The following is a 57255-nucleotide window of genomic DNA, read 5'->3' on the forward strand; positions in this document are numbered from 1 at the left end:
ACCTCCCCGGCGCGTTCGCCGCGCCTGCTGCTGATCACCACCGTGGTTCTGGCCGTTGCCGGGACGATCCTGCTGACAGCGCCGAATCCGCCGAGCGCACCCGCAACCTCGGCACCACCGCGCGCGACCGTCCCTCCTACGCACCCCACGACAGCCGCTCCCAGCAGCCGCACCGCGCAGGCCAGCCCGCGCGCGCAGGCGGCCACTGCCTCCACCGCGCCAACACAGACGGCAAGCGCGTCCGAACTGCCGCCGCGCGGCGAGGGCGTGGCCAGCGATGCCGTCATCCAGAAGTCTTTGGAGGCTGCCTGGCCCGCCGACCTTGCCGACGGCGACGAGCGCACGCTCCTCGCGGCCGGCCGTGACCTGCTGCGCGCGGACGCCACCGGCATCGGCCGCACCAGGTGGCCCGCAATCTTCGGCGGCCCGGACCAGGCCGTCGCACCGGCGTTCGACACCACTCGCTTCCGTATCCAGGCCGCCGTCGCCCGCCGCGGCGGCGGCCCGGACCGGGCGGTGGTGCACCTGGTGTGGGCGGGCACCGACCGCGGCGGCACCTACACCGACCGGCGCATCACCGACTGGTACTTCACCCGCACGACGTCGAAAGGAGCGTTCACGTGGACGCCTCAGCCCCGTACCTGAAACACCAGGCCTTGGTGCCTGCATCCGACCAGGTGCTCGGTCTCTTGTCGGGCATCGTTCACACCGCTGGCTGGGTGATCACCTACTGGTGGCTGGTGGCCGCGGCCGCCCTCGTCCTGGGAGGTGCGGGCGAGGTGGTGGTGCGGGGCATGGCCCGCAAGGCCTCGGCCGGACGGATGGCACTGGAGCTCGTACCGTCACGGCACTTCGACCCCGGCCTGGAGGAAATCTTCCGCCGCGGGGTCCAGCTCGCCCGGGCCTCCACCAGCATGCCCTGGTGGGCGCCGCGCCGCACCAAGGCGGTGCAGATCCGCCTGCGCGCCGATGGCTCGCGCCCTTTGCGGTACCGCATCGAGGGCCCGCCCGGCGGCGAACGCCTGCTGACGATCACACCGTTCGGGCCGGCCGTCACCGTCAACCGGGCCCGCCCCCTCGCCGATAAGCCGCGTAAGCATCTGGTGCGGGCGGAGTTCATCCTGCGCGGCAAACCCACAGCCCCACTGCGAGACGTCCCGCTGGATCCGGACCCCTTGCAGCCCCTGGTCGATGCCGTCTGCGACCTGCGGGCGGAGCTGGGCGACCTGGCCGAGATACGGCTCGACATTCAGCGGGCCCCCAAATGGGTCCTGCGGGCGCGGCGCATGCAACTGATCTCGGAGGCGCGCCGCAAAGAGCGGCGTGAGGCCCAGCGCGCTGCCCGGTGGGTGCGCCAGGACGCCACCGGTGTGGAGGACTCGCTGACATGGCAGCTGCAGCAGTTGGTCAGCGGCAAAAAGGGTGGTGGCGGGGGCGGGGGGCGTCTGGTGATGCCGCCCGTCCCCCGCCGGGTCGAGCCGACCGAAGCGCTGGGCAAGCTCGCCCATGATGACCATCTGGTGCGTGTGCAGCTGCTGGTGATGTGCGCGTCGAACATTGAAGGCCGGGCCGAGGCCAGGCTCGCCCAGATGCAGGCCGCGCTCGACGTGTTCGGCGGCACCTCGCGGTGGGCGATGCGCGGGTGGCGGGTGGGACCGTGGCGGTTCGGGGCGGACCGGTGGCCCAGCCGGCGCGGCTTCGAGCGCCGCTGGACGCTCGGGCACTGCCAGCCGCCCCGCCCGAACTGGGTCAGGCTGGAGGAACTGACCGGGCTGCTCAAGCCGCCCACGGTGCACTGCCGGCTGCCGCTGCTCGCCGGGGACCTGCCGACCTTCGAGTTCAACAACCCCGCGTTGCTGCTGCAGGGCTATTACCACGGCCCCGACGGCCGCCGACGTCTGGTTGCCACCTACGCCAAGGAGACACTGTTCGAGGTCGGGGTGGGCAAGGCGGGCGGCGGCAAGACCGAACGCGCGCTGGCGCAGGCGATCGGCTGGGCGCATGCCGGCGGCGGGCTCATGTTCGTCGACCCGCACCGCGACTCCTGGCCCCGCGCTCTGCCGTTTTTGGCACACGACGCGCTGATGGACCGGATCGCGCTCGTCGACCTCAACGCCCATGGACCAGCTCCGAGGGTGAGTTCATGGAACCCGCTCGGCATGCACCACGGCCAGGTGGCGCACGAGGTCGTCGAGGCCACCGCGGACGCCTTCGCGTCCGCCCTCGGCTGGGACGACGCCAGCGCACCCCGCGCACTGACCATCCTCACCGCCTCCCTCACCGTGCTGGCGGCCGTCAACGAAGCCGCCTGCCAGGCAGGGCGCCCCCAGGACCAGGCCACGGTCCTCCACGTGCGGGCGCTGCTCACCGATCCGGACTTCCGCGCTGCGGCACTCGCCGGGGTGCATGGACGTCTGGACGCAGAGACGCGCTCCTGGTGGCAGACGGTGTTCCCCACACTGCCCACGGACTCCTTCGCCGTGGTCCTCAACCCGATCGCCCGCCTGGCCGCCAACCCCATCACCCGCGCATTCCTCGGACAGCCGGCCGGCTACTACAACATCCGCACCGCCATGGACACCCGGATGATCGTGTGGGTATGCCCGGGCGGCAACGGACCCACCGACCGGCTGCTCACCGCACTGCTCGCCCGGGACCTGCTGCGCGCCGTGCGCTCCCGCCGCGACACCCCCCAAGCCCAGCGGGTGCCCTTCCGCCCGTACTTCGACGAGCTGATCACCCTGACCGGCGCCGCCGCAGAGACGATCGCGAGCATGTTCGAGGACTTCCGCAAGTACAAAGTCCACGTCCACGGCATGACCCAGCTCCTGGCCCGCCTGCCCATCCCCGTGCGGCTGTCCCTGGTCCAAAACGCCTCCACCCTGGCGTCCACCGCCGGATCACAGTCCGCGATCACTCCGATCACCGCGGAATGGGGCGATGCACCCGGCCCGGACGTCGTCGCCGCCCTGGACCGCTTCGAGCACTACATGTCGCTGACTGTCAGAGGCCGCCGCGTCGGACCCGTCCAGATCACCGGCCCGCACCTCGATGAGGTCTTCGCCGACTACGCCCGCCCCCACCACGCGCCAGCGCTGGAACGCGCCGCCCGTGCGATGGCCGGCGCCGCGCCGCTGGACCAGCTCACAGCCCGCGCCGCGCAACAACTGGGCCGGGTGAGCGACTTCTTGGCGTCGCGCACGGCCGCTGCCTCGCCAACCGTGCAGCTGAAGAAGAAGGAGACATACACATGACCACCGCCGAGACCGGGGGACTCATGACGTTGAGGCCGGTGCCCAGTCCAGCCGAACCTCTACGGCATCAGATCCTGGCGGCGCTCGCCCAGCACCGCATGGCGACCACCAGCCAGCTCCTGCTCCTTCTGCGGCCGGATGCGACCCGCTTCGTCCTCTCTGTCCCGCTGAAGACGCTGCACGGCCTGGCCGACTACGTCGTGCTGCCCCAGTCGAACCGGACCCGCGCCTGGTATCTCACTGCTGAAGGCGCCCGGCTGACCCGTGACTGGCCCGCGCTGCGCGATCGTCCGCCGTACCCGATCACGTCAGCCACAGCCGCTTCCCTGCGGACACCGCACACCCTGACTGTGCTGCGCACCTACCTGGCCTTCGCTGCCGATGCCCGCCGCCGGCACGACGAACACGGCCCCTGGGACTGGACCCCGGAGGTTTCGCACTCGATCGGTGAGGGCGAGCGGGTGGTGGCCGACGCAGTCCTCCACTACACCACCGCTGACGCCGATGAACGCCGCAAGCTGCGGGCGCTCGTCGAAGTCGACCGCGCCACCATGAGCAGCGAGCGTCTGGCCGTGAAACTGATCGACTACGCGCGCCTGTGGTCCCACGCACCGCAGCAGCCTGGCCGTCGGCGCTCGCGCGTCGCCTCGGCTCTCGCCGGCCCGACGTGGTTGCGCTGGTACCCCGTCTTCCCGCGCATCCTGTTCGTGCTCACCGGAGCCTCCCGGTACGTCCTGGACAACCGGATCAGCGACTTGCAGGCGATGGTGGCGCAGCACCCGCTCGTGCGCGCGCTGGCCCGGCAGGTGCCGCTGGGCGCCGCCGTTCTGGACGACCTCGAACAGCATGGTCCAACCGGCGACGTCTGGGTGCCGCTGGCCGGCGGCGAACCGCGGCCGTGGACCGCACTGTGACGGCGCAGCAGAACACCGGCCCGGCTGCCGCCGCAGCCAACGACCGCTCCCGAGCATGCGAGCGTTGCGGTGACGACGGGTGGCCCGCCCGAAAGCGGGAGGTGTCTCGCATCGGGAGCGCCTGGGTGGTCCAGGGGGCCGGTGACTTTGATCTGGATGACCTCACCATGGTGCGCCGACAGTTCCCCGGCAGGCACGTGACCCTCGACGGCGACGTGATCACCGTATGGCCGACGTCTTCGCCCGCCCAGTGAGGCGACCGCCCCACCACGAGAGCAGTCCCGGCACACGGGCACCGGGTACCGCGGCCTGGCCACGCACCTTCCTCCACCCGAACCTCTTCCCCACGAAAGGACGTCCTTCCATGACCACACGGACCACTGCACCCCTCGCCAGGCGCCTGGCCGCCTCGACGGTCACCGCCGTGCTGGCCTTCGCCCTGGCCGGCTGCTCGCACGACAACCCCCAGCAGGATCGCGCCCTGACCGCCAGCCCGGAATCCGGCGGCCCCTCACCACGCCAGCAGCCCGGCCCGTCAGGCGCGCCGCTGGCTGAGCTGCAGGGACTGAAGGGACTGTCGCTGGTGATCACGTCAGCAGAGCGGGACCCTGCGGGCTATCTCACCGTGCGCGGTGATCTGAAGAACCACGCCTCCACCACGAACGTCGTTCCCGCCGCCCTGCGCGGCAACGAACCCGAGGTTGCCCGGACCGGTGCGTCGCTGGCCGGGGCAACCATCGCGGACTTCACCGGCGGCAAGCGCTACTACGTGCTGCGGGACACCAGCGGGCGCCCCCTCACCACGACCGGTCTGTCCACCTGAAAGCCGGTGAGAGCGTGCCCGTCTTCATGCAGTTCCCCGCACCCCCGGCAACGACCAGCACGGTCGGCTTCCAGCTGCCGCTGTTCGACACCACCCACATCCCGATCTCCAGGTGAGGCGCGTGCCCATGCACCCGATCCGATCCCGCCTCACCACACTCTCCGCCCTGGCCACCCTGACGGCAGCCCTGATGACAGCCGCCGGCCAGCAGGAAACCGCCAGTCCCTCCCCAAGCGCCCAGCCGCATGCCACAGCATCACAGCCCGGCACCAGCATCGGCTCCTCCGATCTCGCGCATCGGGTGGGCGCGACGCTCGCTCCTCCCCGGATTCTCGACATCAGCCCGGTCTCCGCCGCTTTGAGCAGCCGGGTCATCGAGGACCAGGACGGCGCCCACGCCGCCGGGACACAGAAGGCGAACTGACCTTCGGGCGCCAGGCCGAGATCGTGTTCGCCCGTCCCGCGGCGCAGCCGGCCCGGCTACACCGGCACCGCGCCGCCAACAAGACCGGCGCGCAGCAGGGGGTTACGCACCGTCATCTCCTCGGGCACAGCGAAGGCGTCGATGAGGGTCAGGGCGTGCGGGACGAGTGCGGCGACGGCGGCCTCCACAGCGTCGGGAAGCTGCTGGACCTGCTCGGCAGTCAACCGGCCGTGGGCCAGCAGTTCCCCGCTGTGCGCGGACACGTAGCGCAGGACGAACAAATCATGCAACTCCTGCAGGAGACGGCGTGCCTGCGGGGAGGCGGCCCGCCCGGCCGTCTCCAACACCGCACCAGCAGCCAGCTTGTGGGCGTGGGCGTCGACCAGCGCGAGGGCAGCTCCTGAGGCGCCGTTCCACCGGTTAAGGGGGGAGCCGGCGTGCCGGGTGCGCAGCCGGGTGCGGGCACGGCTGTGCCGTATGCGCTCCAGGTCGGCCAGGAGGTCGCCCAGGTGCTGCGGGTCATGCAGGGTCCGGGCTGCGGGGGGCACATCGCTCGGGGGTTGGGGGGTGAAGCCGCCCAGCAGCATTTCGCCTGCGGCTTTGATCCAGATGACGGTGTTGTCGCCCTCGGCGGTGACGGTGCCTTCATTGGCCGCGAGCTGTCCGGAGATGCCGTTGGCCAGGATCAGGCCCTGTGCTCCGCAGCGTTCGCGGCACTGGGTCATCACCGACCGCGCCTGCCAGGTGATCCAGCCCTTCGCGATGGCCATCAGCCGCTCGGTGTCCTCGCGCTCCTCCTCGGATGCCTGTGCCCAGCGCCGTACGACGCCGCGGTGCAGCAGGGTGGCGGCGTAGGTCGTGGCTATCGCCTCGAGGAGCGGGGCGTGGTGGGTGCGGTGCGCGAACAGGGGCACGCGCTGCCCGCTGGTCATGCCCGAGGTGACGCGCTGGTGCGCGTACGGGACGGCGATGGCCAGGGCGTGCCGCATCGTTCCCAGGCTGTAGGCGCTCATACAGATCTTGCCCATGGTGACGCGGCTGATGGACTTCAGGAAGCGTTTACGGGCGCTGCCCAGGTTCGAGACGAGTTCACCGTCAGGGGTCAGGCGTCCGTGCGCGCCCTGGAGCAGAGCCGTGCGTGGCAGCCGGATGCCGTGGAAGTACGTGGCGCAGTGGTCGACCGGGCTGCTCGCTGTCTCGGGCAGCCGCCGCACCTCGACCCCCGGCAGGTGATGCCCCTGCGTGTCGGTGAGCGGGGTCAGGAACAGGAAGACTCCGTGGTCGGTTCCGTCGATCAGCAGGCGCGCGGCCACCAGAGCGTCTTTCGGGCCGCCGGTCGTGCTGGTGTTGGGCATCCATTTGCAGGCTTGCGGTGTGGGGGTGGTGAGGACGAACTCGCCGGTAGCTCGGTCGAGGACCGCGGTGGTCTCCAGTTGCGGGGCGTCGTTGCCGTGGGCGAGTTCGGTGGTCAGGAACGTGCCGATACGTTCCATCCGCAGCCAGGGCCCGAAGTCCCGGTCCTCGTGGTCGTGGTCCACGAGGGAGCCGAGGAAGAGGTTGTAGTGGATACTCAGGATGGTCGCCATGCTGGCATCCGCCGCCCCCGCCCACTCGTGCACCGCGCTCAGGGCAGCCGCATCACAGGCCAGGGCACGGGCGTCGGGTATGGCCGCGTTCACCAGGCGCAGCCGCTGGTAGGAAAGCTCTATACGCTCCCGGTGGCTCAGCCCTTCCTGGTAGGCGAATAAATCGGAGCTGAACAACCGCTGCCACGGCTCATGGATCTCAGCCGGCGCCTCGAAAAGCAGCCGCTGAAGCTCAGTGTCGGTGAACGGGACGGACACGGCGGGGAGTTGGGAGTCGATCACAGTGGTGCAACGTAGCTTGAAGACAGCACTCGCCACATCATGATCATCGACACGATTGAACGCCGCAGATGGTGGAAGATACCCGCACTGCGGGACATCTAGGCCGCGTGCCACAGACGGCGTGTTTGCCTGCCCGGGTGTCCTGTGGGGTCGTACTTCCTACCCCGTCGTACCTGCGGCACAAGGCCATAGGGGCCGACCGGCGCAGTCAGCTGACCGAAGCCGGCGCCCATCCTTTGCTGTCCGCAATGGGTAGTCGGCTCCGCCAGGTGCAGGCGCGCCGACCCTCGCCGCCGGAGGCACCGGGTGACGAGTGCTTCCCCGTACGCCCCTGCGCGACAGAGGTCGCCGGCGCGCGCTCAGACGGCTGCGTCCCGTCGAGCCGCCAGTCTGGGTTCCGGAGGATGCCCCGAGTCAGCGTTCGGCGGCGTCCCGCCAGTAGTCCTTCAGCATCTCGCTGGGCCACGCAGGCTGGGTGACTGTGCCGCGCGGCAGGAACTCTTCGAAGACCGCCACCAGGTCCACCACCAGGGTGCCGTCGTCGGCGTCGAGGTCGGTAACGTGCAGGTCCCGTCCGTCGACGCGGAGCAGCCTGGGGAACGAGGTCGCGAGGCGGGCCGGACGCCGGTGGTTGTGGTGCACGAAGGTTCCCGTCGCCGGCCAGTCCGGGTTGTCCCGCGGGCTGCGCGCGTGGAGGGCGATGTCCTCGGGGGAACCGAAGTTGAAGAACCAGGTGACCTGGAGATGGGAGAACTCCTCGATCCCCTGCAGCGTCTCCTCCGGGTACTCCGGACGCAGCCGAATGATCGACTCCACACCGCCCTTGAAGTCGTCGAGCCGCCCCTTGTGGCCTCCGACCACCTCGGCGATCACCGGCACCTCGATGGACTTTGTGGACACGGGTTCCCCCTTCTCCGCTCGCGGCACGGCAAGGCGGTTAACCACAGCATGGCCGCCTTCACCACCATGGCGCCTCAGGCTACTCGTTCGAGTACGGCCTTGGCGCGCTCGTCGATCTCCGCCGCCACGCTGATTCCCCGATTGTGGAAGGGGGACAGCACTCGGCGCATGTTCACGGCTGCCTCGCGAGTTCTGCCCGACTGCACGCCTTCCATCGCGTCCAGGGCCTGTGCCCACGTGTGGCACGCGGCCTCCACGTTCCCCTTGCGGGCCTGCACAGTGCCCATGTAGCCCAAGGTCACCGCGTGGGTCCGGCTGAAGGTGTCGGCCTTCCTGGTCAGCACGCTGTTGTTGAATTCTCGGAGCGCTCCGTCGAGATCGCCGAGCGTCCACAGGGTGCGGGCGGTCTCATGGGCCAGGGAAGCCCGCTGGAAGAACCACACCCGACTCGGATCCTCGTCGCCGACGTCCGCCGCAGCGAGGTCGTCCTCGGCCCGGAGAAGTGTTGTGATCGCGGCACGCTTTTGCCCGTCGGCGGCCAGGCTGCGTGCCTGCACCACTCCGAGCAGCGCCCGCTCGCGGGGGGCCGCCAGGGTGTACCGCTTGCGCGCCACGGAGGCCGTGGCGAGTTCGACGGCAAACCGTGGGTGGCCGAGGTCCGTCGCCTGGTGAGCCATCGCCCGCAGGATATGGCCAGCGAGCGGAGCGTCGTCCGCTTCCGCCGCGAGCTTCAGGGCCAGCGTGAAGTAGCGCCGCGCGGACTCGTGGTGGGAGGCGTCGAAGCTCATCCAACCGGCGACGTACACCGCCTCGGCGGCAGCGGCGAGAAGGGCACGACGAGTGTCCTCACCGGCGAACACCCCGCCGATGTACTTGGCGACGTCGTCGACGAGGTACTGGTAGAGCGCCGTACGGCCGTCCATGCCGCCGTGGCGCTGGTCTCTCCGAGAGAAAAACTCCGTCATCTCACGGACGGCACTGACTTCAGCGACCCCGACTCTGCGGCTCGTCGCGGCGGAGCGGGACTGCGCCCGCTGGGGAGCCTCGTCCCACCACTGCTGTCCGGGCAGGACCAAGCCGCCCACCGAGTAGGCGGCGCCGGCCAACACTCGGCGGCGTTCGAGGTCCACGTCGCTTCTCCCAAGGTCTACCAGCGCAGTCAGCGTATCGACGTTCCACTCCGAAGCCGTGACTGCACCCGTGTCCGGCACCGAGAGCCCGATCTCAGCAGGAGTGATGGGGCGGTGGAGCCGCCGGGACAACGTCTCGCACAAGATAAGGGGGGCCCTGCCCGAGGGCTGTGTTCCCGCCACCCACATGGCGATGTGCGAGCGGCTGGTGCCCAGCAGTTCTTGCGCTCCTACCTCGGCCGCGACCCTCACGAAGGCAGCCGCCACCTTTGGCTGCGACCAGTCTGCTTCCGCGATCGCGTTGGCCAGCTTCACGTTCCGCTCGCGCGCCATCGTCTACCTCGGTTCACCAGAAAAATCTTTGACGGGTTTGACGGCCCCGGGAGCCGCCCGGAGATACCGCGGCGATGTGATCCACGGTTCGCTCGTGGTCAACGAAACCACCAACTGCCTTTGTCCGGGAGGAAACCGGTGAAGACCAGCCACACGTCTGGCGCCGATGCCCGAACCGGTTCGGGCGACGGGTGCGCACCCGCCCCGACGTCCGACGTGCGGCACTTCGACCCTCCCCGACAGTGGCCTTGCTCGCGCACAACCTCCGCTGCTTCGACCACTCCGACAAAACCGCCGATCGAGTCCTCCGTGGGCTCAAGCACCAGTTGTGAGAGGGGAGCATGGACCGAATCGAAAGCCTGGGCAGCGTCATCAGCGCTCCTGAACACCAGAAGAGCCTGACGCTCGCCGCCAATGACAGGGCGCCGGGCAGAGCACGGTCCTTCACCCGTGAGGCGCTGACAGCGTGGGGGGTGGAAGACCTTCTGGACCAAGCCGTGCTGATCGTCAGCGAGCTCACCACCAACGCCGAGCGGCATGGCCGAACTCACGACGCCGTCCCGGTCCTTCCGCCCAGGACGGACTGCGAGCCCGTCGATGAGATCACGCTGACGCTCGCCCTTCAGGCTGGCGTTGTGGGGATCGAGGTCGAAGACGACTCCTCGGAGTCCCCGGTGCCTCAGATTGCCTCGCTCTACGCCACCAGCGGACGGGGGCTGCACCTCGTGTCGGCGATGGCTGACGTCTGGACTGCCTGCCCCAAGGAAGACGGACGGGGCAAGAGGGTGATCGCCCTCGTGAGGCGCCCCGAGTCGCCCATCACCTCCTGACCACCTCCCCTTGGAGACCCGTGATGCCATCCCGGCTTACGCCCTCACCCATGCCGCCGTCCGGCGGAACGAGGGTGGGCTTCGACACCGAAGCCGTACGTGTGCTGCTGCTCGACCTGGACGGCGTGCTCGTCGACACCCGCCCTGTCATGGAATGCGCGTGGCGCCAGGTCCGTGAACACCACAGTCTCCACGTGCCGTTCGAGGAGTACGAGCGCCACCTGGGTCGGCCCTTCGCCGACATCATGGAGCAGCTCGGGCTCGCTGACGCCGAGCCGATCCACCAGACCTACTCGAAGGCGTCGACGGACACCTCCCATCTCGCCCGACAGTTCGACGGCGTTGCGGAGGTCCTGCACACCTTCGCCGCTGCTGATTGGCGGATGGGGATCGTCACGTCCAAGCCGTTGGACCGAGCCACTCCTCTGCTGGCCCAGCTCGGCGTCCCGTTCGCCACGGTGCGCACTCCGAACGGGGTGGGGCGGGGCAAACCCGCACCAGACCCGATCATGCTCGCCCTGATCGACCTCGGTGCCGACCCGGCCGACGCGCTGTACGTCGGGGACATGGCAGTCGACCAGGAGGCGGCCCGCCGTGCCGGCGTCTCGTACGTGCACGCGGGCTGGGGCTACGGCACCCCGAGCTCCCCGCCCTTCTTCGTCGCCGAATCACCGAAGGACCTGCTGCGGCTCGTAGACACCGGGCCGCTCCTCGAAGGGAGCCTGGTATGACGCCGCCCAAGCGCAGCGCCCTCGGCATCGGCCAGGTCGAGTCCGATGACAAGCCCTTGTGGGCGCTGGTCGGCAAGGGCGCGCTCGCGACCACGAAATCCGACCGGATAGCTACGTCCGAATTGGAGGCTCGGCCATTCGACCCGGGGGAAGCGGAAGCACGGGTCGACCAGGTGATGGACGCCCTCGAAGTGTACGGCGCTGACCTCGCGAGGACGCCGGGCGGCGCGGGTTGGTTGTACGTCCAGCACGTGCCGGCGCGGCGCTTGGTGGCGCAGGTCGTACGCAAGCTGGTGGCGCTCAGCGCCTGGGAGCCGTTCACGAAGGCCCCAGGTCCGCTGAGGCTCGTGCCGTACGAAGGACTCGTCGGGCTGCGGTCGAGCAGCTCCCGTGAGTACCGGGCGTACACCGTCACCTGGTCGGGCATCGCCTATCTGCTCGGTGCCGCAGCCCCTCATAACCCCCTCCGCTCCGCGCAGTTACGCAACCTCCCTCCTCTCCTGGCGGCCGCAGCGGTGCCGGGCCCGGTTCCTTCGGAGCTGCCGCTGAGTGAGGTGGTGGCGCTGTCGTGGTCCTCCCGTCACGCGGCCACTCTGCTGCCGGTGCTGGAGGAGCTGGCCAGGGACGGACACCCGAGCCTCGTGGTGGACCTGGCGACCGACCCGGCGGAGCGGTGCCCGGCTTCGGAAGTCGCGGGGGTGAACCTGTGCTGGCCGCCGACCGGTCTCTTCGACCTCACCGGCACCGTGGACGGTCTGATGCTGCGGGACGACGGCCGCGTCGTTCGGGTCGACGAGCACGAGGTTCGACTGGACCGGCTGGTCCGTCTCGTGTCCGTACTACTGGAGACGAGCGGCGGGTGCACCCTGCCCTCGTGGCGATCCGTGGTCCGGGCGGAGACGTGGCTGGACGGCATCCTCACCGCAGCCCGGCCGCACACCGTTCTGGTCAGCAACGACACCAGCCCTCTGGGTGCACTGGCTGTACATGTGGCAGAGCGCCATGGCGCGAACACCGTGCATGTCCAGCACGGGGCCTGGACGGCGGAGTCGGTCGCATGGCCTGCGCTTCACAGCCGCGACATCGTCGTCATGGGTGAACGGGATCTCCCTCTCGCGAAGGCGTGGGTGTGCCACCCTGCGGCCGAAGTCCACGTCCTGGGCCAGCCCCGCTTCGACGCGCTCGCAGGCTGCAGCCGCGAAGCCCAGCGGCGCTACCTGGAGGATCTGCTGTCACCCAGCCCACGGCGAGGCCCTGCCCGTATCGCGGTGTGGGCCTGCCAACCCTTCGGACCCGACCGGCTCAAGGCCCATGCCGACCTCCTCCTGGACGGTCTGTGGAAGACCGGAGACTGGGGACTCGTCATCGCGCCGCACCCGGCACAGAGCGTCGACGTCTTCGCCCCCGTGCTCCAACGGGACGGCCGGCCTCTCGTGGCCGTGGCTGATCCCCGAGTCGGCGCTCGCGGCTGCCTCGCCGGCGCCGACGCCCTGGCAAGCGCCTATTCGACGTGCGGCATCGAAGCCGCGCTGCTCGGGGTCCCGGTGCTCGAACTCGGCTCGCCCGACGAGCGCACGCTCGGACTCTCCGACCACGGCCTCGCGCGGCGGTGCAGCACCGCCGACGAGGTGGCCGACGCCCTCGTCGCACTGAGCGATCCGCGCCCGCCCGCCGACCGGGCGGCGATGGACCCGGTGTGCCGGTGGCGCGGCGACAGCGCCGCCCAGGTCGCACGCCTCATCACCCGGCGCGCCGACGGCGATGTCCTGCACTCCCACCATGTCCATCACGATGCCCGCGGCGCCGACTCCGGACGGCCGCAGGGTGAAGGAGCTTCTGCCCGATGACACACCTGACCGCCGACAGCGTCGCCGAACTCTTCGTCGGCGCTGTCGCCCTGGCCAAGAGCGGCGAGAGCGTCAGCCCTCGCGGCATGGCGACCCGCGAGGTCCTCGACGTCCACATGCGGCTGACTCAGCCACGGGCCCGCCTGCTGTACGCGCCGCCGGCGCGCGTCATCAACCCCGCGTTCGCCGTGGCGGAGACCGTGTGGCACCTCTCCGGCTCGGACGCCTCGTGGATTTTCGACTACAACACGCGCCTGCGACAGTACGCCGACGACGGTGTCCTGCGGGGCGCGTACGGCCCGAGGATGCGGAAGTGGGCCGGGAACGTGGACCAGCTGAGCCGCGTCGTCGAGATCCTCAAGGAGGACCGCGACTCTCGCCGGGCTCTGATCCAGCTTTACGACCCGGCCCAGGACGCCGCCGGGCACAAGGACGTGCCCTGCACGCTGGGCTTCCGCTTCTACCTGCGTGTCGGCCGCCTGCACATGTCGACCACCATGCGTGGTCAGGACGTGTGGATCGGCATGCCGTACGACCTGTTCTTCTACACCGTGCTGCACGAGCTGGTCGCGGGCTGGGTCGGCGCCGAGCTGGGCGAGTTCCGCCACCACGTGGGATCGCTGCACATCTACGAGAACCACCTCGACCAGGCCGAAGAGCTGACATCGGTCACCGCAAGCACGGTCATGCCAGACCTCACCACACCGTGGCGAAGCTTCGATGGCCTCCTCGACCAGGTAGAGGCCCGGGACATGACCGGCCACCCGGGCTGGGACACGATGGCCGAGACACTGCGCAGCTACCGGCTGTGGAAGGACGGCCTGCGTGAACAGGCGTGGCGGGTGGCCGAAGAGATCGACGGACCGCTAGGCGAGTCGCTGATCGCCTGGTACAGCGAGTTAAATCGCCGTACCCGCACCTCCACCGCGCGCGAGACGGCGGGAACCCGGTGATGGCCGCCATGGACCGTGCGCCCTCGGTGATCCTCGGCCTGTGCTCGTACACGCACGACTCCTCCGCCGCTCTTGTGGTGGACGGGGAGCTGATCGGCTTCGTCGAGGAGGAGCGGCTCTCCCAGCAGAAGCACACCAAGGACTACCCCCGCCGCGCCGTCGAGTGGCTGCTGGGAGAGGCCGGGCTCACCGCCGCCCACGTCGACGCCGTCGCCTACAACTTCCAGCCCGCCCGCTACCTCGCCGAGTTTCCGGCCGCCCTGCGCCTGGCGCTGTCGCCGATGACGCGCGACCGCGCTCTGCCGAGGGCGCGGGGCTTCGCCAAGGTGGCGCTGCGCACTCACCTGCGCATCCGCACCGTCGGCCGGCGATTCCCCGCCGCCCGTGTCTCCCCCGTCCTGCACCACCGCGCCCACCAGCTGGCGGCCTTCGCCGCCTCCGGGTGGAACGAGTCTGCTGTGCTCGTCGTCGACAGCCTCGGCGAGCGGCAGACCACGACCATCGCCCGCGGGCACGACGCTCTCCATCCCTCCGCCCACACCCTCGAGGCGATCAACGACCCCGCCTCGCTGGGCTACGTCTACGGAGCGGTCACCGAGCACCTCGGGTGGCGTCGTGGTGACGAGGAGGGCACCGTGATGGCGCTCGCCGCCCTCGGCGACCCGGAGCGCTTCCGGCACCTTTTCGCCCGAGCTGTGCGCACCAGGCCCACGGGATTCGTGGTCGACCCGGCGCACTTCCCGCCGCGCGTGCTGACCTCAGGCTCTCCGCGGACTTCCCGTCGCTTCATCGCCGAGACGTGCCCCGAGCGTCACCCGAGCGAGCCGCTCCAGGACGTCCACCGGGATCTGGCCGCCGCGCTCCAGGAGCGCACCGAACAGGTGATGCTGCACCTGGCCCGCCGGGCACGGATGATCACCGGATCGCGCCGTCTGTGTGTCGGCGGTGGAGTCGCCACGAACTGCGTGAGCATCGGCCGGATCATCGGCGACGGCACCTTCGACGAGGTCTTCGTCCCGCCGGCCCCTGGCGACGCCGGCACCGCGATCGGGGCCGCCATCGCCGTGCACACCACCAGCCGCAGTCGGCGGCCCGTGTCCGGCGTCGCCCGAGCCTGCTACCTCGGCCCGTCGTACCAGGACCGGGTCCTCGACCTCACGCCATGGCCCGAGCTCCAGCAGAAGACGCTGGGCGTCGAGACCGCCGAGTTCCTCGCCGACCAGCTCGCGCACGGCGTGATCGTCGGGCTCTTCCAGGGCCGGGTCGAGGCTGGCCCCCGCGCCTTGGGGAACCGCTCGATCCTCGCCTCCCCGCTGGAGCCGGGCGTCGTCGAGCGGCTGAACGCCACCGTGAAGTTCCGGGAGTCGTTCCGGCCCTTCGCCCCCATGGTCCTTGCCGAACGCGCCGCGGAGTTCTTCACCCTCGACCAGGAGGCGCCGTACATGTCGATGGCGTCCGGCGTCACCGAAAAGGCGCGCGAGCGCGTGCCGGCCATCGTGCACGCCAACGGCACCTCGCGACTTCAGACCGTCACCCGGTCGCAGAACGCGTTCATGCACGACGTGCTCAGCGCCTTTGGCCGCCGCACCGGGGTGCCGGTCCTGATCAACACCTCACTCAACGTCAAGGGCAAGCCGATCTGCGGGACCCCGGAGATGGCCCTGGACTGCCTGGCCGACTCCGGACTGGACGCTCTCCTGCTGGAAGGCCGGTGGATCACCAAGTGAAGATCGGATACAGCTTCTGGGGATTCCTCGGCAACGGGATCACCGACACCCCGGACGGGGGCCGCAGCCACCGCCGCCCCTTGATCGATGCCCTCCTCGGCCGCGGCCACGAGATCGTCTTCCTGCAGGCCAACCGCGACCTGATCGAGGCCGGCGACGACCTGGGCAGCGCCTACACGTTCCACAGCGGCAGCCCGAACGTCGACGTCCTGTTCCTGGAATGGCGCTGGGCGATCGACGGGCGCAACACCACCCCGTGCGGCACTGAGGGTCACACCTGCGACCTGCACCGCCAAGCCGAACTGGTCACCCTGTACACCGTGCGGCGGATGACGCCGACCGTGATCTGGGACAAGGACCGCCAGCTCCGGCCCGACAACGTGTGGCGGCGTGTCCCCCAGGGGGCCGTGTGCGAGGCCGCCCTCGAACCGACGCCCGGCACCCACCGGCTCCTCTTCCCCGTCGACGACCGTCTGCTCGCCGAGACGGATCCGGTCGCGCTCGCCAAGAACCCCCGAGACCTCGCCCTCGGGTACGTCGGCAACCAGTACGACCGCGACGAGCACTTCGACCGCTTCTTCGCGCCGGCCGCCGCGCGCTTCGACCACCTGGTCGGGGGCAAGTGGCCCAGGACCAGCCGCTGGCCGCACGTACGGTTCCTCGGCCGGCTGCCCTTCGAGGCGGTCCACGCCGTGTACGGGAGGTCCCTGGCGACCGTGCTCATGCTGCCTGAGCGGTACGCCGCCGTCGGGCAGATGACGCAGCGCATCTTCGAGGCCGTGCTCGCCGGCTGCCTCCCGCTCGCTCCTGCCGACATCGTGCACGTCGAACGCTTCGTGCCCAAGGAGCTGATCGTCAGCTCCGGTAGCGAGGCGATCGAGCGGCTGACCCACTTCCAGCGGATCGCCGGCACCCAGCAGCATGCGGACCTGATCGCGGCCTGCCTGGACCGCCTGGACCTGTTCCGCCTGAGCCGGCAGATCAACGCGCTGGAAGCCATCCTGGACACGGCCGCCAGCCCCGTCACGCGGGGAGCGGCATGATGCAGCTGACTTCCCAGGCCATCGCGGCTGGATCACTAGAACGTGTCCGAACGGCCGGTCCAACCGGACACCCGAGCACCTCTACGCTGGAGCACCATGAAGAAGGTCGCCATCGTCGGCTGCGGAGGCAGCGGCAAGTCGTACCTGACACGCGAGCTGGGCAGGATTCTCGACGCCCCGGTCACGCACCTGGACGCCGCGTTCTACGACGACGAGTGGAACGCGCTGCCCATGGAGAAGTTCGCCGCCCTGCAGCGGGACCTGGTCGCGCAGCCGAAGTGGGTGATCGACGGGAACTACAACTCGACGCTGCAGATCCGGCTCGAAGCATGCGACACGGTGGTCCTGATGGATGTCTCGACCGTGGCCGCGCTGTACGGGATCTTCTTTCGGCAGATCCGGCACGGGGCCGGGCACAAGGGCAACGGGGTGCACAACCGCCTCCACTGGGGCGTGATCAAGTACGTGGCGACGTACCGCCGCAAGATGCGCCCGCGTGTCATGGCGAAGATCGAGGAATTCGCCTCGGGCCGTGCCGACGTGGTGCTGCTGTCCGACCGGCGGCAGACGCGCCGCTGGCTGCGGAAGGTCGCCGCCGAGCACAGCTGAGCGCTCCGCGCCGCCGAGGGGAGGGCGCGGCATGAGCGACACCAACCCCTTCCTGGACCCCGCGCACCAGGCGGAGCTGTACGGGCATGCCTCTCGGCTGGCCGGCCGGTCTAACGCCCTGATGCGGGCGAAGACCTCTGGGCACCCCGTACCAGACACGATCGTCAGGCTGGTACGCAACCACCACGAGCGTCCGGACCGTCTCGGCCTGGCTTTGGACCTCGGCTGCGGTCGCGGCACGAGCAGCCTGACCGTCGCCCAGGACCTCCGGCCCCAGCGCGTCGTCGGCCTCGACGCCGCGCCGGTCCTGATCGAGCAAGCTCGCAAGCGTGCCCAGCGGTTGCCCGGCCTCCCCGTGAGCTTCCTCCAGGGCGACTTTCACCATCTCCCCGTGCCCGCCGGGGCGTGCGACGTCGTCGTCGCCGCGTTCTGTCTGTACCACTCTCCACGGCCGCAAGCAGTGGTCGCGGAGATCGACCGGGCGCTCGCTCCCGGGGGTCTGGCCCTGCTCGTCGCGAAAGGGCTCGACAGCTACCGCGAGATGGACCAGCTGGTCGCTGCCACCGGCCTCGACCAGCAAGCCGCGCAGCACGAGAGCCTGTACATCTCGGCGCACAGCGGCAACCTCGCCGATCTGGCCGCCGTGTCGCTCGACGTACTCGCCGTGGAACACGAGGAGCACAGCTTCACCTTCGACGGCCACGACCACGTGGCCGAATACCTGGCCACCAACCCGAAGTACAACGTCGCCCCCGGCCTGTACGGCAATGCGGGCGCGCTCGCGGCGGCCCTGCACGAGTTCCTGCCGGACCAGCCCCTTACCACCAAGTCGCTCGTCACCTTCGTCGTGGCCCAGTCAGGGGGAGGACGGCCGTGAGCGTTCGCCAGTTCACCAAGCACTACGAGACCTCCCGCCATGTGGCCTCGGCAGCCCGTCACCACGCCTGGCTCGCCGAGCATGCACGGGCGCTGCGGCTGCCAGCGCTGACCGCGGTTGGGCCGACGAGCCTGACGTACGAGTGGATCGACGGCCGCCCGGCCGGGACCGAGGATCTGCTGACCCTGGCGGGGCTGCTGGGCGACGCCCACGGAGCCGCGTGGGCCACCGACCTCCGGCCGGCCTCTCTGAACACGGCGCACCATTTCCGGGACGGCATCGCGTTCGGCGACTACGTCGGTCCCCGGCAGACCGCCCTCCGAAGAAGGCTGGAGCAGGGGTACCTACCGGGCCGGGTCGCCCTCCACGCGATGCTGACGCTGCTGGAGAAGACCGCCGTGGGGCCGACGGCCTTCTACAAGGACAGCAACCCCCGGAACTTCATCATCACTGAGGCCGGCGACATCCACACCGTCGACACCGACGACCTCACGCTCGCCCCGATGGCGTATGACCTGGCGAAACTGATCGCGACGCTCTGTCTGACGTACGGGCCTCTGCCGACCCCAGCCGTCGACTCCGCCCTACGCGCCTACAACGAGGCCGTCGAGCGCCACGACCCCTGGCTCGGCACTACGGATCGCGAGCGGCTCGACGACTTCCTCGCCCTGCACGCCGTCCTGACCGCTCCCTACGCCGGGCGCAATGGCTACCGCTGCAGCTGGGCACCCCGGCCCTGCCCACGAGGTTCCGCATGATCACTACCGAGCTCGTTTTCGTCCGGCACGGCGAGGCCCAGTGCAACGTCGATGGCCTGGTCGGCGGCCCCCGCACCTGTACCGGGCTGACCAACCGCGGATACGCACAAGTCAAGCAAGTCGCGCTCCGCCTCGGCACCGAGCACCGCGACAAGCCGTTCGACAGGTTGTACGCCGGCCCCCGCATCCGCCTGCGTCAGACCGCCGAGATCATCAGCCAGGTCCTCCATCTCCCCTTGTCCACAGACGGCCGACTCGACGGTCCCGTCCATGGCGCCGCCGACGGCCAGCCCTGGACCGAGGTGAAAACGACCGCCGATGGCGGGCCGCACGCCCACCCCGACAAGCCCTGGGCTGCTGGATCCGACACCTGGAACGGCTACCTGGAGCGAGCCAGCTGCTTCCTGCGGGAACTCATCGACCAGCACGAAGGCGAACGTGTCCTGTTCGCCGCCCACGGCGAGACCGTGATCGTCACCCACACCCTGCTCCTGGGAATTCCGCTCGGTTCCCCGGCCGGATTCACGATCTCCCACGGCTGCATCACCCGCTGGCAGCACCACCTCAACCGGCTCGGGCAGAGACGGTGGATGCTCGACCGCCACAATGACACCGAGCACCTGGCCGCCTTAGGACAGGAGGCTGCCTCGTGATCACGTTGTCCGACGACCCCCGCCTGAACCTGGCTCGCGGCGCGCTCGGAGCGGTCCGAATCGTGCATGATCCGATGCTCCCGCCCCGCGTCCTGCGCCTGATCAACGCCGACGGCAACGAGTTCTTCGCCAAGCAGCACAGTGAACGCGACCGGTACATCCGCGAGCTGCACGCTTATCTCGCCTGGGGAGCCCACCTGATCGGCCACGTCCCCCGCGTGGTGGGCCGGCAGGACAGCACGTGCACCCTGCTGCTCGCCGCTGTTCCCGGCGTACGCGCGGATACGGTCGCGCCGGGGTCGTCCGAGGAGGAGCAGACCCACTACGAGGCCGGGCGTGTGCTGGGCAAACTGCACCACGCCACCTCGGTACCTCGTACCGGCGCCGTCGGCACGGAACTCGCCCAGCGGCTGCGCGACTGGATCGCCCGCGCAGACCGAGCGGGCCTCATCTCCACGGTCGAACGCGACCGCCTGAGCCACCACGCGGACGTCCTGGCGAACACGCTCATGGACAGCGCGGTATGCCACCTCGACTACCAACCGCGCAACTGGCTCCTCGGGGACGCCTTTGGGGTGTGCGACTTCGAGCACATGCGCCGCGACGCCCGCATCCGCGACTTCGCCCGGCTCGAGTTCCGCCGCTGGCAGGCCGCCCCGAACCTCCGGGCGGCGTTCTTCGCCGGTTACGGACAACCAGTGAACGACACCGAGCAGCGGCTGCTGGAGTCCTTCGGCGCGATAGAGGCCGTCACAGCCCTGGTCCGCGGGCACGAGCAGGACGAACTCGCCCTCAGCACCCACGGCCGGACCCTTCTGGCCCGCCTCGCCTAAGCCACACCTCCCCCCGATTCCTGGAGACTCCGTGTCACAGCAACCCTCCCACCTGACCACCGCCGTCCCCCGCCGCGCCGTGGTGACCGGCGCCGCCGGCTTCATCGGCTCCCACCTCGTGCACGCCCTCGTCAAGGCCGGCGCCGTCGTCGTCGGCGTCGACCGGCGCGACCCGGCCACCGACCCCACGGCCGCAGCCAACCTCGCCGTCCTGCAAGAGCTCCCGGGGTACATGCACGTCACCGCCGACCTCCTCAGCTGCGCGATCGAGCCCCTTCTCGTCGACGCGAACGCCGTCTTCCACCTGGCGGGCATCCCCGGAGTGCGCCCCTCCTGGGGACCGAAGTTCAGCGAGTACGTCGCCGCCAACGTCCTCGCGACCCACCGCGTCATGGACGCCGTCACCCGGATGGGCGTTCCCCGGCTCGTGGTGGCCTCCTCCTCCAGCGTCTACGGCCCCACCGACGGTGGCGCAAGCGTCGAGACCGACCGGCCCCAGCCGGCATCCCCGTACGCGGTCACGAAACTCGCCGAGGAGCAGCTGTGCCTCGCGCACTCCGCCCAGGCTCACTGCCCCACCAGCGTCGTCGCCCTGCGGTACTTCACCGTCTACGGCCCCCGGCAGCGACCCGACATGCTCACGCACCGCGCCCTCACAGCCGCCCTGACCGGCCAACCGCTGCACCTGTACGGGGACGGTCACCAGCGCCGGGACTTCACCTACATCGACGACGCGGTGGCCGCCACCATCGCCGCGGCCACCATCCCGACGGCCAGCGGGGTGATCAACGTGGGGGGCGGTTCGAGCGCCTCCCTGCTCGCAGTGATCAACATCGCAAACAGCCTCGCCGGGCGCGAGATCGAGGTTCACCAGGAGAACCCGCGCAGCGGCGACGTCCTCACCACACGAGCCAACCCCTGTCGCGCCCACGAAGTTCTCGGCTGGCAGCCCCAGATCGACCTCCACAACGGCATGCGGGCCCAGATGCAGGCGCTGGCCGCAGCGTCCGCCGCCTACGGCCGCGCGGCATAACCAGCAGCACAAGAAGAGGAGTTCAAATGGAGAGTCCCGAGAAGGCGCGACTGGACGCCTTCTTCCGACAGATCACGACACAGTTCCCCGCCGATGACCACGTCACCACACTGGTCATCACGCACCTGCTCCCCGAGCGGCCAGCGTTCCTCCGCGCGATGGCCGCGACGTCCACGGTCGCTGCCGTCCTGCCCAAGCCCAGGTCCGTCGATCAGCCGACCCTGGAGCAAATCCGACGCGCCTTCACCGTCCATGACCTCAGCCGTGGGCTGTTCGCCGACTCGACCAGGGCCTTGGAGTACCTGGAGGACACGGCCGGCGGCCGGAACGTCGTCCTGGTGGACATCGGCGGCTACTTCGCACCGTGTCTCGACACGCTGGTGGAGAAGTTCTCCGGCCGTGTCCTCGGCGTCGTCGAGGACACGGAGAACGGACACCAGAGGTACGCGGCACTCGACCACCTGCCCTGTCCCGTCGTCTCGGTGGCCCGCTCCCCGCTGAAGGACTGCGAGGACCATCTCGTGGGCCGGTCCATCGTCTTCTCGACCGACGCGCTGGTACGTGCCCGCGGCGACATCCTGACCAGCACAACCGCCTGCGTCATCGGGTTCGGCAAGGTCGGCCGAGCCATCGCTCAGACGCTACGTGCCCAGGACCTGCGCGTTACCGTGCACGACACCGATCCGGTCCAGAGAGTGCAGGCACACTCCCAGGGCTTCCGTACGAGCAGGTCTACGGCCGAGGCACTCCAGCACGTGGACCTCGTCCTGTGCGCCACCGGCAACCTCGCACTCCGACACGGCGACTTCGCGGCCCTGCGCAACGGGGCGTACCTCGCCTCGGTGACGTCCTCGGAGGACGAACTCGAACTCGGCAGCCTCCGCGGGCTGTACCAGCGCACTCCGGTCAGCGACCACATGACGCGATACGAGATCACCGGTCACTACTTCTACGTCCTCGCCGACGGCGGCGCCGTCAACTTCGTGCACGGGGCAGCCGTCGGCACGTACATCCATCTCGTCCAAGCCGAGATACTCGCCGCCACCGCAGCTCTCAGCGAGGGCCGCTTCCAGCCCGGCCTCCACGACATGCCCGCACGCGATCGCCAGGCCATCGCCAGGATCTGGTTTGACTACTTCGACAGGTGATCCCATGCCGCCGTCTCCCGACCACATCCGCGCCACCGTCGAGGCGTACCTCACTCGCTACCCGTCTGAGCGCGATGCCCTGGCTGCGTTCTTCGACGCTCTCGCCGCCGAGGACGACCTGACCAGCCGCAAGACGTTTCCCATGCACGTTACCTGCAGCGCTATCGTCATCGACGGCAGCAGCCAGGTGTTGCACATCCAGCACAACGCGTCGGGCAAGGCCCTCGCGCCCGGCGGTCACAACGAGCAGGGCGACCAGAACCTTCCCGGTGCCGCCCTGCGCGAGCTCTTCGAGGAGACCGGCATCCCTCGGGACGTCGTCGTTCCCCTCCCGGGATTCGAGACCGTGCCCCTGGACATCGACGTACACGGCGTTGTCGCCAACCCCGCGAAGGGCGAGCCGGCGCACCAGCACGTGGACTTCCGCTGGGCCCTCCTCCTCCGAGCCCAACACAAGGTGACGCTCCAGGCCGAAGAGGTCAGCGGCTACGAGTGGCGGTCGTTCGAAGACTCCGCCTCGCCCACCGTCCGCGCCAAGCTGGCCCTCCTCCCCCGCCCCACTCATTCCTGACACTTACCGATGGGAGTCCGCCGTGGCCGCCACCACAGCCGCACCAGAAAACACAGCGCTCCGCCGCCATATTGCCGTCATCCCCTGCCGCTGGGGAGCCTCCCGGTTTCCGGGGAAGCCCTTAGCGCAGCTCGGGGGCAAGCCGCTGCTGTGGCACGTCCACCAGCGCTGCCTGGAGGCGAAGCGCCTCGACGGCGTGGTCGTCGCCACCGATGACGAGCGCATCGAGGAGGCGTGCCACGAACTGGGCATCGAGTGCGTGCGCACCGGAGAACACCTCACCGGCACCGACCGGGTCGCGGAGTGCGCGGAGAACCTCCCCGCCGACTCGTACATCAACGTCCAGGGCGACGAGCCGTTCATATCGCCCGCCGCGATCGACGCCGTCTCCGAAACCCTGGAGCACCTGACTCCCGGAACCCTCGCAGTGAACGCGTACACGGAGCTGCAGGACATCGGTGCCGTCCTGGACCACAACGTCGTCAAGGTCATCGTCGATACACAGCACAACGCCCTGATGTTCTCCCGGCAGCCGATCCCCTACCCGCGCGGGGACCGTCCAAGATACCTGCGTCAGCTCGGTCTCTACGGCTTCACCAGAACAGCACTCAGCTTGTTCCAGCACCTCCCGCAAGGGCCATTAGAGCGTACCGAGGGCGTGGAGATGCTGCGCTTCGTCGAACACGGCCACGGCGTACAGATGCTCCCTGTCATAGACGACGGTCTCGCGGTCGACACACCGGAGGACCTCGCGAGGGCCAGCATGCTCCTTCGCTCCCAGCCGGTCCGATGACTGGCCGGGTCCCCTTTGCTCCTTGAACCCAAGCGTCACAGGCGCACCCGATATCGGCGCGCCGGCCACCGGTCGATTGGTGGGCATCCGGGCCGAACGGCAGACGGACCGCGCGTCCACCCTCACGACCGTTGTCTACCAGCTGGTCTCAGCCGCCATGGCTGCCTTCGAGTAACCGCATCGGTAGGAGGTCCTCCAATACCTATTTGCCCACGGGTCCACGCCCGATCGCGTGCGCCCAAGCTCTACTGAAAGCCGCCGTCTCGGTGGCCCAGGCACTCGTCACGCCCAAGATCTGTACCGCACTCAAATAGGGTTTCTGAGTCATCGCACACATACAGCTGGAGGCCGTCGAGCACAGCGAGGTGCACCGTGCCAACGACCACGGGTTCTATGTTCGAATGATCCTCGGGCAGGTCGTCCATGGGGCTCTCGGGCTCATCGGCACCGCTGGTGTGCAGAATCCTCCATCTCGCCCTGCTCCCGCTGCTGATACTTGTCCGTTCTTCCAGTGGGGCGACTGCCGTGCACAGCGCGCGGGCAGGGTTCCGCCCTCCAGCGCTGGAACGCCGCGCGAGTCTTCTCCTGGCTGCTGCTCGACGGGAACGCGGGCGCAGAGCTGCGCTCTGACACTGCCCAGGACGCCCTCCTCAACGAGCACCGGCCTGACCGCTAAGATCGTCAATGAAGACACCCATCTGGGCGAGAACTCGGCTCTGGTCAACCTCGCGGGCCGGCCACTGGGTGGAGTCGGTACCGGCTTCACCTATTCCGCGCTGATCCATGCAGTCCCCGTTTCGCTGGCCTCAGCGTATGCCCAGAGGCGGAATGGGAGATGCTGCCGTTCGGCTCTCGCCCGTCATAAGACGAGCACTTGTGGCCCCTGACGGCGGTGAGGTTCGCCTGTTGAGCGGCCCGTACCAGCTGCTGAGTGGGCTGCAGGTAATCGCGGACAGCGTTCCCTCGCTCGGGCCACAGACAGCCGGCGCCATGGTGTGCCTCCACCTCGAGTGCTCAACCATCGCGTTGCTTTCCAGTTCACGAGGCGTAGAGCATGCGGTGTGACTGGTAGGTGAATTCGTCGTCGCCCGTGCTCAGTGCGTACACGATCTGGTCGCACAGTTCCCGGTAGGCGGTGTACTGGTCGGCGTCGAGGGTCATGGCTACGACCGGAGCCTCCGGCCCGGCGGGTGTGACACGTTCGAGGGAGGCCACCAAGATGGGTGCAGCCCTGAGCTCCATCACCTCCAGGACCCGGCGGAAGCTGTCAAGCAGGTGCTTACCCTGGTTTTCTGGGGCACGCTGAAGGCCTGAGAGAACGTCGGCCAGCGTGGCGTCGGCGGTCTCTTCTGCCCAGGTCAGTGTGTCGTGGCAGGAGCGGAGCACGTCCAGCTGACGGACGCTCACTTTGACGACGTAGAGGCACGTCAGCCGCCTGCCCAGTGGATCGTGGAGTTCGTACCCTCCCTGCGCGGGTGGCGCGCCGTCTGGGGGAAGCGCCTGCCACTTGAGCACGGGGGGCAGGCGCCGGTGGATCTCGTCCCAGCAGTCGTAGGCCGCCTTTATGAGGTCTGCCTGCGCGGCAGGGAGTTCGGGCAGGTAGTAGGCGCATAACTCGTGCAGGAGGGGTCTTTCGATCTCGTTGAACTTGGCCAGGAATACCGGGTCGTCGGGCACGACCACGTTCATCGGTCTCCTCCATTGCCAGTGCGGGATAGTGTCAGGTGTCGGTCTCGAAGAGGACGGTCCAGATGCCCAGTCCGCCCGGGGTGTGTGCCGCCATGAATCGCGCTGTCCCGGGCCCCTGCGTCGGATGCCGGAGAGGGAACGCCTCGTCTTCGAGGCCGACGAGTGACTCGGTGACGTGGTGCAGGCGGGGATCCCGGATGAGCGCCGTGAAGAGCTTCCGTACCGTTTTGTCGCGGGGGTAGCGGTAGTGAGCCAGCTTGAGTTCGGTTATAAGGTGGGGGACCCAGCGCTTATCCCAGTCGAGGAGGACGTCCTGGGCGTCCTCGGACCACAGGGCCCAGCGCCACAGGTTTGTCGGCGGGCCGCCATGCGCGAACATCTGTGAGAAGGCGTGGTTCGAGGCGACCAGGCGGCCGTCCGGGGTCAGCGCACAGGCCATCTCGTGCTGCCCGTCGAGCACCTGGCTCCATCGCGGTGAGGGCTTCTCCACCGGTAGCACCGGTTCGGAGCGGTACAGGTCCAGGTGGGCGATCCGCAGGTGGGGAGAGCTGAGCTTGAGTACATCGGCGATTTCCAGGAACAGGTCCTGGGTGGGCCGGAAGGTGCCGGACTCGACTCTCTGATAGGTGCCGGCGCCGCCGTTGAGCTTGAGGTCAACGTCGACCTGCCGCAAGCCCTGGGGTCGCGGGCCGCCCCTTCGGCGGGATAAGGGAGGGAGCCCGATCTCCTTCCGCGTCCGCATCTCGCGGTAGCGCCGCAGCAGCCGCTGGTATTCGCGGGTTGGGCGTCCCAACTCTTCTCCCCCTGTGAGCTGTCGACAGCATCCGCAGTGATGCTGCGCACGGAAATGCGGACGTTGTCATCCGGGTGGTCGGCCTGAACGATGGAGGGAATCAAACCATGTGACTCACCCGGTTTGGAACAGGGTTGATGGTCAAAGTCTCACGTTGCGCAGCCGTCAGGTCACGCATATGCAATACCTTCCGACATATGCCACGGCTGGGGCGGTGTTTACTCGTGGTGAAAACCGACTCCTTGCCCCGTTACTTGCTGTCGCCGACTTCGAGAGTTCGGCGTCCCGTGCCCCTCACCGAGCAACGCGGCCGAGGGCCGCATTCTGCAGCAGTATGGGGCCGCGTCCGTGGGCGAACTGCCCGGGCGGCGTGCAGGCCCGCATCGTCGTCGACCACGGCCTGGTCCAGCGCATTTCGTCGGGTGACACCGTGAGCCGCAACGCCGACCACTGGCCTGGACTCCGTGAAGGCCCGGTCGCCGCCGACGGACTGCTCCGGCAGTGGGCCGGCCCCGCAATTCGCTCGACGCCAAGGGCGAGGCGCACGCGGCTGCGTGCCCCGGTCCAGGCTGCGCTCATACCGCGCCGGGTCAGGGAGATGAAGCCGGTGATCGAGACCATCGTCGACGATGCCCTGGAAGACCTGGCGGCCACGCCCGCCGGCATCGTCGATCTGGTGCCGACATTCGCGCTGCGCATTCCGCAGCAGGTCATCACGCATTTGCTGGGCCTGCCGGCTGATCTCATGGCGACGTTCGGCGAGGCAGTTACGGGGCTTTTTGGCACCACGGCGAGCCCCCAGGACATGCAGCGCTCCATGGACACGGTGCTGTCTCTGCTCCAGCAGCTGGCGGCCACCCGGCGCGCAGAACTGCGCGACGACCTGGTGAGTGATCTGATCCGTGCGGCCTGTGCCGAGGAGGATCTGCTGACCGACGAGGAACTGCTGGATGAGCTGATGCTGGTCGTGATCGCGAGTACCGAGACCACGATGCACGCCATCCGGCACGCTGCTCGTCCACCTGCAAGGGTGAGCGAATCGTGATTCACATAGCGGCCGTCGGCATAGCCCGGACCAGCACACCGCGCCGCTGGCGTTCGATGTGCGGCGTGAGACCCGCCGCAAGCATCTCTCGTTCGGTCACTGCCCGCACTTCTGCCCCGGGGACCTGCTGGCCCGCCGCGAGGTGGGCATCGCGGTCGCCCGCTGGTTGGAGAGGATTCCCGACTCGCGCCTGGCCGTCCACCCCGCGCGGCTGGTGCAGCCGCACTCCTTCATCTCCAACGGCTACGAGAAGATCCCTGTCTGGCTGCGCTGCATCAGCGCAGCCAGACAGAGGGACTGCGGTCATAGGCCGCGCCCCCCTGGTGCCTCAGGCCGTCGCCCCTGCCTCGGCATGTCGGCGGGCTTTGTAGTAGGCCTCGGCCTGCCGGGAGTCGGGGATCAGTATCTGGGCACGCTCGACGGTGAGGTCCAGGTCCATCAGTGTCTCCGGCGTGGCGATCCCCCGCACGACCTGCTTGTTCAGCCGAGCGATCGCCTGCGGCAACTCGTGGTAGTCCTCCCGGTGACGAACGTCCCTGCCATTCCACGAGTCCACCCAGAGCTCTGACACTTCCTGAGGGACTACCCCCGGAAGGAGCTCGCCCCGAACACGGGCTTCCTCAATGATGTCGGTAACGAGCGGAATGTAGAGTTTCCAGAGGTGGCCGAAGAAGGGCTTTCCCTGCTCGGTGGCGAGGCGGGTGGCCGCCCTGACCAGAGGCACGTACACCGTGAGTTCAGCCAGAAGAATCGAGGCATCGACCACGCCTTGCAGGTAGGTCTTGCCGGGCCTGATCGCGTCCGTCACGTAGGCATCGGTGACCACGGTATGCGCGAGGTCTTCCTTGTCCCGCCAGAACTGGTAGAGCGATCCGCGGCTCAGCCCACCCGCGCGCTCCAGGATCTGTTCCACGGTCGTGGAAAATCCCTGCTCAGCAAACAGTTCCGCAGCGGCGAGGAGTATCGCCTCGTACTTCTCCCTGCTTCGCTGCTGGACTGGCCGCCGCGCCACCGTGCCTCCTGGTGTCTAACAAATGAGCTGCTCGGCGCCGTGCTCTTGCAGGCTGGCGCCGCATCCTCGGACCGGCGCATCACCCAGTGTGAGCAAGAGGCCTCCTGATCGTCAGTGATCGTTTGACGTTAGTCGCACTGTCACTGCGCCCACCACCCTGCCGTTGATTCTCGCTCACGTCTCATGGTTGAGTCACTATCGAACCAGGCACCTAACCCGGTTTTCCTGCCGAATGGGACCGAAGGGGATGTGGCGCAGGCGACGCGAGGCGCCCTTCACGAGGCACAGCCCGGTTCAGGGCACTCCGGGACGTGCGCTGATGCGTCGGCGAGCAGCGCGCACGCCCTTCTGGAGGGCAGGGACCCACCGCCTTCTGTTGACGCGGGAGACGGCTGGCCCCGGCCTCGACCCACCCGGGTCACGCCCGAAGACAACTGCATAACGCACAGGTGGCCGCGCCCTGTTGACGCAGGACACGGCCACCGTCGGCGACTGAAGAGTCGCCACACCCAGAGCCCGAAATCCGACGAACCCGCTGGGGTGCACAGCAGGCGTGCAGCAACACGCCTGGCCCCAGGATAGCCGCACTGCTTCTGCGCACAGCAGGATCTGTACGCCGTCCTGGACTGACGCCCCAGCACCTCATCGCAGGAGGTTGCTGTGCGCCATTCCATGACGCACCCTCACCGTCTCTCCCGCCGCGCCGCTTCAGACGTCCTCGCCGTGGCGGCCGTGGCGGCCGTGGCCGCTACGACGACGCTGCTCTCCGCTTCCCCGGCGTCCGCGCTCAGCTGGCACTGCAAGTCGCAGTCCCGAACCATCGACACGGCGAACTACTCCGGCCCCTGGCCCGACAACTGGACGTTCACCGTTCAGAACTGCGCCGCGCGCAGCGGTTCCTACGCCTACGCCAAGGCCACGATCAAATGGAACGGCCCGTCGGTGATCAACGACAGCACGTTCGACGGGGCCAAGTACCGGCTGGTGCTGAAGAAGTCCGTCCGAGGGACCGACCCGACCGTGGCCGCGAAGACGTACTACTTCGACAAGACGCCGGAGGACTACCCCAACAACGACGGAACCTACAAGACCGGCACCATTAAGTACAAGGTCAACTCCACAAAGGGGTACGCCGACGGCACCCTCTCCCTGGACTGGCACCAGTGCTGCGGAGGTTACAAGTCCTGGGGCTGGGCAGCGTCGCCGGGAGTCTGACCATCTGAGGCACCCCGGAGCTGCCCCGGTCGCAGAGGAGCGCCGCCTTGGCACCGCGCCATCCCGTGACAAGGGTCCCCGGACTCCGGTTCGGGGCCCTTACCGGGCCCTAATCCCCGCCGCATGCGCAACGCTCCCGACGCCCCCGTAGCTGCGGCAGGTGCGGCGGCCTGCGCTTTACCGACGGCGTGCGCAGCGTCCAAAGGACCTTCGGCCTGACCGGCCAGATCAGCACCAAGTCCCTTGCAGAGATGTCCGCCAGCACGCCAGAGGAGAGGTACCGGGTGAGATGTTTCCGCAGTACGAAGACGCACCTCCCGGTTCTCGGGTCCTGTGGATGACGCGTGTGCGGCTGTCACTGCCCGAGCAGCCCGCCAGGAGAAGCAACGCCATGCCCCCACCCCTTTCACAGCCGCGGCCATTCGCATCCGAGCTGGCAGAGCACACCTGGGAGTCCGAGCGCGACACCCGCTTCGCAGCGTTCATCCGCGCGCGCCTGGACATGGTCGCGGCGACCGGCTGCGCCGCCGAGCGCAACATCGCGTCGGGAGTCCGGGAAGCCTTCACGCGGTGGCAGGAGAAGCGCAAGCGTGCCCCGCACACCGACAACGATCAGTTCGCGGCCCAGGCCAGTTCCCTCGGCTGGGTCCTCCGCTGCATCGCGTCGGCCGCATGGCACCGCGCGCCCGGGTGGGAGCAGGACTTCGGTCCTGAGGCCACACCCGCGGAGCAGTCCCGGATATCTCCGGATAGCGCACCAGCTGAAGCCTTCCGGGCGGGTGAGGGATCGCTCCGGCAGCAGACGGCCGGCCGGCTTTGGCGTGCCACTGACCGGATCTCGCCCATGTGTTGAACTACAACCTCCGTTAGCAGACCCGTCGTTGTCGCGAATTCGTAGTCTCTCGACTATCAGTGTCGCGCCGGTGCGGCTCGGACGGGACGGTAGCGAGCAGAGACGCCGGGGCGGCATCTGCTTGACTGCACCAATAGGAGAGAAAATCATGACACATCGGGTATTTCTTCACGCTGTTCGCTTCGATGGGCACGTACGAGACACCGCTGCTGCTTCCCTCTTGCTGGGCGCTGCTTTCGTGATGACCGCGTGCGGCGGCAGCGGTGAGGATGCCGACAACTCGCCTACGAGTCCCTCAGCTACCGCCAGCGACACGCCCGCATCTGCCACGTCCTCGGCCGGTGCGGACCCTCAGGCAGCTGAGAAGGCAGCCGTCCTGAACGCATACCACCGCTTCTGGGACGAGCAGGCCAAGGCCTACGCCAAGGGCGACACGGCCGGCACCGCGTTCGTCCAGTACGCCGCGGCGGAGGCAAAGTCGGGCACCGAGGCGGACTTGAAGGATTTGCGCTCCAAAGGCGTCGTGACGACGGGTGCCCCCACGCACAAGACCACAGTCGACGCTCTCACGGCAGCGAAGCAGGTGCCCTCCGCGAAGCTGACGGACTGCATGGACAGCACCGGCTGGAAGTTCATCTACCGCAAGACCGGCAAGCCCGTCGAGATGCCGGAGAACCGGCTCATCCGCTACGTGACCAAGATCGACGCGGAGAAGTGGGGTAAGCAGTGGAAGATCGTGAACGTCACGCCACAACAGCGCGCCTGCTGACTCACAGCGGCCCCGGAGTGGCAGCGGCGGCCGCCTTGTGCCTGCTCTGGCCCGCGCAGGCATGGGCTGGACCGCCGCTGGGGGGCGGCTGCAGCGGGGCGGGCAAGTGGGTGGTGTGCGAAGCGGACAACGACTCGAGCACCTCGGGATCGGGCGCGGAGCCCGCCGACGCCGGCAGCGGGAAGAACACGGACACCAAACCGGTGTGCACCACCCGGAAGCTGGACCCGCAGCCTCCCGAAGGGAGCATGTACTGGAAAGACCAGTCCCCCAAAGACGGCGGAGCGGTCTACGAACGCTCCTGCCTTACCGGGGAGGGCGGCACCCCCGTCTACACCTACTTCGTCGCCGATGACGCTGCCGACGGGCCAGCTGTCGATCCCCTCGAGGTGGCGCAGCTGGCCGTCAGCAAGATGAAGCTCGTCGGACCAGATATCGCCAGTCCCCGCCCCGCCGGCCGCTACATCGTGGGCGTGCCCATGTGGATGTGGGTGAATCAAACTCCCACCACGTTCGGCCCGAACTCCACGAGTGCCAGCGCAGGCGGCGTGACCGTGACCGCGACCGCCAAAGTCACCAAAGTCGTCTGGGTGATGGGGGACGGAGCGAGCGTTACCTGCCACGGGGCTGGCATGAAGTACGTGGCCTCCTACGGCAAGCAGGAGTCTCCGACCTGCGGACACGTCTATTCCCGTCATTCCGCCCCTCAGCCTCACGGCAAGTACACGGTGACGGCCACGTCGACATGGACGGTCGACTGGCAGGTGGCCGGCGGCGCAGAAGCGGGACAGTTCGCAGAGACCAGGCAGTCGCAGATGCAGGTGGGAATCGGTGAACTCCAGGTCGTCAGATAACGCCGCCGGAAGGACAGAGAGTTGAGCAAGACCCAAGAACGTACGCCCCCCGCGCACGGCATGGCCCTCCAGGGACAGGTGGCTGGCCCGGTCGCGCCCCCACAGGTGTCCGCACGAAGGCGCCGTCCGGGTGTCATCGCCTTGTCGCTCGCACTGATCGCTGCCGGCGGAGCCGGGGTTGCTGTCATGTTGTTGCAGGTCGGCAACCGCACCGAGGTGGTGACGATGGTCCGCGAGGTCCAGGTTGGCCAGGTCCTCAGCGAAGACGACCTGGGCAGGGCGTCCATGGCGCTGGACCCGGCCGTCAAGGCGGTCCGGGGCGAGGACCTGGACTCGGTGGTGGGCAAGCGGGCCGCCGTGGAGCTCAAGCCCGGCTCCTTGCTCGCCCCGTCGCAGGTGACGAAGGACTCCCTGGTGAAGGCGGGTGAGCAGTTGGTGCCGATCGGGCTCAAGCCCGAGCAAGTACCGGCTACCGCGCTGCGGCCAGGCCAGCAGGTACGGCTGGTCCACGTCCCGGCCCAGGGCCAGGCGGACACCGGCGAGTCGTCCGGCACTGCGCCGAAGACCATCGGCGGGCGGGTCGTGAAGGCCTCCAGTGCCGCGCCCGGCACCGGGGTGGTGGTCGTCGATGTCGCCACCACCGCGAAGGACGGCCCCACTGCCGCCGCCTGGGTGTCGGCCGGCGCGCTGCGCCTGGTCCTCGCTGCTGCGGACGGCACCTGATGTCTGTGATCGCACTGGCAGGCTGCAGTGGTGCGCCAGGGGTGACCACGAGCGCGCTGGCCTTGCTACTGGCGTGGCCGCTTCAGCCAGACCGGCGCACGGTCCTGGCTGAGTGTGACCCGGACGGCGGGGCGATTCTGCACGGGCTGCTGCAGGGCACACTCGGCGACCGGTACGGACTGCGGAACCTGTCCGTCGCGGCCCGCAAGGGCGACCTCGGCGACGCGTTCTGGCGTCAGCTGATCGACCTGAGCGGTGACGACGGCACGAAGGACTCGCCGCGTGACCGGCTGCTGTTGCCGGGGATCACCGACCACGCGCAGGCAGCCAGCCTGGGATCGGTGTGGAAGGCATTGGGGGTCATCTTCCGCGGCATCGAGGCCGAGCACGGACACGACGTCCTGATCGATCTCGGCCGCCGGGGCGCCTTCGGCCCCTCCGGTGTGCTGGCCGAGCAAGCCGACGCCGTCTTCCTGGTGGTGCGCAACACCCTGCGCTGCCTACAGGCCGCGGAAGGCCGGGTACGTGCCCTCGAGGAGCGGGTCGGTGACGTCAGCGTGCTGGTGATCAACGAGGGCCCGTATCCGGCGGGTGAGGTGCAGCGGGTTCTGCAGGTGCCGGTGGTGGCGACGCTGCCGTACGCGCCGAAGGACGCGCGTGTGCTGTCCGACGGCGCAGAGCAGCCGCGCCACTTCGCCAAGTCCCCGCTGATGAAGGCTGCCAGGACGGCCGGGACCCTGCTGGTGCAGCGGACTGCCATGCGCAGGACCCGTCTCGAACCGCGGGGCTCGCGGGCCGCGGACGGTGAGGTGACCCGTGCACGCTAGACCTCTGCACCCTGATCCCACCGTGCCCGCGCCTTTGGGCCACCCCCAGCAGGCGCGGGTGCACCAGGTACACGGCGCGCCCATCGGTGCTGCCTCCAGTCCGCAGGCACTGGGCGCCGCGGCTGCACAGGTCACCGTCGACTACAAGGTAGCCCGGCACATCGCGGCTCAGGTCGCGAAGAAGCGTGAGGAACTGCTCAAGACGACGCCGGACATGGACCGGGCCAGTGAAGAGCAGCGCTGTCTGGACTGGATCAACGAGGCGGTCGCCCTGTGGTCGGATGCCCAGGCGATGGCACCGCAGGAAGACGAAACGCTCCGGCGTGCCGTCTACAACCTGCTGTTCCGGGCCGGCCGTCTGCAGCCGCACCTGGACGATGAGCGGGTCGAAGACATCATCATCCAGGGCCCACGCGAAGTGTGGCTAGACTACGGCGACGGCGAACGCCGCATGGTGGGGCCGATCGCGGATTCCGAAGAGGAACTGCTGGAACTGCTGCGGGAGCTGGCCCGTGGTTCCGGGCAGAGTGAGCGCACCATCTCCACTGCGAACCCGACGCTGGCTTTGTCGTTACAGGACGGTTCCCGTCTGCAGGCGATTGCCGGGCTAGGGCCGATGACCTATGCGGTCATCCGCCGACACCGGGTCTCCCACGCTGATCTGGACAAACTCGTGCGGCTGGGGACCATCGACGGTGTCCTGCGTGACTTTCTCGGCGCGTGTGTGCGTGCGGAGAAGAACATCATGATCGCGGGGAAGCAGAAAGCAGGGAAGACGACGCTGCTGCGGGCGATGCTGAAAGAGTTCGACCCGGACACGCGGTTTGCCACCATCCAGACCGAGGACGAGTTGTTCGCCCACGCCAACGGCTACCACCGTCAGGTCGTCTCCCTGGTCGGGCGTGAGTCCAACGGGGAGAAGGACGTCACCGGGCGCGGCGCCGGCGAGGTCACGCTGCTGGACCTGATGCATCCCGCTTTGCGGATGTCGCTGGAGCGGATCGTGGTCGGCGAGGTCCGCGGGCCCGAGGTCGTCGCGATGATGCAGGCGCTGACCAACGGGTCGGGCGGCAACCTGTGCACGATCCACGCCCGGCGCCCGGACATCATCTTCGACCGGATCGCCGAGCTGTATGCGCTCGCCCAGGAGAACCTGTCCGAACAGCTCGCATACCGGCAGACCGCCAACGGCCTGGACTTCATCGTGTACGTCGATATGACGGACGAGACGCAGATCGGCGGGCGGCGCCACCGCTACGTCTCCCACGTCCTGGAGTTGACCGGGATCGGCGAGAACGGCCGTCCCGCCACCAACACGGTCTTCTCCCCCGGGACCGAGTTCGGGGAACTGCGGGCGGTACCCCGGATGGACCCGGCCTGCATCGACGACCTGCGCCGCGTCGGCTTCGACTCTGCCCTGCTGCAACAGTCTTACGGCGCCTGGCAGGCGCCGCTGCCGCTGAAGGTGCAGGTCAGCCGATGACCTTGTTGTGGGGACTGCTGTCCGGTATGGCCGTCATCGGCGGGCTGCTCGGCGTCGTGGCCGGACTCGTCGGCACGACGGCGCCCCGCCGGGCCCCGCTGCGGCAGCGGTGGCAGGCCCTGCGCTCACGCTCCGAGCAGGCCGAGGACCTGCGGCTGCGTCGGCGGACTTTCACCGTGATGGCGGTCGTGGTCTTCGCTGGCGTGTGGCTGGTGTCGGGGAACTTCGTGGGCGGCGCACTGCTGGGATCAGCCGTCATCGGTGTGCCCTGGCTGATCGCACCGGCACAGTTGGCGCAGGAACGCATCAGCCAGTTGGAGGCGCTCAGCGAGTGGACCCAGCGACTGGCCGGGCTGCTGCGGCTGGGCATGGGCCTGGAGCAGGCGATGATCACCAGCCGTCAGGGGGCACCGGACGATCTCGCTGGGCAGATCATCAACCTGTCCGACCGGCTGCGGTTGGGCTGGCCCCCGCAGGAAGCTCTGCGTGAGTTCGCCGCCGAACTGGACAACGTCACTGCGGACAAGGTGGTGGCCGCTCTCATCCTGTCGGTCAACGACCGCGGCCCGGGTCTGGCGCAGGCCCTGGAGGATCTGTCGGGCACGGTCCGCGAAGAGGTCGCCCGCAAACGCTCTATCGAGGCCGACCGGGCCAGGCCCCGCACGACAGTGCGGTGGATGACCATCCTCACCGTGGGTATGGTGGTGGCCGGGTTCTTCGTGCCGGCATACACCAAGCCCTACTCCACGCTGCTGGGCCAGCTGGTGCTCGCCCTTCTGATGGCCGGGTTCATCGGCGTGCTCGCCCTCATGCGGCAGATGGGCTCCTTCCGCCGCGTCCCCCGATTCCTGATCACCGACCCGGCCAGCGCGGTCCGCCTGCCCGCGCCCGCGAAGGACCCGGACACGCCGGGGGTTCCGGCCGTCGGCTGTGAGACGGAAGGAGTCAGCTCGTGAACCTGCTTCCCGTCGTGGCCACCGGTGGCACCGTCGGCGCCGGCCTCGCCCTGCTGGTGCGGGAACTTCTGCGCCCCCAGCCCGAGCTGGGCCCGGCCCTCGCACGCAGCGCCCTGACGGCCTCGACCCTGCCCGAGCCGGAACTGGACCGTGAAGAGCGGTGGGGCCGGTGGCTGCTGGCTCGCCTCGAGCGCCTGCCCGGCGTGCGGGTTCCCGTCACCAACCTGGCTCTCCTCGGGCAGGGGCCGGGGCAGTTCATGCTGAAGAAGACCGCACTGGCCGCGCTCGGCCTGCTGTGCCCGGTGCTCATCACGATCCCGTGGATCGTCGCGGGCATCTCCTTGCCGTTCTACGTGCCCGCCGGTGTCGGCCTGCTCGTTGCGGTGCTGTTGTTCATCACCCCGGATCTCGCGGTGCGCGACCAGGCTAAGCGGGCGCGGGAGGAGTTCGCTCACGCCTTGTCCGCCTACCTGGACCTGGTCGCTCTGAAGCGGGCCGCCGACGCCGGTCCCGCGGAAGCACTGGAGAAGGCCGTCGAGGTCGGCCGCGGCTGGCCCTTCCTGTATCTGCAGGCAGCTCTGCGCCGGGCCCGGCTGGAAAAAATCGCGCCCTACCAGGCGCTCACCGAACTCGCCGGGCACTACGACCTGCCCGTCCTGGACGACGTCGCCGACATCATGCGCGGCTCGGCCACCGACGGAGCCGCCGTCTACAAGGCCCTGCGGGCCCGCACCGCCGCCCTGAACAGCGAACTGCTGGCCGAGCAGGCGGCCGAGGCGAACGCCGCCAGCGAGGGGATGACCGCCCCCGGCGCTCTGCTCGCCGTGCTGGTCATGTTGCTGCTGGCGTTCCCCGCGGTGATCCGCATGCTCGCCGTCTGACCAGAACCAGCAAGAGGAGCATCCCTGATGACGTACACCGCAACCCGTTCCCACCGCGCTGTTCGCTGGCTGATCACGCGGCTTCAGCAGGCTACGGCTGAAGCCGCGCGCCACCCGGACCGGGGGGACATCAGCATCACCACCGTCATCATCTGGGTCGCCGCCGTCACGGGCGCCCTGGTGATCGCCGGAACCATCGCCGTGGTGATCTCCAAGTACAACGGCAACCTGTCCGGCATCTGATGAGAGGCGGCGACCAGCTCAAAGCCTGGTGGCGCGGGCGGAGATGGGGCGACGACCGGGGCGACACGTCCATCCAGATGGCGATCGTGTACCCGTTCGTGCTGCTCGCCACGATCGCCGTGATCCAGGCATCCATGTGGTACTACGCCCGGCAGATCGCCCTGACCGCTGCCCGTGAGGGTCTCACCGCGGCACGCACCTACCAGGCGTCCCCAGCCGACGGCACGGCCAGGGCTCGTGAGGTGCTGGACCGTACGGCCGGGGACAGCCTGCGCGGCTACACCGTTGTTGCCAGCGTTGACGGACAGCGGGTGCGGATGCAGGTTTCCGGCACTGCCGTCTCACTGATTCCGGGCGTGTCCGGCCTGAGCGTCACACAGTCGGCGTCCGGACCAGCGGAACGGTGGGTCCCGTGAAAGGGAACCACCTGCGCCACACTGCCCGGACAGCCCGCACCATGCGCAGTGATGAGGGCAGTGCCGCGATCGAGGCGGCCATCATTGTCCCGTCGCTGATCATGTTTTTGTGTCTGGCCATCGCCGGGGGACGTCTGGTCACCTCCGCATCGAAGATCGACGCGGCGGCCGAGGATGCGGCCCGGGAGGCATCCATCCACCGCACCGCCGCGGCCGCCCAGGGCGCCGCGCACTCGGCCGCCGCCGAGTCCCTCAACGATCAGGGCATCGCGTGCACCTCCAAGGGCGTCCGCGTCGACACCGGCGGCCTGAACGTGCCGGTGGGCCAGGTCGCAACGGTGACCGTGACCGTGAACTGCACGGTCAACCTCTCCGATCTTCTGCTACCCGGCGTTCCCGGAGCCCGGACACTCACCTCAACGGCGACCTCCGTCGTTGACGCGTACCGCATGAGGGAGCATTGATGATCCTCCGTCACCGGTGGCTGGGCCGGGCCTGGTGGGATGACCGTGGGGGCGTCACCGTGTTCGTCGCGGTGTGCGTGGTCGCGCTGATCGGCATCATCGGTGTCACCGTCGACGGCGGGAGCAAGATGCGTGCCACCGAGCGTGCCGACTACATCGCCGGTGAGGCAGCCCGGGCGGGCGGGCAGGCCATCGACCCCGCCCAGGCCATCAGCGGTACCGCGATCATTGCCGATCCGCAGGACGCACAGGCCGCAGCCCACGCCTATCTGCGCTCCGCGGGAGCCACCGGCACGGTCAGCGTGGCCGGCGACGGCAAAACCCTCACCGTGACCGTCACCAGCTCCTACAGCACGACGTTTCTGTCGGTGGTCGGGATCGGCTCGCTGTCGGTGACCGGTCAGGGCACGGCCACCCTCCTGCACGGCGTCACCGCACCCGATGAAGGAACCTGATGCCCACCACCCACTCCCCTGCTGCAGCGGGCCGCACCCTGGGCCAGGTCCTCAAGGCCGTGCTGAGCCTGCTGGTCCTGGCCGCAGCGGTTGGCGGGCTGCCGCTGCTGCTGACCTGGGCCACCCCGGTCATCTGGGCATCCACCCGCGACGACCTCACGCACCTGCTGGACCGGCAGGACACAGGGGCCGTGTTCCTGCTGCTGCTCGCCTGTGCCGGCTGGATCGGATGGGCACAGTTCGCGTTCTGCGCCGTACGCGAACTGATCGCACAGCTCCGGGGCCGGACCTGGCAGGCACCGGCCGGACTTGGCTCCTCACAGCGCGCTGCGGCGCTGCTCGTCGGCAGCATCCTGGCGCTCCTGCCCACCAGTTCAGCTCTGGCCTCCGACACCCATGCGGCCCTGGCCACCACCACGGTCCGAGTCCCCGGCCCAGCCCAGGCGCCGCAGGCGGCCGAATCCGATCAAGCATCGGCAAACTCTGCGACCACACCGGCCCGGAATTCGTACACGGTGCGCGAGATGCGGCCGACGGAGAGCCTGTGGGGCATCGCCGAGCGGGAACTGGGCGACGGCGAGCGGTGGCGGGAGATCGCCGCCCTGAACGAGGGCCGCCTGATGGCCGACGGCCAGGTCTTCCGTGCGAACAGCTTCCTCCAGCCCGGCTGGGAGCTGCAGATGCCCAGTCCCACCGCGTCAGCGAGAGGGCTTCATACCCAGCTGGACGCTGCGGGCACTCCCGCTGCCGGTGCCGGTGCCGCGCATGTCCTCACGGTTGACCCCGGCGACTCCCTGTCGCAGATCGCGGAGGAGGAGCTCGGAGACGGCGGCGCGTGGCCGCGCCTGTTCGAGGCCAGCCGTGGCAAGGCGCAGCCGGACGGCCTGCCTCCGATCTCCGACCCTGATGTGATCTACGCCGGGCAGCAGGTCACCGTGCCCGGCAACACACAGTCTGGTCAGCACTCACCAGGACAGGATGGCGATGAGGCGGGCAGCCGGGAAAGCATTCCCCCGGGCAGCCGGGCTCCCGAGGGCGAGCCAGGGCTGAGTGATGTCCCCGGGGATGAAGGGGCATCTGCGCCGGGCCACACCACGGCGCCGACGCCACATTTACCAGCTCCCAGTGGGCCGGGTAGCCGCCCCGCCGAGCAGCCGGGCCGAGAACAGGGCACTCCCTCGGCGTCGGCTGAACCGTCGGCCTCCGCCAGCTCCTCCCCTGCCGCCTCGGCGTCCGAGACACCGGCGCCGTCTCCGGCCAGTGGTCCGCTGAACCTGCGCACGGTGCTCGGCGCCGGCGCGCTACTGGCGGCCTCCATCACCGGTGCACTGGCCCTGCGCCGTACCTTGCAGCGCCGCCGCCGCAGGCCCGGGGAGAAGATCGCCATTGCTGCGGAGACGTCTCCGGCGGAGGCGAGGCTGGCGACGGCCGCCGAGCCCGGTGGAGCTGCCCGCCTGGACGTGGCCCTGCGGACCCTGGCCCACCAGGTGGCTCATGAGGAGGCTGGGGACGTGCCGCCGCTGCGGGCCGCGCGGATCGGCGCCCGCACCGTCCAGGTGCTGCCCGAGGACTTGGCCCTCCAGCCGCAGGCGCCGTTGGTCTCCGGGCAGGAGGGCTGGTGGATCCTTCCCCCCGACGCCGACCTCCTGGACGAGGACATCGCGCGACAAGTGCCGGCGCCGTATCCGGGGCTGGTCACGATCGGCAGCACAGCGGCGGGTGACCTTCTGCTGCTGGACCTCACCCGTGTGCCCGCCCTGCTGCTGGACGGCAACCCGGTCCACATCACCGAGGTGTGCACCTCGCTCGCCCTCGAGCTGAGCATGAGCCCCTGGGCAGGCGGCGTCGAAGTAGTGACGCTGGGGTTCGGCGAAGACCTGCCACAGCTGCTGCCCACGGCACGGATCGCCCACATGCGCCACGCCACCCACGCGCTGCGCGACCTTGGCGAACGGCTCCTGGAAGCGCACCAGATGCCCGCCATCGACCATCAGCCATATCTGCTGCTGTGCGCGTCCTCGCTCGACGCGGACACGGCGTGGGAGATCGCCGACCTCATCCACAAGTCCGGGACAGTTTCCGTCACTCTGATCGCTCCAGCAGCTACGGCCGCCCCGCACTTCCCCGAGGCGGAAATCCTCAACGCCTCACTCAGCCAGCCGCAGCGCCTCGAATCCGTGGGCACAGAGATGACGGTGCAGCGCCTGGAACACGCCGCCTACCTCCAGATCACCGCCGCATTGAAGGTATCCGCGCAGCCCGGACATCCGGCCGAAGGACCCTGGCAGGACGTCCCGGACGAACCCGACAACGTGCAACAGCCCGATGAAACCCCACTGGAGGAGACCGCCAGACGGAGGGCCGGGGCTGGCTCGTCGCCGGTGCCGCCAGCCGACGTGAGCGGTGAGGTCTTCCCGGCCCTGCTCGCAGCCACCACTGATCCCTCCGCACTCCGACTCCTGCCCACCGCTGGAACGTCGCCTGTGGTCGATGCGAAATGCGGCCCGGTCGCCGAACCTGGGGAGCTCCGGCGCGTGCGGGCCCTGAAACCCTTGGAGGCTGACGGCAGAGACGAGGCTCAAGACCCGCACGCGCCGGAGCTCCGGGTGCTGGGGCCCGTCGACGTGACGGGCGTGGACAGCACCGGCCACGGCCCGCGCATGGCCCAGCTGGCCGCCTTGCTGTACTTCCGGCCCGGACGCAGTGCTGGCACCCTCTGCTCAGACATGGACCCCATCAGCCCATGGACACCCGCCACCCTCAACGCCCGCCTGCAAGGCCTGCGCCGCTGTCTTGGCAACGACCGGGCCGGCCACCCCTACGTACCGCGCCGCAAGTCCGGCGAGGACCCCTACCGGCTCTCCCCCGGCGTGCGTTGCGACTGGGACCGATTCCTTCAGCTCGTCGAACGTGCACTGCCCTCGGGCCCGGCTGGCCTGACAGATCTCGAGCGGGCGCTGAGCCTCGTTCGGGGCAGGCCCTTCGGCGGCAAGCCCTTGCCCTGGGCCGAGCCCCACAGCCAGGAGATGATCACGCGCATCATCGACGTCGCCCACACCGTGGCCTCCTACCGCACCCCGCGAGGTCCGCACCAGGACCTCAGCACAGCACGCCAGGCCGTCGCGACCGGCCTCGACGTCGACGACACCGCGGAGCTGCTGTACCGGGACGCGATGAGAATTGAGGCCGCAGCCGGCAACCGGCAGGGACTGCACACCGTCATCACTCGCGTTCAGCAGGTCAACCGGGCACTGGACTGCTCACTGGAAGCGGAAACCGAGCAGCTCATCAACGAACTGCTGGCGTCTGTGCCCCGCGGATCAGCCCAGGACAGATGAAACACGGACACCCGCCTGGCCGCTCCCGGCACGACCGGCTACCGCTGACCTGGGACTGCAGCCAGCACCCGCACGAAAGGAGGAAGACATGCCGGGGGCCGCGCTGCCTCAGCTGACACGCATCCACCGCATTCTCATCGGCGTGATCGTGACCGGCGTCGTGACCATCGCCGCCATCGGCTTCGCCGGCTCCTACACGGCCGTCCGTGAGCTGGCCCGCCACAAGGGCTTCGGGACCTTCAGTTACATCTTCCCGATCGGCCTCGACGCGGGCATCTGCGTCCTGCTCGCCCTGGACCTGCTGCTGACCTGGACCCGCATACCCTTCCCGCTGCTGCGCCACACCGCATGGCTGCTGACGGCGGCGACGATCGCCTTCAACGGCGCCGCGGCCTGGCCGGACCCGCTGGGCGTGGGCATGCACGCGGTGATCCCGATCCTGTTCGTCGTCTCACTCGAGGCAGCCCGGCACGCGATCGGCCGCATCGCCGACATCACCGCCGACACCCACATCGAAGGCATCCGACCCGCCCGCTGGATACTGGCCCCCATTCCCACATTCCTGCTGTGGCGCCGCATGAAGCTGTGGGAACTGCGCTCCTACGAGCAGATCATCAAGTTGGAGCAGGAACGCCTCACCTACCAGGCACGATTACATGCCCGCTTCGGCCGTACCTGGCGCCGCAAAGCCCCCGTTGAAGCCCTTCTGCCTCTGCGCCTGGCCCGCTACGGGGTGCCACTGGCACAAACAATTCCCGCCGACCTGGCCCCCACAGACATCAATGCGACCCAACTCACCCCCCAGCCCCTCCCCTACCCCAGACAGCCGGAGCATGCCAGGTCGGCAACAGCACCAGAACGCGAACAACGCACGATAAATCCACTTGAAACCACGCAGCCACAACAGGCGAAGCCAGACAAAGCTCTCAGGGCACCAGCGCAGCAGCGCGCGGTGACACCTTCCACCACACGACCCCCACAGTCACGTGCCCCACAGCAACCACCTCAGGACACACCCGAACGGTCCGCCAAGGTCCTCAACCCCGAACTCGGCGCGCCTTTTTCAGCCGGACAGGCCGCCACGCCGCAGGCGCCCCGGCTCAATGACCCGTACGCCATCCCGCCCAGCACCAGCCACCGGCTACCCGAAAAGCAGGCACCACCCCGGCGCTTCGTTCCTCAGCAACGCACCCCACCCTCCGCCCGGCAGACCACCGCAACCAGTGACGTCCCGCAGACAGGCAACCCACCGCACCATCCCCGCACTCCCTGGCACCACCAGCAACATCCCACGCTCCCCGCTGCCGCTGCTCCCACCACCTACCTGCATGAGCACAACACCCATCACGACAGCGGCAGTCAGCCCACCGGCAACCAGCCAGCCGGCCACGCCACAAGCCCTGACCCACGCGAGCCGGACCCAGCCGAACCGCCCACCCGCAGCACCACCGCGCCGAAGACCGACGCACCAACCGAGCAACAGCCCGATGACCCGTTCATCGACAACACCACCAACCCGGCCGGGGAAACCACGAAGCCGCCCACCGCGGAAACCCCCCAATCACCGACCCCGAACGCCGCCGAGCCAACCGAAGACGCCACCGATCCGGCCGGACACAGAGCCGATCAACCGCGCCGACAAGCGCACCAGCCAGCACGGCCTGCCATCAGCGCTCCAGTCCATACCGCACGCACACCACATGGCCCTCGGGCCGATACTCCCCCCGATCAGCCGCCCCGGCCTCCCTCCAGGGCAGGCGACCTCACCGCCTCCGACCGTTACTACCTGGCCTGGATGCACTACCAGGCCCACCACGGAAAACAACCCAGCGACCAGCAACTCTCCGCCCACCTCGCCCAACAAGGACTCCTCGGACGCGGCGGCAACCCCATCAGCCCCGCCAACCTACGCCGTCACTTCCTCAACTGGCGCATCTACAACGTCTGGACTCAACACCGCGCCCATACCGCCACTCCCGACCCCACCCACATCGCTCACACCTGCACTGAGCAAGGCATCACCGCCCAATACAACAAAACCATCACTCCCACCTACATCGCCAAACAGTTCCCCCACTTCGAACGCCGCTGGCGCACCCTCAACACCCACCACGACCCACCCCTCTGACATACCCACCATGCCAGCTGCAGCGCCACGCTCCGCTGACCCCGCCACCACCGCCTCCCAGCTGCTGGCACCGGCGACGTCTCCGGCCACATCCCCGACCTCGCACACGCCGCCTGTTCTGCGAGACCCTGCGCGCAACGGACGATCCCGATCAGACCTTGATCACGTATGCCGCCGAGCCGGGCAACCCATCGCACGACGCCCTGCGGATGCTGCTGGCCTGAACCACTGAAACCCCTTCCCTCATGCCGGCCGACGACCGCGCGCGCTGACCTTCCGGACAGTCCCGGCCTCACCGCCGGAGACCCGCAGCTGCGTCAGACGCGATCGGTCAATGTCCTGACCAGTAGCACATCGACAAATAGAGCACCGCAGACCGGCCGACCCGACCCCGGCGGATATCCGCTCACCCCTCCGTGCCGCGTAGCGAACCTTGCTCGCCAAGGCGGGTGCAGCAGACGACAGGGCGAGTGATCCACTTCTCCCGATCGGCCCGCCTGTCATGCCCGTTGCCCCCGCCTGCCCGGTTTCCCGACCGCTACCGAGCGCACGCGGTTGAAGAAGTTGGCCTACGGCCACAAGACCGAGCACAGGCTGCGAGTCCGTGCGCAGGTCGTCCTACACCGCGGCACGGGGGCGCTCCAACGCGCGCATCGCCCACGAGACGAGCCTGCACCTGGACACGGTTCGTGCCTGGCGCGGCCGGTTCCCCCACGGCGGGCTACCGGCCGGCCGACCGCAAGCACTCGGGGCGCCCCACCCGCTTCACTCCCGTGCAGCTCGCCGAAGCCAAGGCGCCGACCTACCAGTTACCCGCCGAGACCGGCGTGCCACTGTCGCGCTGGTCGTGCCCGGAGCTGGCCGCCGAGCTGACCGTGCGCGGGATCACCGAGACCGTCTCCGCGTCTACCGTACGCCGCTGGCTGCACGAGGATGCGCTCAAGCCCTGACAGTGCCGCGTACCACCACGACCACGAGCACGGCAGGTATGGCCTCGCCGTCTGGGAGAAGGACTCGGTGACGGCGCGCGGCTACACCACCGCGGCCGAACTGAGCGCCGACATCGACCGGTACGCCGGCATCGACCAGGACACCGAAGAGGACTGGCCTCCGACCGCTGAGTCCGGCTCGTCGACGCCGAGCGGGCCTCGCCTCTGGCGCGGCCACCCGTGTACGGCAGAAGGGCTATAACGCCTGGGCCGGGTACCGAGCCCAGCCAACTTCCCTATGTGAAAGTCCCTTACGGCTTCCGTAAGGGACTTTCACAGTCTCCCAGCCAACCGACGGGAGTACCGTTCCAAGTGGACGCTAGGAACGGAGTCGAGTATGCCCCAATGGAGCGACTACAGCACCGGTGAACGAATCAAGATCCTTCGTGGCAGGGAAATCCGGCAGGCCGATCTTGCCGAAATGACGGGCCTGTCCATCGTCACCATCCAGAAGGCGGAGCAGGACAAAATGCTGTCGCTGCCGACCTTACTGGCCATCGCCGACGCGCTGAGCGTCGACACGTCCGTCATCCTCGGCCAGCAGGCGCCACGCCGGGCGCTCGTCCAGGGCGATCGCATGATGATCCGCGACCTGTCGCGGGCCGTGCACGACACCGCCGCTGGCATTCTCCCGGCCGACGCCGAGGCCGTGGCCCTGGACGAACTTCGAGAGACCGCAGACCGATGCTGGGACCTGTACTGGAAGGGCCGGTACATCGAGGCCGGCGCGATCGTCTCGCCGTTCCTCACGGCTGCGGCCGCCCGCCTTCATGAGCAGCCCGACGGGGAGCAGGCGTCGGCGCACGGCGTGCTGTCCGACGCCTTCCGGCTCGCCGGGTACGTGGCGAACCTGATGGGGGCCCGTGATCTGGCGTACGCGGCGATCGGGCACGCGCAGAACGCCGCCGAGCGGGCGGCCGACGACATGCGGCTGGCCCTGGTCGGCTCGGGCCGGTCATGGGTGTACCTCCGTGACGCCCGCCTGCCCGAGGCGCTGGCGCTCGCGGAGAAGTCCGCTGCGGACATCGAGCCGAAATTCTCTCGAGCGGCTCCGGAGGAGCTGACGGCGTACGGGTCGCACGTCAACTTCGCCGCGGTGGTCGCCTCCCGGATGGGCGACAAGGAGCGGGCCGCCGATTTCCTGAGCCAGAGCCACGCCACCGGCGCCCGTATGGGCCGGGAAGTGCGGGCGCACGGGACGCTGTTCGGGCCCGTGAGCGCGACGACGCAGGCCGTCGGCATCAATGTGGCGCTCGGTCAGACCGGCAAGGCGTTGGACCTCATCAAATCCATCCATGACGTGTCGTCGCTGACCGAGGCCGCGCGGAACCGGTACGCGATGGACAAGGCGATGGCACACGCCGATGCCAAGCAGTGGGACGCGTCGCTGGACACTCTGGAGGAGACGCTGCGCACCTCCCCGGACTGGGCGCGGCACCAGACCCTTCCAGGTGTGATTGTGCAGAAGGTAGGCAGGGCGTCGACGGCGAAGCTGCGGCGAGTGTCGGAGCTGATCGGTGTGACCCCGACGGGAGTGCAGGACTTCCTTCCGGCGACGGCGAAGACGGCGTTGTGAGCCTGACTGGTATGTAGCGGACGACTTTCTACCTTCGGGTCGTCAACAGCGGTACCAGACGGACGACTTGGGCCCTGACAGGTTTCCAAAGTCGTCCGTCTGCTTTCTGTACCTTCACCTGTCGTAGCGGCACGGTTACCCCCATGACGACCAGGACACCCGGTCAGAAAGCCCGACGCCGCGCTATCGCCGACGCGGCCGGAGGCTTCCCCACCAGAGAGATCGTCGTGCTGTACGCGTGCCTCGCGCGCGGTCAAAACCAGCGAGACGTCATGTCCTACCTGCGCCGGTACGCCGAGGCGCGTGACTGGCGCGTCGTGGGGGAGATCGTCGACCACACGACGACCTCCACTCCTCTTGCGCAGCGCCCTAAGTGGCCGGAAGCCAGCCTGCTGATCACCAGCGGCCAGGCCAGGGGCATCGTGACCACCTCGCTCAGAGCGTGCGCCGACACTCCCAGCACCCCATTCTTGAGCGCGTGGCTGACTGAGAACCAGGCGTTCTTGTCCGAGGCGCTGCCTGCGCCGACCACGGCCAAAGGAGCAGTGCGGTGATGCGTTCCGGGGGCTCGGCCCACTTGATTCCGCTGCACGCACAGCGGGGGGACGGGCGGGAACGGCACCAAGCGGCGGAAGCGTGGCTGTACAAGGCCGCCCAGGTCCCGGAGACAGCTGCCCAGGACTGGTCGACGCATGGCGTCGCACTGCTGACCGCAGGCGTCGCGTGGGACGCAGTCCGTGTGCAGTTTCCCGCCTCGGACTCGACTCTACAGCGGGACACCGACCCGGACGCGATGCGCCGGCGACTGCACGAACTTGGGCTGACCGGTCCGGTGTTCTGCGACCCGTACCGGCCGTACCTGTACGTCCTCGTGCCCCGCGGTACCGACCAGCAGTGGCCTCGCACCCTGACAGTGGCGGGCGTTAAATGCCTCGGCGGTACGCCGCCGTACATCCACCACGTCGCCGTGCCGCGCCTGGACAAGGTCTCGCCTCCCGGCCCGTACTGGCTGGCGCCCCCGGACGGCAGCGGCCGGTTCACCGACCCGCAACGCCTGTACGAGGTGCTGGCTGCGCGGGCCGTCGAGGCCGGTCAGTGAGCACGACCGTCAGCCCCGACCGTGTGGTGGCGGTGTGGCAGCCGCCCATGGACGGTGACGCGCTGGGGACGGTGCTGGAGAAGTTACGTGCATGGCAGCCGTTCGACGGCGACGCCTGGCTGGACGATGTGGCCGACGCGCTCGATGAGGTTGCGCCGTCTGAGGATGCGACGGACGAACTCGTGCAGCGCCTCCGCAGGTACCTGATGCAGCTGGTCAGCATCGCCATCAGCGCGAAAGCCGAGCAGTGGGACAGGCGAGCTTTGAAGCGGATCGAGCGGGCCCGCACCGCTCGCGCAGAGGAGATGCCAGCCGACAATGGGCAGGCACGCGCCCTTGTCCGGCGCATGGGCTGGGCCGTGAACGAGTTGCTCGACCTACTGGTCGAACTCGGAGCCGTGGAACGGCCAGCCTCCCTTTAAGCGGACTTAATTCTCTCATTGGCACTGCGCGCTACCCCCACCCCTGAATCTCCGGAGAAGTTTCGATGAGCGCCACAGCAGCACCCTTGGAGACACGCAGAGCCTCTCCCGCGTGCGACGTCCTTCCTTGGCCTGCCCTGCCCTACCCTGCGCAGCCCCTGACTGAGCGGGAACGCCGGGCTCTTGCCTTGTCTGCGCAAGGTATGCGCACCGCAGACATAGCAGCGGCTCTGGGTGTCGCGCGGATCAACCCGATACGGGACAAGATTGCTTTCAAACTGGGCGTTAAGGGGCGCTCGCGTCGTATGGCCGGTTTCGTGTTCCGTGCCCGGGTGCATGCCTTGCTCGATCGGCCCGACCCCGCAGATCCTGGCCTGCTCCCGCCTGACGTCTTCGGCTTCGTTCGGGCATTGGCCCTCGGTCTGACGCTCAAGGAGCACGCGGCAGACCTGGGGGTGCCGGTGTACCAGGTCGATCACATCGCCAGAGAAACCCGCGCCCGGCTCCAGGGTGAGACCCAGCCGAATCTGGTCTACCGGGCACTTCCGCAGCTTCTCAGCAGGCTGGAGTCGGCTCCGTCGGCTGCGGCTGAAGTGGTGCAAGGCCCGCCCTACGCGCCCAACGTGGGCAGTCTCGCCACGCAGCTGCCCCCCGACCCGAGCGCTCACCGCATGGTGCGCATCTGGATACGGGTGGCGGTTACAGCGTTGCGGTGGAGGGGGGATGTCGACCGCGCCGTGCAGGTCGCCAGTCGACTCGTCGACAACGGTGTCCGGCACGGTGTGGCAGAGCACGTCTCCGGGAACAGCCGATGGCTCACTGTGCGCGCGGCTGTCAGCGAGGCACAGGAACTGGTCCTGGACGTGACCGATTCGAACGCCGCCTTCCCGGACGCCGCCCCCGCTCCGCGGGGAGAGAGGGGCCGGGGACTCGCCCAGGTTGTGGCTCAAGGCGCCACCGTCAGCTGGTTCATGCCGCACGAGGCGCCGGGCAAGACCGTACGCGCCGTACTGCCCCGCGAGGCGGCGATGTTATGACAGTGAGCAAGGAGCAACAGCCGCAGTTCCACCCGGCTGGGTTCGACGGCGAGCTGCGCGCGGTGCTTGATGACCTGCGAGCCGGCCGGTGGCGCTCGATGAGAGATGTGCTGGAGACCTGCGACTCATGGGCGTTACGGACCTCACGGAGTCAGGTGCTGGCGGCCGTAGCAGCTGATGGTGACGCCATCGAGGCGTGGCTGCAGGAGCAGCCGCAGAACTGCAATGCCAAGATGATGCATGCGCGAGTGTCAGTGCAGCGGGCACTCAACGCTCACCACGCCGGGCAGCCGGGCGGGGCATCACGGGCGGATGGGGCGCGGGCGGCGTGCTGGGAGGCCGCGCGACGCTGGCCCGCGGACCCGGTGCCGTGGGTAGCTCTGCTGGCGTTGGCGAAGATGGACACGCCCGATCTGTGGCGGCGTCGGCCGGAGCACCAGGCGCCGGCCTGGGAGTACCTGCTCCCGCGCGGCCCGTGGGGACTGCTGCGCGAGGCGCAGCAGCGTGATCCGAACAACCGTGAGGCCTGGCACCGCATGCTTCAGGCGCTAGGGGCGTACCGGGAGAATGCGTTCGACTTCGTGCGGTGGGTGGTCACCTGGGCGCCGCAGGGGTCGCCGCTGGTTCTGCTGCCGCTGTATCTGCACTCCGAGCACTACGGAGAGCTGCGGACCCAAGGCGCACTCACGACGTCTTTGTACTGGACCAGGGACCCGATCTCCTATTACACCCACCGGGCACTGCACTGGTGGTTCGCCCACGCTGATCCGGCTTCCTGGCTGCCCCCGGACCTGAACCATCTGGGACAGGCCCTGCACTCCGGAGGGTTCACCGAAGGCCGTGAGGTCTTTGAGGCCATCGGTCCTTTCGCTACTCCCGTTCCGTGGAAGTACGTCGCGGATAAGCCGCAGCGGTGGCTGGAGGAGTTCACGCGTGCCCGGCGCCGCTATCTGCGGGATGTGCCCTCCGGGCCGTTGCACGAAGGACGCCACTGGTGACCGGCCGTCGAACCATCTGCCGCGGCCCGCCCTTCCTGCACAGCTTGAGCCCCCCGTCGGGCCCGCACTGCCATGATCACTCCGCCCTTTTCCGTCCCCGGAGGTACCTGCGTTGTCTTCCCCGAGAACGTCCCGCACGCTGAACGACGAGAGGCGGCTGCGGCAGCTCGGCTACCAGCCCGAACTGGCCCGGCGCATGGGCCCGTTCGGGAACTTCGCCCTGAGCTTTTCCATCATCTCGGTCCTGTCGGGATGCATGACCCTCTTCGGGTTCGGGCTGACCACGGGCGGCCCGGCCGTGATGATGTGGGGCTGGGTCTTCGTGGGCCTGATGGTGCTGTGCGTCGGTGCCGCGCTCGCCGAGGTCACCAGCGCATACCCGGTCTCCGGGGCCCTGTACTTCATGGCCAGCAAGCTCGGCGGCCGCCGGTGGGGCTACGTCACCGGCTGGTTCAACCTGCTCGGCCTGCTCGGCGGAATGGCCGGCGGCTGCTACGGGACCGCGCTGTTCGCCGGCGCCTGGCTGAATCTCCAGTGGGGCTTCACGCCCACACCGGAAAGGACGCTGGGGATCTTCGCCCTCATCCTGCTGCTGCTGGCCACCTCCAACCTGTTCGGCGTGCGCCTGGTCAGCGTGCTGAACACGATCAGCGTGTGGTGGCACATCACCGGAGTCACGCTGATCGTGGGGGCGCTCGTCCTCATACCCTCGCACCACCAGCCGGCCAGCTTCGTCTTCGGCGAGTTCACCAACTCGACCGGTTGGAGCAACCCGCTCTACGTGGGCCTGCTCGGGCTGCTGCTGGCCCAGTACACCTTCAGCGGCTACGACGCCTCCGCGCACCTGAGCGAGGAGACCAAGCACGCTCAGGTCAGCGCCGCCCGTGGCATCGTCCGTTCCATCTTCTGGTCGTGGATCGTCGGATTCGTCCTGCTCGCCGGGATGCTTTTCGCGATCCAGGACTATGCCGGCACCGTGGGCAGTGCGACGGGCGTCCCGCCCGCCCAGATCTTCCTCGACGCACTCGGCACCAACGCGGCCAAGGCCCTGCTCCTGGTGGTCATCGTGGCGCAGCTGTTCTGCGCGAACGCCGGGCTGGCCTCAGCGTCACGGATGGTGTTCGCGTTCTCCCGCGACGGCGCCCTGCCGTTCTCCAGCACCTGGCGGCGCCTGAGCGCCCGTACCAAGACGCCGGTCGCGGCCGTCTGGCTGGCGGTCGCCGTCCCCTTCGCCCTCGCGCTGCCGTCGCTGCACTCGACCACGGCCTACACCGCGATCGTCTCGATCAACGTCATCGGTATCACCCCGGCCTACGCGATCCCGGTGTACCTGCGGCTGCGCGCCGGCAGGCGCTTCGAACGCGGTCCGTGGCATCTGGGCAGCTGGAGCAGGCCGATCGGCTGGGTCGCCGTGATCTGGGTCGGCTTCGTCACCGTGCTGTTCTGCCTGCCGGCCGTCACTCCCGTCACCGTCGACACCTTCAACTACGCGCCCCTCGCTCTGCTGTCGGTGCTGCTGCTGGCCGCGGTCTCGTGGTGGGCCAAAGGTCGCCGCACCTACACCATCCCCGAGTACGGCACCGCGAGCGAGCGCGATGACATGGCGGAGAAGATCGTATGAGCGACATCCGTGCCACCGTGGACACTGGTCCTGACCAGCCGGCGGTGACCGGGTTTGAGGGCCTGCGAGAGCTGGTGGACCGCGGTGCCGTGTCCACGGTGCTGCTGGCCGTGCCCGACATGCAGGGCCGGCTGAAGGGAAAGAGGTTCGGCGCCGGCCACTTCCTCGACCGCGTCGCGGCCGGTGGCGCCGACATGTGCGCGTACGTCCTCGCCACCGATGTGGAGATGCGCCCGCTGGACGGCTTCGCCCTGGCCTCCTTCGACACCGGCTACGGCGACATGAGCGTGCTCCCCGACCCGGGCGCCGTCCACCAGCTGGCCTGGATGCCGCGCACCGCGCTGGTCTTCGCCGATGCCATCGGCCATGACGGACAGCCTGTCGCGGTGGCTCCCCGGCAGATCCTGGGGCAACAGCTTGCCCGGCTCGCCTCCCGAGGGATCGTCGCCCAAGTCGGACTGGAGACCGAATTCGTGCTGTGCCGTGACTACTACGCAGACGTATCAGAAACCGGCTCTGCCGAAATAGAGCCGGTGGACACCGGCAACCGGGACTACTGCCTGGACTACCCGAGGGTGACGGACCGCTTCCTCCAGGATCTGGAGGAGTCTCTGGCCGGTGCCGAGCTGCCGGTAGAGGCGATCAAGACGGAGAGCGCGCCCGGCCAGGTGGAAATCACCTTCCCCTACGGTGATCCAATGGCGGCGGCCGACACACATCTGCTGCTCAAGCACGCGGCGCGGACCATCGGCGGGCACTCCCACCTGGTACCGACCTTCATGGCCGCGCCCGCGACCGGCGTCGCCAGCGGCTGCCACATCCACCTCTCCCTCGTCCACGACGGCGTCCCCCTGTTCGCCGAAACCGACGGACGGATGCCCGATGCGGCCCGCCACGTCATCGCCGGACTCCTCGACGCCCTACCGCACCTGGCACCGCTGTATGCGCCGACGGTCAACTCCTACAAGCGGTTGGTCCCCGGAACCTTCGCCCCGCTGAACTTCACCTGGGGCCGCGACAACCGCACCTGCGCGGTCCGGGTCGTCGGCCAAGGCGACGATCTCCACCTGGAGGTCCGCCTTCCCGGCGCTGACGCCAACCCGTATCTCGCGCTCGCGGCGGTCCTTGCCGCCGCCCGGCATGGCCTTGACCACAAACTCGACCCGCCCCACCCGTGCGTCGGCAACGCCTTCGAGGAGGCCGGTGCTCCGCAGGTGCCGGGCTCGCTGGAAGAGGCGGTCACTGCCTTCCGCCGCCACCCGCTCCCAGCGCCCGACCTGCTCACCCCCCAAGGGGTCGAGCACTACATCAACGCCGCCCGGCACGAGATCGCCGTACACCGAACCACCGTGACCGACCTCGACCTGCACCGGGGACTCCGCACGGCCTGACGCCCACCTGCCCCGTGCGCGGCAACCCGTCGCAGACCACTGCCGCACACGGGTTCACCTGCCCCGTCACTCAGCTCTGCCACGGGCAGGCGCACACCCCCTTCGTTCCCCGGCCAGACAGTGGCCCGGGCGCGAAGGGCCCAAAGAAGCCGACCAGACCGATCACTTCTGGACAGGACCATCAGTGACCCACCCCTGCTTCACCGCGCTTGAAGAAGCCCAACGCCATCCCTGCCTGGCCGAAAAGATCTCCCCGATCCTGCGCCGGGCGGCCCCGGCGGTGAAGGAAACCATCAGCCCCCCTCGTCCCGCCGTCCTCGTCGGCACAAGCCCAATGGACCGCACCACGAACACCGTGCTGGACCTGCTGTTCGAGCCGACACAGCAGGCCGCTCGCTTCAGCTCCGGCACGAAGCCACGGGCACCGCTCGCTGCGTACGACATCGACGACTTCGCCCTCTTCACTGCTGGAGGGGCGGCATGAGGATACGCGCCGTGACCTGGAATCTTTTCGGCGGAGGTGTGGACGGCTCCTCGGAGAAACGGCTCCACGCCCAGGCGGACATCCTCGCGGCTCTGGAGCCCGACATCCTCGCCCTGCCGGAGTGCACACGCTGGGATGAGGACGAGGACAGGCGCCTGCTGTACATGGCCCACACTCTGGGCCTTGCACCCGTGGGCATGGCCCGCTCCCGCAACGGGGACAGCCGCAACCACACCGCCTTGCTCTACCGCTCGTCCAAGCTCCGCCTGATCGGCCGGCTACGGCTGGGCGAAGGGGTCTTCCACCACGCACTGATCCGTGCCCGGCTGCGGCCCCGTGAAGCGACAAGCGGCCACCACGATTTCCTGGCACTGGCCACTCACCTGACCCACACCGACGGTGACACCCGGCTGAGGGAAGCCCGCTGGCTGACCGACTACGCCGGAGACTTCCCCGGCGTCCCTCCCCGGGCGCTGCTCCTGGGCGACATGAACTGCCCCAGCCCCTGCGACGAGATCAACTGGGACAAAGTGCCGCGCAACCTGCAATCACGCTACCGACTGGTGAAGAACGACGGGACGTTCGGCGACGCGGACACCCGGGCCGTGCAGCTGCTTCTCGAAGCCGGCTGGCAGGACCCCGAGACGCTCACCGGCACACCCCGAGCCGCGACCGTCGGCTACTACTACCGCAACGAACCAGTTCCCCTGCGCCTGGACCACGCCCTCGTATACGGCCTCCACGTCCTCGACTACCGCACCCACGACACGGCCAACGCACGGCAGGTCTCCGACCACCTCCCGGTCGTCCTGGACGTGGAATCGGGCACCAACTCATGACAGTGCCCACAACGCCATGGGCGCAACCCGCTGCATACGACGTTGAGCTGGATCGCTCCGCGCCGGGGATTCCACGCCGCCTGACGGCCACACGACTGAACATCTCTCCTGAAAGCAGCAAGATGTCCACTGTTGTCGTACACAACGAAGCCGGCCGCCGGTTCGATCCGCTCGCTGATCGTTTCAAGGTCATTGCCGATGAGGTGGTGCCGCTGGTCGAAAGCGTCACGGGGCTGCCCCTGCCCGACCCCGTGGTCATCCGGCTGATGCGCCCCCGCGCCTGGATCAACGCACACAGCCGCAGGCTGCGACGGCAGCTGGCAGCCGAGGACCGCGAGCTGTCCGTCCCGACGGCGGACCTGCGCCAGGTCATGGTCAGCCTTAAAGCCGGCCGCAAGACGCGACGGCGGATCTGGCCTCTGGTCGCAGGCCAGGCCGTCGAGTTCACTCCTGGTAAACCGGAAATCTGCTTCATGCCGCAGTCGCTGTGGGAAGCCGGCCGCATCAGCTGGGACGACTTCCACTACAAGGTCATCGCACATGAGGCAACCCACCTGGCGCAATACGCGGCAACGAAGGGCAGGATCTGGGCAGCCCAGGACACCCTGTTCCCTCACCTGCGCGGCTCCGCCCACCTCGATCACTCCTTCCTGCTAGAAGGTCACGCCTACTGGTCAGACCGGGAGGTCACCCGCAAGATCTCCGGCACCTCGGTGTCTGCCACTGGCGTGAGCCCTCACGCCAGTGCGCGCTTCCAGGCCCTCCAGGACACATACAAGTCATCGGACAAGCACGCCTTGTACGAGGAAAAAGCCGCGGACATCATCGGCGGCATCATCACCGACCACGGCCTCGACGTCTTCAACACCATCTGGACAAACCCGGATCTCATACCTACCACCACAGAGACCAACAACCCTGCCACCTGGCACGCCCGTTTCAGATCACTGAAATCAGCATGACTGCTGGATACGGTCCCCCGGACAGTCGGCCACACCATCGTCGCCCTCGTCTTCGGCTCGCTCACGTCTTTTGCCCTCCCCTACCGACCGGCCGTGGCCGCACCCTTCCTCGTGGCATTGCGCCGCAACGCGCACGAGCAGGAGGCCATGCGCCTGTGGGCGAACAAACCGGGCCTCCCCTGCCGGGAGTACGCGAACATCTCCCCGACGATCCACGGGACAGACGAGACGCTGCCCTCGCAGGCACCCGAGCACCTCACCCAGCGGGCGCCGTTCCCCGGCTGCCCCGCCGGCCACACGTTCTTCCACGCCGACCCGTTCGGACGGGCTTCCATCTGCAAGGTGGGCCGCGAGCCGAACATCGACCTGGTCGCGGAAGGCGTGGAAGAGCTGGCCGACTCGGCGATATCGCCGAGTCCCTCATGCTTCGCGCCGGAGGATGCACCGGCTGCCAGCTATCCGGCTCGTACCGGATGTGCAGGCCGATGGCCAAGATTCTCCAGGAAGCGAAGGCACCACTGAAAAGATACTGCCAACATGGAAGCAGGTGACGTCATGACCGCTGTCATGGTCGAGATCGGGCCCAGCCGGACCACCGGCAAGGAAGACCCCGAGGCCGTCGTACTCGTCGAGGACGTCAACATCCTGACGGCCGGGCCTCTGCCGGGCTGCGGCAGCGACACCCCGTACAACTGATCCGCAGCTGCGGGGTGGGTGCGTGCGCCCCCACCCCGCAGGACCGCCCCCAGATCCTCTTCTTCTGGAGCACAACCGTGGCAACACACCGCCTGACCGAATTGCCCCCCGACGCACTGGAAGTGATCCAGAACGTCACCGGGCCCGTGCATGACGTTGAGATGGTGTCGGCCGGCTACAACAGTGAGATCGTCGCTCGCCTGCACGTCGATGACGGCGCGGTCTTCGTCAAGGGCCTGAGCCAGGACCATCCGCGGGTCTGGACCCAACAGCGCGAGGCCGACATCAATCCCCGCACGCGCGGGCTTGCGCCCGCCCTGCGCTGGCATATCAGGGAGCGCGGATGGGACCTGCTCGTCTTTGAGGACCTCGACGGCCGACACGCCGACTACTCTCCGAACTCACCTGACCTGGAACTCGTTCTCCAGGCAATGTGGCACCTCGCCTCCGCCACGCCACCGCCTGACCTTGAGTTGAAGAGCATGTCGCAGCGGATGAGCGCCCACGTCACGCATCCTGACGACGCCTGGTTCTTCGAGGGCAACGTTTTGCTGCACACCGACTGGAAACCCGACAACGTCCTCATCGTCGGCGGACGGGCCCGACTCGTCGACTGGGCGTGGGCCTCCAGCGGACCAGCGTGGATCGACCCCGCCCTGTGGGTCATCTGGCTCATCGCCTCGGGACACAGCGCAGCAGCCGCCGAAAGTCTGGCCGCAGTGCACCCCAGTTGGAACACCACACCGGTGCGCCGCATCGATGCGTTCGCGCGGGCCCAGCAACGGCTGTGGGAAGCCATCAGCCGCGACGACCACCCCGACGAGTGGACACACAAGCTGCACGCCGCGGCACGGGCATGGGCGACATACCGAAGCCAGCCCACCCTGTAGCCGTCTCTGCACTGTCTCTCCCACACCGGGCCCGGGTGGCTTCGTTCACTTCTAG

General features: G+C 68.7%; 59 protein-coding genes (1 of these 59 cut by a window edge). 53 read left to right on the forward strand and 6 right to left on the reverse strand.

Going from position 1 to position 57255, the window contains the following annotated elements; all coding sequences use genetic code 11:
* The 5 genes from ACWD0J_RS10155 to ACWD0J_RS10175 form a co-directional block, all read left to right on the forward strand.
* Positions 1-645: the 3' portion of a hypothetical protein gene (locus ACWD0J_RS10155; RefSeq protein ID WP_451495304.1), read on the forward strand. Its footprint begins 6 nt before the window's first position; only the last 645 of its 651 coding nucleotides appear in the window; its start codon lies off the left edge, out of view; the stop codon is at positions 643-645.
* On the forward strand, positions 621-3254 hold the full coding sequence (locus tag ACWD0J_RS10160) for an ATP/GTP-binding protein (RefSeq protein WP_451495305.1): 2634 nt from the start codon (positions 621-623) through the stop codon (positions 3252-3254). Before ACWD0J_RS10155 ends, ACWD0J_RS10160 begins: the two co-directional genes overlap by 25 nt.
* The gene (locus ACWD0J_RS10165; RefSeq protein WP_451495306.1) at positions 3251-4168 is read left to right on the forward strand and encodes a replication-relaxation family protein; all 918 of its coding nucleotides are present in this window, start codon (positions 3251-3253) and stop codon (positions 4166-4168) included. The genes ACWD0J_RS10160 and ACWD0J_RS10165 overlap by 4 nt, the downstream gene beginning before the upstream one ends.
* A gap of 364 nt (positions 4169-4532) precedes the next feature.
* A complete protein-coding gene (locus tag ACWD0J_RS10170; RefSeq protein ID WP_451495307.1) occupies positions 4533-4991 on the forward strand; it encodes a hypothetical protein in 459 nt (152 codons plus the stop codon).
* A gap of 127 nt (positions 4992-5118) precedes the next feature.
* The gene (locus ACWD0J_RS10175; protein WP_451495308.1) at positions 5119-5415 is read left to right on the forward strand and encodes a hypothetical protein; all 297 of its coding nucleotides are present in this window, start codon (positions 5119-5121) and stop codon (positions 5413-5415) included.
* A 56-nt stretch (positions 5416-5471) separates the two neighbouring features.
* Here the strand turns inward: ACWD0J_RS10175 and ACWD0J_RS10180 are convergent, their stop codons facing one another.
* From ACWD0J_RS10180 to ACWD0J_RS10190, 3 genes are all read right to left on the reverse strand, one after another.
* Positions 5472-7283, reverse strand: coding sequence for an acyl-CoA dehydrogenase family protein (locus ACWD0J_RS10180; protein ID WP_451495309.1), 1812 nt, complete (start codon positions 7281-7283; stop codon positions 5472-5474).
* A gap of 414 nt (positions 7284-7697) precedes the next feature.
* Entirely contained in the window at positions 7698-8183 is a 486-nt protein-coding gene (locus tag ACWD0J_RS10185; protein ID WP_451495310.1) for a TrmO family methyltransferase domain-containing protein, read from the reverse strand.
* A 74-nt stretch (positions 8184-8257) separates the two neighbouring features.
* Positions 8258-9646: a Tat pathway signal protein gene (locus ACWD0J_RS10190; protein ID WP_451495311.1), complete on the reverse strand. Its 1389-nt coding sequence runs from the start codon at positions 9644-9646 to the stop codon at positions 8258-8260.
* A gap of 341 nt (positions 9647-9987) precedes the next feature.
* Here ACWD0J_RS10190 and ACWD0J_RS10195 point away from each other — a divergent pair, with 341 nt between their 5' ends.
* The 15 genes from ACWD0J_RS10195 (at position 9988) to ACWD0J_RS10265 (ending at position 24052) form a co-directional block, all read left to right on the forward strand.
* Positions 9988-10476, forward strand: coding sequence for an ATP-binding protein (locus tag ACWD0J_RS10195; protein ID WP_451495312.1), 489 nt, complete (start codon positions 9988-9990; stop codon positions 10474-10476).
* A gap of 74 nt (positions 10477-10550) precedes the next feature.
* The gene (locus ACWD0J_RS10200) at positions 10551-11207 is read left to right on the forward strand and encodes an HAD family hydrolase (protein ID WP_451495313.1); all 657 of its coding nucleotides are present in this window, start codon (positions 10551-10553) and stop codon (positions 11205-11207) included.
* Positions 11204-13054: a hypothetical protein gene (locus ACWD0J_RS10205; protein ID WP_451495314.1), complete on the forward strand. Its 1851-nt coding sequence runs from the start codon at positions 11204-11206 to the stop codon at positions 13052-13054. Before ACWD0J_RS10200 ends, ACWD0J_RS10205 begins: the two co-directional genes overlap by 4 nt.
* Positions 13051-14007 carry a thymidylate synthase gene (locus tag ACWD0J_RS10210; RefSeq protein WP_451495315.1) on the forward strand — a complete coding sequence of 319 codons (957 nt, stop codon included), beginning with the start codon at positions 13051-13053 and terminating at the stop codon, positions 14005-14007. Before ACWD0J_RS10205 ends, ACWD0J_RS10210 begins: the two co-directional genes overlap by 4 nt.
* Before the next feature lie 8 nt (positions 14008-14015).
* Positions 14016-15734, forward strand: coding sequence for a carbamoyltransferase family protein (locus tag ACWD0J_RS10215; protein WP_451495316.1), 1719 nt, complete (start codon positions 14016-14018; stop codon positions 15732-15734).
* The gene (locus ACWD0J_RS10220) at positions 15719-16777 is read left to right on the forward strand and encodes a glycosyltransferase family protein (RefSeq protein ID WP_451495317.1); all 1059 of its coding nucleotides are present in this window, start codon (positions 15719-15721) and stop codon (positions 16775-16777) included. The genes ACWD0J_RS10215 and ACWD0J_RS10220 overlap by 16 nt, the downstream gene beginning before the upstream one ends.
* 96 nt (positions 16778-16873) lie before the next feature.
* Entirely contained in the window at positions 16874-17386 is a 513-nt protein-coding gene (locus ACWD0J_RS10225) for a topology modulation protein (RefSeq protein WP_451495318.1), read from the forward strand.
* A 31-nt stretch (positions 17387-17417) separates the two neighbouring features.
* Positions 17418-18263, forward strand: coding sequence for a class I SAM-dependent methyltransferase (locus ACWD0J_RS10230; protein WP_451495319.1), 846 nt, complete (start codon positions 17418-17420; stop codon positions 18261-18263).
* A complete protein-coding gene (locus ACWD0J_RS10235; protein ID WP_451495320.1) occupies positions 18260-19021 on the forward strand; it encodes a phosphotransferase in 762 nt (253 codons plus the stop codon). Before ACWD0J_RS10230 ends, ACWD0J_RS10235 begins: the two co-directional genes overlap by 4 nt.
* On the forward strand, positions 19018-19674 hold the full coding sequence (locus ACWD0J_RS10240; RefSeq protein WP_451495321.1) for a histidine phosphatase family protein: 657 nt from the start codon (positions 19018-19020) through the stop codon (positions 19672-19674). The genes ACWD0J_RS10235 and ACWD0J_RS10240 overlap by 4 nt, the downstream gene beginning before the upstream one ends.
* Positions 19671-20507, forward strand: a complete 837-nt coding sequence (locus ACWD0J_RS10245; RefSeq protein ID WP_451495322.1) for an aminoglycoside phosphotransferase — start codon at positions 19671-19673, stop codon at positions 20505-20507. The genes ACWD0J_RS10240 and ACWD0J_RS10245 overlap by 4 nt, the downstream gene beginning before the upstream one ends.
* A 31-nt stretch (positions 20508-20538) precedes the next feature.
* The gene (locus ACWD0J_RS10250; protein ID WP_451495323.1) at positions 20539-21540 is read left to right on the forward strand and encodes an NAD-dependent epimerase/dehydratase family protein; all 1002 of its coding nucleotides are present in this window, start codon (positions 20539-20541) and stop codon (positions 21538-21540) included.
* Between the two features lie 26 nt (positions 21541-21566).
* Positions 21567-22688: an adenosylhomocysteinase gene (locus tag ACWD0J_RS10255; protein WP_451495324.1), complete on the forward strand. Its 1122-nt coding sequence runs from the start codon at positions 21567-21569 to the stop codon at positions 22686-22688.
* A 4-nt stretch (positions 22689-22692) separates the two neighbouring features.
* Positions 22693-23259, forward strand: coding sequence for an NUDIX hydrolase (locus ACWD0J_RS10260; RefSeq protein ID WP_451495325.1), 567 nt, complete (start codon positions 22693-22695; stop codon positions 23257-23259).
* A 22-nt stretch (positions 23260-23281) separates the two neighbouring features.
* Positions 23282-24052: a 3-deoxy-manno-octulosonate cytidylyltransferase gene (locus ACWD0J_RS10265; protein ID WP_451495326.1), complete on the forward strand. Its 771-nt coding sequence runs from the start codon at positions 23282-23284 to the stop codon at positions 24050-24052.
* A gap of 1038 nt (positions 24053-25090) precedes the next feature.
* Here ACWD0J_RS10265 and ACWD0J_RS10270 read toward each other — a convergent pair.
* Entirely contained in the window at positions 25091-25741 is a 651-nt protein-coding gene (locus ACWD0J_RS10270; RefSeq protein ID WP_451495327.1) for a hypothetical protein, read from the reverse strand.
* Positions 25742-25772: 31 nt separating this feature from the next.
* Positions 25773-26534 (reverse strand): helix-turn-helix domain-containing protein, encoded by a 762-nt coding sequence (locus tag ACWD0J_RS10275; RefSeq protein WP_451495328.1) that lies wholly within the window; start codon positions 26532-26534, stop codon positions 25773-25775.
* A 370-nt stretch (positions 26535-26904) separates the two neighbouring features.
* Between ACWD0J_RS10275 and ACWD0J_RS10280 the strand changes: the two genes are divergently transcribed.
* Complete coding sequence (locus ACWD0J_RS10280; RefSeq protein WP_451495329.1) at positions 26905-27579, forward strand: hypothetical protein; 675 nt, start codon at positions 26905-26907, stop codon at positions 27577-27579.
* A gap of 328 nt (positions 27580-27907) precedes the next feature.
* Here ACWD0J_RS10280 and ACWD0J_RS10285 read toward each other — a convergent pair whose 3' ends face one another.
* A complete protein-coding gene (locus ACWD0J_RS10285; RefSeq protein ID WP_451495330.1) occupies positions 27908-28591 on the reverse strand; it encodes a TetR family transcriptional regulator in 684 nt (227 codons plus the stop codon).
* A gap of 672 nt (positions 28592-29263) precedes the next feature.
* Here ACWD0J_RS10285 and ACWD0J_RS10290 point away from each other — a divergent pair.
* From ACWD0J_RS10290 to ACWD0J_RS10445, 32 genes are all read left to right on the forward strand, one after another.
* Complete coding sequence (locus ACWD0J_RS10290) at positions 29264-29806, forward strand: hypothetical protein (RefSeq protein WP_451495331.1); 543 nt, start codon at positions 29264-29266, stop codon at positions 29804-29806.
* Positions 29807-30095: 289 nt separating this feature from the next.
* Complete coding sequence (locus tag ACWD0J_RS10295; protein ID WP_451495332.1) at positions 30096-30659, forward strand: hypothetical protein; 564 nt, start codon at positions 30096-30098, stop codon at positions 30657-30659.
* 148 nt (positions 30660-30807) lie between these two features.
* Complete coding sequence (locus tag ACWD0J_RS10300; protein WP_451495333.1) at positions 30808-31428, forward strand: hypothetical protein; 621 nt, start codon at positions 30808-30810, stop codon at positions 31426-31428.
* Complete coding sequence (locus tag ACWD0J_RS10305; protein ID WP_451495334.1) at positions 31386-32282, forward strand: ATP/GTP-binding protein; 897 nt, start codon at positions 31386-31388, stop codon at positions 32280-32282. The genes ACWD0J_RS10300 and ACWD0J_RS10305 overlap by 43 nt, the downstream gene beginning before the upstream one ends.
* A 60-nt stretch (positions 32283-32342) precedes the next feature.
* Complete coding sequence (locus ACWD0J_RS10310) at positions 32343-33005, forward strand: SAF domain-containing protein (RefSeq protein ID WP_451495368.1); 663 nt, start codon at positions 32343-32345, stop codon at positions 33003-33005.
* Positions 33005-33832: a hypothetical protein gene (locus tag ACWD0J_RS10315; RefSeq protein WP_451495335.1), complete on the forward strand. Its 828-nt coding sequence runs from the start codon at positions 33005-33007 to the stop codon at positions 33830-33832. The genes ACWD0J_RS10310 and ACWD0J_RS10315 overlap by 1 nt, the downstream gene beginning before the upstream one ends.
* Entirely contained in the window at positions 33822-35315 is a 1494-nt protein-coding gene (locus ACWD0J_RS10320) for a CpaF family protein (protein WP_451495336.1), read from the forward strand. Before ACWD0J_RS10315 ends, ACWD0J_RS10320 begins: the two co-directional genes overlap by 11 nt.
* On the forward strand, positions 35312-36271 hold the full coding sequence (locus ACWD0J_RS10325; protein ID WP_451495337.1) for a type II secretion system F family protein: 960 nt from the start codon (positions 35312-35314) through the stop codon (positions 36269-36271). Before ACWD0J_RS10320 ends, ACWD0J_RS10325 begins: the two co-directional genes overlap by 4 nt.
* Positions 36268-37152 (forward strand): hypothetical protein, encoded by an 885-nt coding sequence (locus ACWD0J_RS10330; protein ID WP_451495338.1) that lies wholly within the window; start codon positions 36268-36270, stop codon positions 37150-37152. The genes ACWD0J_RS10325 and ACWD0J_RS10330 overlap by 4 nt, the downstream gene beginning before the upstream one ends.
* Before the next feature lie 27 nt (positions 37153-37179).
* Positions 37180-37395, forward strand: coding sequence for a hypothetical protein (locus ACWD0J_RS10335; RefSeq protein WP_451495339.1), 216 nt, complete (start codon positions 37180-37182; stop codon positions 37393-37395).
* Positions 37395-37811 carry a TadE/TadG family type IV pilus assembly protein gene (locus tag ACWD0J_RS10340; protein WP_451495340.1) on the forward strand — a complete coding sequence of 139 codons (417 nt, stop codon included), beginning with the start codon at positions 37395-37397 and terminating at the stop codon, positions 37809-37811. The genes ACWD0J_RS10335 and ACWD0J_RS10340 overlap by 1 nt, the downstream gene beginning before the upstream one ends.
* Positions 37812-37852: 41 nt before the next feature.
* A complete protein-coding gene (locus tag ACWD0J_RS10345; RefSeq protein WP_451495341.1) occupies positions 37853-38275 on the forward strand; it encodes a TadE family protein in 423 nt (140 codons plus the stop codon).
* Positions 38275-38730 carry a pilus assembly protein TadG-related protein gene (locus ACWD0J_RS10350; protein WP_451495342.1) on the forward strand — a complete coding sequence of 152 codons (456 nt, stop codon included), beginning with the start codon at positions 38275-38277 and terminating at the stop codon, positions 38728-38730. Before ACWD0J_RS10345 ends, ACWD0J_RS10350 begins: the two co-directional genes overlap by 1 nt.
* Positions 38730-42068 (forward strand): LysM peptidoglycan-binding domain-containing protein, encoded by a 3339-nt coding sequence (locus ACWD0J_RS10355; RefSeq protein ID WP_451495343.1) that lies wholly within the window; start codon positions 38730-38732, stop codon positions 42066-42068. Before ACWD0J_RS10350 ends, ACWD0J_RS10355 begins: the two co-directional genes overlap by 1 nt.
* Before the next feature lie 88 nt (positions 42069-42156).
* Positions 42157-44196, forward strand: a complete 2040-nt coding sequence (locus ACWD0J_RS10360; RefSeq protein WP_451495344.1) for a DUF2637 domain-containing protein — start codon at positions 42157-42159, stop codon at positions 44194-44196.
* 35 nt (positions 44197-44231) lie between these two features.
* Positions 44232-44420: an MmyB family transcriptional regulator gene (locus ACWD0J_RS10365; RefSeq protein WP_451495369.1), complete on the forward strand. Its 189-nt coding sequence runs from the start codon at positions 44232-44234 to the stop codon at positions 44418-44420.
* A 465-nt stretch (positions 44421-44885) separates the two neighbouring features.
* The gene (locus ACWD0J_RS10370) at positions 44886-45146 is read left to right on the forward strand and encodes a helix-turn-helix domain-containing protein (RefSeq protein ID WP_451495345.1); all 261 of its coding nucleotides are present in this window, start codon (positions 44886-44888) and stop codon (positions 45144-45146) included.
* Positions 45130-45387, forward strand: coding sequence for a hypothetical protein (locus tag ACWD0J_RS10375; RefSeq protein ID WP_451495346.1), 258 nt, complete (start codon positions 45130-45132; stop codon positions 45385-45387). The genes ACWD0J_RS10370 and ACWD0J_RS10375 overlap by 17 nt, the downstream gene beginning before the upstream one ends.
* A 135-nt stretch (positions 45388-45522) precedes the next feature.
* Positions 45523-46761 carry a helix-turn-helix domain-containing protein gene (locus ACWD0J_RS10380; RefSeq protein WP_451495347.1) on the forward strand — a complete coding sequence of 413 codons (1239 nt, stop codon included), beginning with the start codon at positions 45523-45525 and terminating at the stop codon, positions 46759-46761.
* 143 nt (positions 46762-46904) lie between these two features.
* On the forward strand, positions 46905-47315 hold the full coding sequence (locus tag ACWD0J_RS10385; RefSeq protein ID WP_451495348.1) for a hypothetical protein: 411 nt from the start codon (positions 46905-46907) through the stop codon (positions 47313-47315).
* Positions 47312-47860 (forward strand): hypothetical protein, encoded by a 549-nt coding sequence (locus ACWD0J_RS10390; RefSeq protein WP_451495349.1) that lies wholly within the window; start codon positions 47312-47314, stop codon positions 47858-47860. The genes ACWD0J_RS10385 and ACWD0J_RS10390 overlap by 4 nt, the downstream gene beginning before the upstream one ends.
* Entirely contained in the window at positions 47857-48282 is a 426-nt protein-coding gene (locus ACWD0J_RS10395; RefSeq protein ID WP_451495350.1) for a DUF6415 family natural product biosynthesis protein, read from the forward strand. The genes ACWD0J_RS10390 and ACWD0J_RS10395 overlap by 4 nt, the downstream gene beginning before the upstream one ends.
* Positions 48283-48485: 203 nt before the next feature.
* The gene (locus ACWD0J_RS10400; RefSeq protein WP_451495351.1) at positions 48486-49319 is read left to right on the forward strand and encodes an ATP-binding protein; all 834 of its coding nucleotides are present in this window, start codon (positions 48486-48488) and stop codon (positions 49317-49319) included.
* 2 nt (positions 49320-49321) lie between these two features.
* Positions 49322-50317, forward strand: coding sequence for a hypothetical protein (locus ACWD0J_RS10405; RefSeq protein WP_451495352.1), 996 nt, complete (start codon positions 49322-49324; stop codon positions 50315-50317).
* A gap of 112 nt (positions 50318-50429) precedes the next feature.
* Positions 50430-51938 (forward strand): amino acid permease, encoded by a 1509-nt coding sequence (locus ACWD0J_RS10410; RefSeq protein ID WP_451495353.1) that lies wholly within the window; start codon positions 50430-50432, stop codon positions 51936-51938.
* Positions 51935-53329: a glutamine synthetase family protein gene (locus ACWD0J_RS10415; RefSeq protein ID WP_451495354.1), complete on the forward strand. Its 1395-nt coding sequence runs from the start codon at positions 51935-51937 to the stop codon at positions 53327-53329. The genes ACWD0J_RS10410 and ACWD0J_RS10415 overlap by 4 nt, the downstream gene beginning before the upstream one ends.
* 184 nt (positions 53330-53513) lie before the next feature.
* Entirely contained in the window at positions 53514-53813 is a 300-nt protein-coding gene (locus tag ACWD0J_RS10420) for a hypothetical protein (protein WP_451495355.1), read from the forward strand.
* An 11-nt stretch (positions 53814-53824) separates the two neighbouring features.
* Positions 53825-54652 (forward strand): endonuclease/exonuclease/phosphatase family protein, encoded by an 828-nt coding sequence (locus ACWD0J_RS10425; protein ID WP_451495356.1) that lies wholly within the window; start codon positions 53825-53827, stop codon positions 54650-54652.
* A gap of 122 nt (positions 54653-54774) precedes the next feature.
* Positions 54775-55614, forward strand: a complete 840-nt coding sequence (locus tag ACWD0J_RS10430; protein ID WP_451495357.1) for a hypothetical protein — start codon at positions 54775-54777, stop codon at positions 55612-55614.
* Positions 55615-55707: 93 nt separating this feature from the next.
* Positions 55708-56136, forward strand: coding sequence for a hypothetical protein (locus ACWD0J_RS10435; RefSeq protein ID WP_451495358.1), 429 nt, complete (start codon positions 55708-55710; stop codon positions 56134-56136).
* A gap of 33 nt (positions 56137-56169) precedes the next feature.
* Positions 56170-56310, forward strand: a complete 141-nt coding sequence (locus ACWD0J_RS10440; RefSeq protein ID WP_451495359.1) for a hypothetical protein — start codon at positions 56170-56172, stop codon at positions 56308-56310.
* A gap of 77 nt (positions 56311-56387) precedes the next feature.
* On the forward strand, positions 56388-57200 hold the full coding sequence (locus ACWD0J_RS10445) for an aminoglycoside phosphotransferase (RefSeq protein WP_451495360.1): 813 nt from the start codon (positions 56388-56390) through the stop codon (positions 57198-57200).
* Positions 57201-57255: the final 55 nt, after the last annotated feature.

The organism is Streptomyces sp. NPDC003011, from assembly GCF_053591515.1.

Excerpts from the sequence above, each read along its gene's own strand:
- ACWD0J_RS10335 (WP_451495339.1), top strand. The coding sequence starts at position 37,180 with ATGACGTACACCGCAACCCGTTCCCACCGCGCTGTTCGCTGGCTGATC.
- ACWD0J_RS10205 (WP_451495314.1), top strand. The coding sequence starts at position 11,204 with ATGACGCCGCCCAAGCGCAGCGCCCTCGGCATCGGCCAGGTCGAGTCC.
- ACWD0J_RS10430 (WP_451495357.1), top strand. The coding sequence starts at position 54,775 with ATGTCCACTGTTGTCGTACACAACGAAGCCGGCCGCCGGTTCGATCCG.
- ACWD0J_RS10355 (WP_451495343.1), top strand. The coding sequence starts at position 38,730 with ATGCCCACCACCCACTCCCCTGCTGCAGCGGGCCGCACCCTGGGCCAG.
- ACWD0J_RS10210 (WP_451495315.1), top strand. The coding sequence starts at position 13,051 with ATGACACACCTGACCGCCGACAGCGTCGCCGAACTCTTCGTCGGCGCT.
- ACWD0J_RS10170 (WP_451495307.1), top strand. The coding sequence starts at position 4,533 with ATGACCACACGGACCACTGCACCCCTCGCCAGGCGCCTGGCCGCCTCG.
- ACWD0J_RS10415 (WP_451495354.1), top strand. The coding sequence starts at position 51,935 with ATGAGCGACATCCGTGCCACCGTGGACACTGGTCCTGACCAGCCGGCG.
- ACWD0J_RS10345 (WP_451495341.1), top strand. The coding sequence starts at position 37,853 with ATGCGCAGTGATGAGGGCAGTGCCGCGATCGAGGCGGCCATCATTGTC.
- ACWD0J_RS10340 (WP_451495340.1), top strand. The coding sequence starts at position 37,395 with ATGAGAGGCGGCGACCAGCTCAAAGCCTGGTGGCGCGGGCGGAGATGG.
- ACWD0J_RS10310 (WP_451495368.1), top strand. The coding sequence starts at position 32,343 with ATGGCCCTCCAGGGACAGGTGGCTGGCCCGGTCGCGCCCCCACAGGTG.
- ACWD0J_RS10175 (WP_451495308.1), top strand. The coding sequence starts at position 5,119 with ATGCACCCGATCCGATCCCGCCTCACCACACTCTCCGCCCTGGCCACC.
- ACWD0J_RS10260 (WP_451495325.1), top strand. The coding sequence starts at position 22,693 with ATGCCGCCGTCTCCCGACCACATCCGCGCCACCGTCGAGGCGTACCTC.
- ACWD0J_RS10325 (WP_451495337.1), top strand. The coding sequence starts at position 35,312 with ATGACCTTGTTGTGGGGACTGCTGTCCGGTATGGCCGTCATCGGCGGG.
- ACWD0J_RS10360 (WP_451495344.1), top strand. The coding sequence starts at position 42,157 with ATGCCGGGGGCCGCGCTGCCTCAGCTGACACGCATCCACCGCATTCTC.
- ACWD0J_RS10270 (WP_451495327.1), bottom strand. The coding sequence starts at position 25,741 with ATGAACGTGGTCGTGCCCGACGACCCGGTATTCCTGGCCAAGTTCAAC.
- ACWD0J_RS10255 (WP_451495324.1), top strand. The coding sequence starts at position 21,567 with ATGGAGAGTCCCGAGAAGGCGCGACTGGACGCCTTCTTCCGACAGATC.
- ACWD0J_RS10440 (WP_451495359.1), top strand. The coding sequence starts at position 56,170 with ATGACCGCTGTCATGGTCGAGATCGGGCCCAGCCGGACCACCGGCAAG.
- ACWD0J_RS10240 (WP_451495321.1), top strand. The coding sequence starts at position 19,018 with ATGATCACTACCGAGCTCGTTTTCGTCCGGCACGGCGAGGCCCAGTGC.
- ACWD0J_RS10290 (WP_451495331.1), top strand. The coding sequence starts at position 29,264 with ATGACGCACCCTCACCGTCTCTCCCGCCGCGCCGCTTCAGACGTCCTC.
- ACWD0J_RS10350 (WP_451495342.1), top strand. The coding sequence starts at position 38,275 with ATGATCCTCCGTCACCGGTGGCTGGGCCGGGCCTGGTGGGATGACCGT.
- ACWD0J_RS10315 (WP_451495335.1), top strand. The coding sequence starts at position 33,005 with ATGTCTGTGATCGCACTGGCAGGCTGCAGTGGTGCGCCAGGGGTGACC.
- ACWD0J_RS10400 (WP_451495351.1), top strand. The coding sequence starts at position 48,486 with ATGCGCACCGCAGACATAGCAGCGGCTCTGGGTGTCGCGCGGATCAAC.
- ACWD0J_RS10230 (WP_451495319.1), top strand. The coding sequence starts at position 17,418 with ATGAGCGACACCAACCCCTTCCTGGACCCCGCGCACCAGGCGGAGCTG.
- ACWD0J_RS10375 (WP_451495346.1), top strand. The coding sequence starts at position 45,130 with ATGCGCTCAAGCCCTGACAGTGCCGCGTACCACCACGACCACGAGCAC.
- ACWD0J_RS10380 (WP_451495347.1), top strand. The coding sequence starts at position 45,523 with ATGCCCCAATGGAGCGACTACAGCACCGGTGAACGAATCAAGATCCTT.
- ACWD0J_RS10295 (WP_451495332.1), top strand. The coding sequence starts at position 30,096 with ATGTTTCCGCAGTACGAAGACGCACCTCCCGGTTCTCGGGTCCTGTGG.
- ACWD0J_RS10300 (WP_451495333.1), top strand. The coding sequence starts at position 30,808 with ATGACACATCGGGTATTTCTTCACGCTGTTCGCTTCGATGGGCACGTA.
- ACWD0J_RS10195 (WP_451495312.1), top strand. The coding sequence starts at position 9,988 with ATGGACCGAATCGAAAGCCTGGGCAGCGTCATCAGCGCTCCTGAACAC.
- ACWD0J_RS10215 (WP_451495316.1), top strand. The coding sequence starts at position 14,016 with ATGGACCGTGCGCCCTCGGTGATCCTCGGCCTGTGCTCGTACACGCAC.
- ACWD0J_RS10165 (WP_451495306.1), top strand. The coding sequence starts at position 3,251 with ATGACCACCGCCGAGACCGGGGGACTCATGACGTTGAGGCCGGTGCCC.
- ACWD0J_RS10385 (WP_451495348.1), top strand. The coding sequence starts at position 46,905 with ATGACGACCAGGACACCCGGTCAGAAAGCCCGACGCCGCGCTATCGCC.
- ACWD0J_RS10190 (WP_451495311.1), bottom strand. The coding sequence starts at position 9,646 with ATGGCGCGCGAGCGGAACGTGAAGCTGGCCAACGCGATCGCGGAAGCA.
- ACWD0J_RS10225 (WP_451495318.1), top strand. The coding sequence starts at position 16,874 with ATGAAGAAGGTCGCCATCGTCGGCTGCGGAGGCAGCGGCAAGTCGTAC.